Source organism: Geodermatophilus sp. CPCC 205506 (assembly GCF_051383635.1).
Classification (GTDB): Bacteria; Actinomycetota; Actinomycetes; order Mycobacteriales; family Geodermatophilaceae; genus Geodermatophilus.
The window spans coordinates 1-56821 of sequence record NZ_JALPKP010000039.1 but is presented as its reverse complement, the minus strand read 5'-3'; the positions used below and the strand labels follow the sequence as shown (position 1 = coordinate 56821).

Below are 56821 nucleotides of genomic sequence, written 5' to 3'. Positions count from 1 at the left end.
GGTGGCCACCACCCGCACCAGCAGGTCGGCGACGCCGGAGAGCGCCGTCACCTCGAGCACCTCCGGGATGTGGGCGAGCGCGTCGCCGACGTCGGCCAGGCTGCGCTGCACCACCTGCACCGTCACGTAGGCGCCGAGGCGGTAGCCGAGGGCCTCCGGGTGGACCCGCGCCTCGTACGGGGCGAGCGCGCCGCTGCTCTCCAACCGGGTCAGCCGCGCCTGCACGGTGTTGCGCGCCAACCCGAGTCGCTGCGACAGCGCCATCACGGTCGCGCGCGGGTCCTCGGACAGGGCCTGCAGCAGGCGGGCGTCGGTGGCGTCTACGGCCGGCACGGTGCTCAGTCTGACATGTGAGGACGTCCTAGTACCGAGCAATCTGCGCACTCGACGGGATCCCTCTTGCGCATGCCGCAGGAGCGGTGATCTTCTCGCGGGGACGGGAGTCGTGCCACGATGTGTGAGTGGCGCCACACCCCGGTGCCACGAGACGTCCAGTACCGCCCGTTCCGGCGACCCCGGGCAGCGGCCGACGGCGAGGAGAGACGTGTGTCCGTGTCGAGCGTGACCACCGAGGTGGTCGATCCGGTACCCGGTGCCGGAGCGCCCCACCTGCCGCAGCAACCCGACCTCGTCCAGCTCCTGACGCCGGAAGGCGAGCGGGTCGAGCACCCGGAGTACTCCCTCGACATCGGACCCGACGAGCTGCGCGGCCTGTACCGCGACCTGGTGCTCGTGCGCCGGTGGGACGTCGAGGCCACGGCCCTGCAGCGCCAGGGCGAGCTGGGCATCTGGGCGTCGCTGCTCGGGCAGGAGGCCGCCCAGATCGGCGCCGGCCGGGCGATGCAGCCCGACGACACGGCGTTCCCCACCTACCGGGAGCACGGCGTCGCCTGGACCCGCGGCGTCGACCCGCTGCACGTGATCAGCCTGTTCCGCGGCGTCGACAACGGCGGCTGGGACCCGGTCGCCACCGGCTTCAACCTGTACACCGTCGTCATCGGCGCGCAGTGCCTGCACGCCACCGGGTACGCGATGGGCCTGCAGCGCGACGGCGCCGAGACCGCCGCGCTGGCCTTCCTCGGCGACGGCGCGACCAGCCAGGGTGAGGTCAACGAGGCCATGATCTGGGCGGCGAGCTTCTCCGCGCCCGTCGTCTTCTTCTGCCAGAACAACCAGTACGCGATCAGCGTCCCGCTCGAGCGACAGTCCCGGGTGCCGCTCTACCAGCGCGCCGCCGGGTTCGGCTTCCCCGGCGTCCGGGTCGACGGCAACGACGTCCTCGCCGTCCTGGCGGTCACCCGCGCGGCGCTGGCCGCCGCCCGCGACGGCCAGGGGCCGACGTTCATCGAGGCGTTCACCTACCGGATGGGCGCGCACACCACCTCCGACGACCCCACCCGCTACCGGCTGGCCAGCGAGCTGGAGGAGTGGAAGCTGCGCGATCCGATCGCCCGGCTCAAGGCGCACCTGTCGCGCTCCGGCGCCGTCGACCACGACTTCTTCGACGCGGTCGAGGCCGAGGCCGACGAGCTGGCCCACCGGATCCGCACCGGCACCGTCGAGATGCCCGACCCGCCGGGGACGGCGATCTTCGACCGGGTGTACGCCGAGCAGACCCCGCACCTCGCCGCCCAGCAGGCGGAGTTCGAGGCCTACCAGGCGAGCTTCGAGGGAGGGGAGGAGCGATGAGCCAGGTCCTCACGATCGGCAAGGCGCTCAACCTCGGATTGCGCCGGGCCATGGAGGACGACGCGAAGGTCGTGCTCATGGGCGAGGACATCGGCCGGCTCGGCGGTGTCTTCCGGATCACCGACGGCCTGCAGAAGGACTTCGGCGAGGACCGCGTCGTCGACACCCCGCTGGCCGAGGCCGGCATCCTCGGCACCGCCGTCGGCCTGGCCATGCGCGGCTACCGGCCGGTCTGCGAGATCCAGTTCGACGGGTTCGTCTTCCCTGCCTACAACCAGATCGTCACCCAGGTGGCCAAGATCCATGCCCGCTCGCGCGGGAAGCTGGCGATGCCGATCGTCATCCGCATCCCCTTCGGTGGCGGCATCGGTGCGGTCGAGCACCACAGCGAGAGCCCCGAGGCGTACTTCGCGCACACCCCCGGCCTCAAGGTCGTGGCGGTGAGCAACCCGGTCGACGCCTACTGGGGGATCCAGCAGGCGATCGCCCACCCCGACCCGGTCGTCTTCCTCGAGCCGAAGCGCCGCTACTGGGAGAAGGCCGAGGTCGACACCGACGGCACGCCCGCGCCGCTGTTCTCCTCCCGGGTGGTCCGCGGCGGCGACGACGTGACCGTGCTCGCCTACGGTCCGATGGTGAAGACCGCGCTGCAGGCGGCGGAGGCGGCCGCCGAGGAGGGGCGCTCGCTCGAGGTCGTCGACCTGCGCACGCTCTCCCCGCTCGACCTGGACCCGGTCTACGACTCCGTCCGGCGCACCGGCCGCTGCGTCGTCGTGCACGAGGCGCCGCTGACCCTCGGGCTCGGCGCCGAGATCGCCGCTCGGGTCACCGAGACCTGCTTCCACTCGCTGGAGGCGCCGGTGCTGCGCGTGGGCGGCTACGACACCCCGTACCCGCCGTCGAAGCTGGAGGAGGAGTACCTCCCCGACCTCGACCGCGTGCTCGACACCGTCGACCGCGCGATGGGGTTCTGAGGATGGGGGAGCTCCGGCAGTTCAAGCTGCCCGACGTCGGCGAGGGGCTGACCGAGGGCGAGATCCTGCACTGGCTGGTCGCCGTCGGCGACACGGTCACGATCAACCAGCCGCTGTGCGAGGTGGAGACGGCCAAGGCCGCCGTCGAGCTGCCCTCGCCGTGGGCGGGCACGGTCACCGCGCTGCTGCACGAGGCCGGCGAGACGGTCGACGTCGGGACGCCGATCATCACGATCGACATCGGTGGCGAGGCGCCGAGCGCGCCCACCCCGGCCCCGGCGGGGGACGCCGCCGCCGAGCCCGCCGCCGGCCTGATCGGGGGCGCCGCGCCCGGTGGCCGGACGGCGGTGCTGGTCGGCTACGGCCCGCGCACGACCGAGGCCCGCCGACGCCCGCGCCGCGCCGTGCACTCGCCCGCCGGCCCGGCGCCGCTGGCCGGGTCCACCGACGACGCGCACGGCACCCCGCTGCTCACCACCGCGCCCGACGCCCGCACCAAGCCGGTGCGGCACGGCGGGCTGGAGGTCGGCCGGGCCGCCGAGGCGCACGCCGCGGTCGAGGAGGCGGCGACCGCGCTGGTCGCCCAGCCCGGGCGGGGGCGGGCGCGGCCGCTGGCCAAGCCGCCGGTGCGCAAGCTGGCCAGGGACCTCGGCGTCGACCTGACCACGCTGACCGGCAGCGGCGCGGGCGGGGTCATCACCCGCGCCGACGTCGAGGCGGCGGCCGGCGGGGCGGCTCCGGCCGCGGCGCCCGCGACGGTCCTCCACCGGACCTCCGGCGCCGAGAGTCCGCACGGGGAGCAGCGGATCCCGATCAAGGGGGTCCGCAAGCACACCGCGGCGGCGATGGTGGCCAGCGCGTTCACCGCGCCGCACGTCACCGAGTTCCTGACCGTCGACGTCAGCCGGATGACGAAGCTGCGTGAGCGGCTGGCCGCCCGGCCGGAGTTCGCCGGTCTCAAGGTCAGCCCGCTGCTGTTCGTGGCCAAGGCGCTGCTGCTCGCCGTCGGCCGGCACCCGATGGTGAACAGCTCCTGGGACGAGGCCGCGCAGGAGATCGTCGTCCACGGGCAGGTGAACCTGGGCATCGCCGCCGCCACCCCGCGCGGCCTGATCGTGCCCAACGTCAAGGACGCCGGCCGGCTGACGCTGACCGAGCTGGCCGCGGCCCTGGCCGAGCTGACCGAGACGGCGCGGGCAGGGCGGACGGCCCCGGTGGACATGACCGGCGGCACGATCACGATCACCAACGTCGGGGTGTTCGGCGTCGACACCGGGACCCCGATCCTCAACCCCGGCGAGTCGGCGATTCTGGCCTTCGGTGCCGTCCGCGAGATGCCGTGGGTGCACAAGGGCAAGGTGAAGCCGCGGCAGGTGACGCAGCTGGCGCTGTCGTTCGACCACCGGATCATCGACGGGGAGCTGGGCAGCCGGTTCCTGGCCGACGTCGGCGCGCTGCTGTCCGACCCCGGCACCGCGCTGGCCTTCTGAGCGCATGACCGATCTGCAGCGGCTGCTCGACTTCGCCGAGCGCTCCGCGGTGCCCGGCGGGTTCGGCTTCCTCGGCGCCGACGGGCAGGTGTTCGCCGACCGTCCGCTGATGACCTTCATCACCGCGCGCAAGACGCACGTCTTCGGGCTGGCCCACCTGCTGGGCCGGCCCGGGGCGGGCGAACTGGTCCGTCACGGCGTCGAGGCGCTGACCGACGGGCCCCTGCGCGACCGCGAGCACGGCGGCTGGCGGGCCACGGCCGAGGACGACACGAAGTCCGCGTACGTGCACGCCTTCGTCGTCCTCGCGGGGGCCACGGCCACCGCGGTCGGCGACCCGGGCGGCCGGGCGCTGCTCGACGAGGCCCTCGACGTCTGGCAGACCCGGTTCTGGGACGACGCACCCGGGCTGGCGGTCGAGGAGTGGGACGCCGGCTGGACCGAGCTGTCGGAGTACCGGGGCGTCAACGCGAACATGCACGGAGTCGAGGCCTCGCTGGCCGCCGCCGACGCGCTCGGCGAGGACCCGCTGGCCGCGCAGCTGCGCGCCCAGGCGCTGCGCACCACCGAGCGGGTGCTGCACGGCTGGGCGCGGGATCGCGACTGGCGGCTGCCCGAGCACTTCACCCCCGGGTGGACGCCGCTGCCCGAGTACAACCGCGACGACCCCGCGCACAAGTTCCGGCCGTTCGGCGTGACGATCGGGCACCAGTTCGAGTGGTCCCGGCTCGCCCTGCACGTGCGGGCGGTGACCTCCGAGCCCCCGCCGTGGCTGCTGGAGGACGCCGTCGGGCTGTTCGACGCCGCCGCCGAGCGGGGCTGGGCCGCCGACGGGCACGACGGTTTCCCGTACACCCTCGACTGGGACGACCGCGTTGTCGTCGGCGCCCGCATGCACTGGGTGCTGTGCGAGGCGATCGCCGCGGCCGCGGTGCTCGCCGAGGTCACCGGCGAGGAGCGGTACCGGGACCTCGCCCGGCGGTGGCGGGAGCACGGGGAGGAGCGGTTCGCCGATCCGGTCACCGGCAGCTGGCACCACGAGCTGGCGCCGACCGGGGAGGTGACGTCGGGGACCTGGGACGGCCAGCCCGACGCCTACCACCTCACCCAGATGCTGCTGCTGTCCGAGGGCCGGCCGGTGCGGGGGAGCGTGGCGGCCGCCCTGCGCTGACGTCCGGACTCGCGGCGGCTCCTCCGCGACGTGTCCGGGCCGGACGGCGTGGGTAGGTGGTGCACGACCGAGTCCCCGAGACAGAGGAGAACCCGTGGCCAGCGTGCAGGAAGCCATCGACGTCGATGTCCCGATCCGGGTCGCCTACGACCAGTGGACGCAGTTCGAGACCTTCCCGCAGTTCATGGGCGGGGTCGAGCGGATCACCCAGCTCGACGCCACGCACACCCACTGGGTCACCAGCATCGACGGCGTGAAGCGGGAGTTCGACGCCGAGATCACCGAGCAGCGCCCCGAGGAGCGGGTGGCCTGGACCAGCACCAGCGGCGAGGCCAAGCACGCCGGCGTGGTGACCTTCCACCGGCTCGACGACGCGAAGACCCGCGTGATGATCCAGATCGACTGGGAGCCCGAGGGGCTCGTGGAGAAGGCCGGCGCGGCCCTCGGCTTCGACGACCGGCAGGTCAAGGCCGACGCCAAGCGGTTCAAGGAGTTCATCGAGAGCCGCGGCACCGAGACCGGTGCCTGGCGCGGCGAGGTGTCCCGCCCCGACCAGCCGTAGGAGCACGCCCCTGCCCGCCCGCCGGTCGACGGCGGACCGGGCGGCGAGGCCGGACACGAAGACGGCGCCCGCTCCCTTCTGCAGGGAACGGGCGCCGTCGTCCGGTGGCCGGCTACTCGGCGTCGAGGTCCTGCTCGACGAGGCCGGCGATCTGCTCGAGCACGGCCGGGTCGTCGCTGGTGACGACGACCTCCATGCCCTTCTTGGCGCCGAGAGTCATGATCATCAGGGGCGAGCCGGCGTCCACCGGGGCGCCGCCGGCGGTGGCCAGGGTGACCGGCACCCCGGCCTTGCCGACGGCCTCGGCGATGAGCGCGGCCGGGCGGGCGTGCAGCCCGACGCGCGACCCGACGGTGACGACTTGACTGGGCATGGAGTTTCTCCTCGCTCCGGGGACGGTGGTGGGTCTGTAGCCCGCCAGGTCAGGCGCGAACCGGCGGGGTGTGCGCGGGGACGTGGGCGTGCTGCAGGTCGACGGCGTCCTCGGGGACCTCCTCGGTCTTGCGGCGGCCGATGCTCTTGGCGATCGTCACCGCGAGGGCGCCGACGATCGTCCCCACGACGAGGGCGACCACGAACACCAGCACGTTGCTCATCGCGAAGAACACGAAGATGCCGCCGTGGGGAGCTCGCAGTTCGACGCCGCTGGCCGCCACGATGGCGCCGGTGGTGGCGCCGCCCAGCATCATCGACGGGATGACCCGCAGCGGGTCGGCCGCGGCGAACGGGATGGCACCCTCGGAGATGAAGGACAGGCCCAGCAGCCAGGCGGCCTTGCCCTGGTCGCGCTCGGCGGGGGTGTACAGCTTCGGGCGGATCGCCGTGCTCAGCGCCATCGCCAGCGGCGGGACCATGCCCGCGGCCATGACCGTGGCCATGATGATCAGCGAGCCGCTGGTCTGCGAGGCCAGGCCCGCGGTGGCGAACAGGTAGGCCGCCTTGTTGACCGGGCCGCCCAGGTCGAAGCACATCATCAGGCCGAGGATGATGCCCAGCAGGATGGCGGAGCTCCCGCTGAGGCCGTTGAGCCAGTTGCCCAGTCCCTCGACGGCGGCGGCCAGCGGGCGGGCGAGGAAGACGGCCATGATGCCGCTGGAGATCAGCGTGGCGAGCAGCGGGATGATCACGACCGGCTGCAGGCCGCGGACCCCGGCGGGCAGCTTCCAGCGGCCGATCCAGAGCGCGGCGAACCCGGCGATGATGCCGCCCACCAGACCACCGAGGAAGCCGGCGTCCAGGGTGACGGAGACCGCGCCGATGACGAAGCCGGGGACGATGCCGGGGCGGTCGGCGATCGCGTAGGCGATGTAGCCGGCCAGCGCCGGGACCAGGAAGCCGAACGCGGCCTGGCCGAGGACGGTGCAGATCGCGCCGAGGTAGCCCCAGAAGCCGTCGTTGAGGCCCTCGACGCCGGGGGCGCTGGGCAGGTTGAGGAACGAGTTGTTCTGCAGCCAGCTGAGGGCGTAGCTCTGGCCCTCGACGTCGGGGTTCGGGGTGACGATCTGGTAGCCGCCGAACAGGAAGCCCAGGGCGATGAGCAGGCCGCCGGCCGCCACGAACGGGATCATGTAGCTGACGCCGGTCAGCAGCCAGCGGCGGATCTCCGCCCCGGTGCTGGGGCCGCCCGCGGACGACGCGGCGGCCGCCTCTCCCGCGGCGCCGTCACCGGGCACCCGGCGGGCGTTCGGGTCGTCCGCGGCGGCGAGCGCCTCGCGGATCATGACGTCCGGCTCGTTGATCGCCCGCTTGGTGCCCGACTGGACGAGCGGCTTGCCCGCGAACCGGTCGCGGTCCTTGACGCCCACGTCGACGGCGAAGATGACCGCGTCGGCGTTCCGGATGACCTCCGGGGCGAGCGGGGTGGAGCCGGAGGACCCCTGCGTCTCCACGTGCAGGTCGATCCCGGCGGCCTGCGCCGCGGCGGTGAGCTTGTCGGCGGCCATGTAGGTGTGCGCGATGCCGGTCGGGCAGGCGCTGACGACGACCAGGCTGCGCCGGCCGGCGGCCTGCGGCTGGGCCGCGGGCGCCGGGGTGGGCGCGGGCGCACCGGCGGGGGACCCCACGGGCGCGGCCGCGGGCTCCGGGGCCACGACCTCCTGCACCAGGGCGACCACCTCGGCGTCGGAGCCGGCGGCCCGGAGCGAGGCGACGAACTCCGGCCGCACCAGCGCCCGGGCCAGCGCCGTGAGCAGGGTCAGGTGGTCGGCGTCGCCGTGGGCCGGTGCGGCGATGAGGAAGACCAGGTCGGCCGGGCCGTCGGGGGCACCGAAGTCGACCTTGGGCGAGAGCCGGGCGAAGGCCAGCGACGCCTCGGTCACCGACTCCGATCGGCAGTGCGGGATGGCGATGCCGCCGGGCAGGCCGGTGGCCGCCTGGGCCTCGCGGGCCAGCGCGTCGTCGGCCAGGCCGTCGGCGCTGGTCGCGCGTCCGTCGCCGGCGACGAGCGCGGCCAGCCGGCGCACGACCGTGCTCTTGTCGGCACCCAGGTCGGCGTCGAGCGCGACCAGGTCAGGGGTGATCAAGGCGGGCATGGATGGGACCTCTCCGGAGGCGTCAGCGGACGTCGCGGCCGGCGGCCGGGACGGCGGAGCGGGGCGGTGCGGGGGTGGTGCTCGGTGCTGCCGCGGGGACGGGCCCCGAGACGGCGGTGACCTCGACGGCGGTGCGGTCGACCTGGGCCGGCGTCGGGACGGCGGATCCGGGCAGGGACGCGCTCGCCGCCCCGTAGGCGACGGCGGAGCGCAACCGGTCCGGCGCCTCGGCGCCGGCCAGGTCGGCCAGCAGGTGACCGGCCAGGCTGCAGTCGCCGGCGCCGACCGTGCTGCGGACGGCGATCGGCGGGGGGAGGGCCGACCACACGCCGTCGGCGCAGGACAGCAGCGCGCCGTCCGCCCCGAGGGTGAGCAGCACCTCGCCGACGCCGCGCTCGTGCAGTGTGGCGACGGCGGCCAGGGCGGCGTCCCGGTCTGCGGTCAGCTCGGCCTCGCTGGCGCCGGTCAGCTGGGCCAGCTCCTCGGAGTTCGGCTTGAGCAGGTCCGGCGCGGCGTCCGGGCCGGCGGCCAGCAGGGCCAGCAGGGGCGCCTCGGAGGTGTCGACGGCGACCTTGGCGCCGGTGTCCCGCAGCGAGCGGACCAGGTCGGCGTACCAGTCCACCGGCGTGCCCGGCGGCAGCGACCCGGACAGCACCACCCACCGGGCGCTTGCGGCGTGCTCGTGGAGGACCGCGGTCAGCCGGGCCCGGGTGGCGTCGTCCAGCGCCGCACCGGGCTCGTTGAGCTTGGTGGTCGTGCCGTCGGGCTCGGCCAGCGTGTAGTTGGTGCGCACCGGGGCCTCCACCGGCACCGCGGCCAGCGGCAGGCCCAGCCGGTGCAGCGCGGCGACGATCGGGTCGTCGTCCGCGGCGGGGAGCACGGTGACGACATCCCCGCCGGCCGCGGCCACCGCCCGGGCGACGTTGACCCCCTTGCCGCCCGGCTCGGTGGAGCTCGGCGCGAGCCGGGCGACGCTCCCGCGCTCGAGCCGGCCGGGGAGGGCCAGCGTGCGGTCCAGGCTCGGGTTGGCGGTCAGCGTGACGATCCGGCCGCCGCTCATGCGACCACGACCTCGACGCCGGCGTCCTCGAGCCGGGCCACGAGCGCCGGGTCGACGTCGGCGTCGGTGACCAGCACGTCGACGTCGGCAGGGGCGGCGAACCGGACCAGGTGCTCGCGGCCGAGCTTGCTGCTGTCGGCGAGGACGACCACCCGCTGCCCGGCGCGGATCATGGCCCGCTTGACCGACGCCTCGGCCTCGTCGGGCGTGCTGAAGCCGTGGTCGGCCGTGATGCCGTTGGCCCCGAGGAAGGCGACGTCGACCCGCAGGTCGGCGAGGGTGGAGATCGCCTGCTCGCCGACCGCGCACTGGGTGAGGCCGCGGACCCGGCCGCCGACGACGTACAGGGAGACGCCGGGCATGGTGCTCAGGCGGGCGGCCAGCGGCACGGAGTGGGTGGCCACGAACAGCCGGCGGTCGCCGGGCAGCAGTTCGGCGAGGGCGGCGGTGGAGCTGCCGCCGTCGAGCAGCAGGCTGCCGTCGGCGCCCGGTAGAAGATCGAGGGCGGCCGCGGCGATCTTGCGCTTCTGCTCGCCGCGCGTGCCGTGCCGCTCGCTGAGGGCCGTCTCCACGTAGGTGAGCGCCCCCGCGGGCACCGCGCCGCCGTGCACCCGGCGCAGCATGCCGGCCCGCTCCAGGACGGCGAGGTCGCGCCGCACCGTCTCCGTGGTCACCCCGAACTCCTCGGCCAGCGCGGTCACCGCGACGCGGCCACGATCAGCCACCAGCCCGGCGATCGCCTGCTGGCGTTCCTCTGCGTACACCGTCCACCCCCTCAGCTATGCCCGTTTGTGTGGCTTTGCAGTTGTGATGCTGTTGTTCTACGTGTGATCCGTTGACAAGTCAACACTTTTCGGTGACGGTGGTCACCGGAGGACGCCGGTGTCCGTCCGCTCCTGACCACCTCGGCCCTAGGCAGGTACCCATGTCCACCGCTCCTGGCACCACGGCTCCCTCCGTCGGCTCCGGCCCGGTCGTGCTGCCCGGCACCCCCGTCGTGCCCGGCGTCGCGTTCGGCCCGGTGATCCGCCCCTCGGGCGCGGTGCGCCTGCCCGCCGACGAGGGTGTGGTCGTCCCCGAGGAGGAGCGGGCGGGGGAGCGGGAGCGCTTCGTCGCCGCCGCCGACGTGGTCGCCGACCGGCTCGCCCAGCGGGCCTCGGTCGCCACCGGGGTCAGTGCCGAGGTGCTGAGCACCACGGCCGGGCTGGCCCGGGACCGGGGGCTGCTGTCGGCCGTCGAGCAGCGGATCGACGCCGGAGCGCCGGCCGCGGTGGCGACCGTGCAGGCCGCCCAGCAGTTCGTCGAGCTGTTCACCAGCCTCGGCGGGCTGATGGCCGAGCGGGTCACCGACGTGCGCGACATCCGCGACCGGATCGTCGCCCAGCTCACCGGGCAGGGCGAGCCCGGCGTGCCCAGCCCCGAGGTGCCGTCGGTGCTCCTCGCCGACGACCTCGCGCCGGCCGACACCGCCGGTCTCGACCCGGCGCGGGTGATCGGGCTGGGTACCCGGCTCGGTGGCACGACGAGCCACACCGCGATCATCGCCCGCCAGCTCGGCCTGCCCTGCGTGGTCGCGATCGCCGACCTCGAGGACGTCCCCGCGGGTGCGACCGTCCTGCTCGACGGCGACCGCGGCACGGTGACCATCGACCCCGACCCCGAGGAGGCGCAGGCGCGCGTCGCCGCCGCCCGGCTGGCCACCGAGGCGCTGGCCGGCTACCGGGGGCCGGGCCGCACGCGCGACGGCGTGGCGGTCAAGGTGCTGGCCAACGTCCAGGACGGCGCCGGGGCCCGGGCGGCCGCCGCGGCGCACGCGGAGGGGGTCGGCCTGCTGCGCACCGAGCTCGCCTTCCTCGGCCGTGCGGAGGAGCCCTCCGTCGACGAGCAGGCCCGCGGCTACGCCGACGTCTTCACCGCGTTCGAGGGACGGCGGGTCGTCGTCCGCACCCTGGACGCGGGGTCGGACAAGCCGCTGGCCTTCGCCACGCCGCCGGACGAGGCGAACCCCGCGCTCGGCGTCCGCGGCCTGCGGGTGGCCCGTCGTGACCCCGGCCTGCTCGAGCGGCAGCTCGACGCGATCGCCGAGGCCGCGCGGTCGACCGGCGCGCAGCCGTGGGTCATGGCCCCGATGGTCGCGACGGTCGGTGAGGCGGCGGACTTCGCCCGGCAGGTGCGCGACCGCGGGCTGGTCCCCGGCGTCATGATCGAGGTGCCCTCGGCCGCGCTGATGGCCGACCGGCTGTTCCGGCACGTCGACTTCCTGTCGATCGGCACCAACGACCTGTCGCAGTACGCCCTCGCCGCCGACCGGCTCTCGGCCGACCTCGCCGACCTGACCGACCCGTGGCAGCCGGCGCTGCTCGCCCTGGTGCAGCTGACCGCCGCGGCGGGCGCCCGCGCCGACCGGCCGGTCGGGGTCTGTGGCGAGGCGGCGGCCGACCCCCTGCTCGCCTGCGTCCTCGTCGGCCTCGGCATCACCTCGCTGTCCTGCGCGGCGTCGTCGATCCCCGGCGTGGGTGCCCGGCTGGCCGGCGTCGACCTGGCCGACTGCCAGGCGGCCGCGGAGGCGGCGCTGGCCACCGACGACCCGCAGGCCGCTCGGGCCGCGGCGCGGGCGGTGCTGGCCGGCGGATGAGGCGGATCTCACCCTCCAGGGTGAAGGTCCCTCGCCGTGGCGGGCTCGTTTCCTGGCTTTCTTCGGAATACTCTGGCTCTCACCTGCATTGCAGAGGGTGTAGGGACACGAACCGAAGAGAGAAGGCAGCGGAGATGAACAGCGTGACGGCGAGCTGGCGGCAGCGTCGGCAGGCGGCCCGGACGCGGCGGGCGCTGGACCGCGCCCTCGCGCGGAGCAGCAGCCCGGCCATGCGCGACGAGCTGCTCACCATGGCGAACGGCAGCGGCTTCCTCGCCCGCTGAGCGCCACGACACCGCGCGACCCCGGCCTCCGTCCGACGGAGACCGGGGTCGCTTGCGTCCGGCCCCCCGCAGGGTCCCGACGCGAGCGGTGGGGGGGGGGGCTTCTCAGTGCAGTCCGTGGACGACGGCGTGCCCCCTCCCGCGGCTGATCATCACGCGGTTGACCGGCAGCGTGACGACGAACGCCACCGCCAGCGCCCCGGCCAGCGTCAGCCAGAACAGCGCGCTGGTGAGGCCGGCCTCCATCGCGCCCGGGACGGCGAGGATGACGGCGTTGTCCACGATCTCCATCACCGCGATGGACAGGGTGTCGGCCGCCAGGGCGATGCGCACGGCCCGCCGGAACGGCAGTCCGGCCCGCAGCACCCCTCGCATGGTCAGCGCGTAGCCGAAGACGAACGCCAGGGCCACCGCCAGGGCGACGGTCGCGCCGTCCGACAGCCCCAGCGACGTCCCGATCACCATGCCCAGCACCTCGCCGATGGCGCAGCCGGTGAGGCAGTGCAGCGTCGCCGCGGCGGCCATCGCCCACGAGGCGGGCGCGGGCGCTCCGGCGTGCTCCTGGTGTGCTGTCGTCTGCATCGGAGTGCCTCCCTGCGTGTCCCATACCCCCATGGGGTATGGAACACGTTGTACTCCTCGGCGGTGCCGGGAGCAAGAGGCGGTCCCGCCCTGCGGTCCCCCCTTGGGGGTGGACGGCTCAATCCGCCGGCCCGGGCTGCCGATGGGCGCCGTGAGATCGGAACCGGGCGGATCCGCCGTCCGCGCGGCGGTCACCGGTGCAGAAGGGGTGGAGGCGATGAGCGCACACCTGCCCGCGGAGCCCCGCGAGACCTCCGGGGCGACCACCGCGCTGGTGCTCGGGTACGTCCGTGCCAGGGGCGGGGACGCCGCCGTCGAGGCGGTCCTCGGCCGCGCCGGTGTGCCGCACACCGCCGAGGATCTCGCCCGCCCGTCGTACTGGACCAGCTACGACACCCGGATCCGGCTGTTCGCCGCCGCGACCGAGGTGCTCGGCGACCCGGAGACGATGTTCCGGGTGGGGCGCGAGGCGCTCGGCCACGGCCTGAACCCCGCGGTGGTGCTGCTCGTGCGCGCGATGGGCTCGCCGCGGCAGGTCTACCGGCAGCTGCCCCGGGCGGTCGCGAAGTTCTCCACCACGTCGACGATGGAGATCCTGGAGGCCGGGGCCGGCCACGCGACGGTCCGGCTCACCCTCCTCCCCGGCTACGAGCACTCACGGCTCGACTGCGCCTACGCGCAGGGCCTGATCAGCATGGTGCCCTCCGTCTTCGGGCTGCCCCCGGCCGAGCTGCTGCACAGCGCGTGCCAGTCCGACGGCGAGCCTTCCTGCCTCTACCACCTGCGCTGGCAGCACCGTCGCCGGCTGCGCCGGGGCCGGCTCGCCGTCGCCCCCGAGCTGGACGCGCTGCGCGACCAGCTGCGCATCCTCCAGTCCGCCGCCGCCGACCTCGTCGGCAGCGACGACGTCGACTCGGCCCTACAGCGCATCGTGGCCCGTGCGGCCGAGGCGGTGCTGGCTCCCGGCCACGTCCTCGCCGTCACCGACCCCGGCGGGGGACCGGCCCTCGTGCGCAGCGCCGGCCTGCCCTCCGCGGAGGTCGACGGGCTCGCGGCCGACCTGCTGGCAGGTGCGGACCCCGGTCCCAACGTGGTCGCCGTCGACGTGGCCTCGGCCCGCCGTGTGCACGGCCGCCTGGCCGCGGTCTACCGCCCCGGCGACGGCGCGCTCGGGCACGAGCGGAGCATGCTCGCCGCCTATGCCGGCCACGCGGCCGCCGCGCTCGACCTGCTCTTCGCGCTGGAGAGCTCCCGGCAGGAGGCACACCGCGCCGGGGCGCTGCTCGCCGTGGCCCACGAGCTGGCCCAGACCGAGGACGCCGCCGCCGTCTGCCGGGTGGTCGCCGAGGCGCTGCCACGGATCGTCGGCTGCGACAACGGCGCGATGATGCTGTGGGAACCGGCCGCCGGCTCCCTGGTGACCGCGGCCGCCGCCGGCCACGTCGGCGCCCAGCGCGAGCTGCTGCTGGCCACCTCGCTGTCGGCGGAGGACACCCCGGAGCTGGTGGACATGCTCACCCACCGCGAGCCCCTCTTCCTGAACCCGGCGACGGCCGGCCCCGTCCTCGCCGAGCTGCTGACCCGGCTGGAGGTCGGCCGGGCGGTGGCCGTTCCGCTGCTGGCCGGCCGCACCTTCCTCGGGGTGGCGACCGCGAGCTGGGCGCCCGGCCACGTCCCGCCTCGGCTGGACGGCGACGCGCTGGCGCGGCTGCGTGGTGTCGGGGACCAGGCGGCGACGGCCCTGCAGAAGGCCCGCCTCCTGGAGACCGTCCGCCACCAGGCCACTCACGACGCGCTCACCGGGCTGCCCAACCGGGCCCTCTTCCTCGACCGGCTCGGCACGGCGCTGGCCACGACGCGACCCGACCAGCACGTGGCCGTGCTCTTCTGCGACCTCGACCGGTTCAAGGCGGTCAACGACACGCTCGGGCACGCGGCCGGCGACGAGCTGCTCCGCCAGGTGGCCGCGCGGCTGCGCGCCGCCGTCCGCCCGGGGGACACCGTGGGCCGGCTGTCCGGCGACGAGTTCGCCGTCATCCTGCCCGGCCTCGGCCGGCCCGAGGACGCCGACCGGGTGGTCGCGCGGGTGCTCGGCTGCTTCGACGAGACGTTCCGGCTCGACCGCACCGACGCCGCCGTCGGCACGAGCATCGGCGTCGCCGTGCACAGCGGGGAGTGGGGAACGGCGGACGTCCTGCTGCGCGCCGCGGACGCGGCGATGTACCGGCACAAGCACGTCGGCCGCGACGGTCCCGAGCCCGCCGAGGGCTGAGGACCCCGCGACTCAGCTGCGCAGGCGGGCCCGCAGGGCGGCCTGCTCGCCGGGCCCGAAGCCGTGCCCGGTCAGCCACCCGACCGGACCGCCGTGCCGCTCGTCGAGCAGCGCGAGCAGCCGGTCCATCGTCTCGGCGCGCGGGGTGTGGACGGCGACGTCGCGCCGCTCCATGTCCTCGGCGTAGGTAGGCGAGGCGGCGAGCTTGGCGACCAGGGCGTCGATGACCGTGGCGGTCAGGGCGTAGTCGGCGACGATCTCCTCGTGCGGTACGCCGGCCACCGCCAGGGCGAACATCACCACCACGCCGGTGCGGTCCTTGCCGGCCGCACAGTGCACGACGGAGGCGCCGTCCGGGGTGGCGGCCAGGGCGCGCAGCGCGCCGAGCACGTTCTCCGGCCGGTGCGCGAGGTACCCGAGGTACGAGCGCACGGCCGGCGGCTCGGCCTCGTCGTCCGCCGCCACCTGCCGGGGCAGCAGGGACTCGGCCCAGTCGGCCGGGAGCTCCGGGACGTCGGTCTCCTCGACGGCGAACACGTCGGTGTGGTGGCCGCGCTCGGGGAGCAGGCTGAAGTGCCGGTGGGTGACCTCCGTCACCGCGCGCAGCGGGCCGCGGCCCTCGAGCAGCACCTCGGCCGTCGTGCGCAGGTCGATCACCTCGCGCAGCCGCACCTCCTCGGACAACCGGCGGACGTCGCCCTCGCTGAGCGTCTGCAGGTTGTCGCTGCGCAGGATCCGGCCGGGCAGCGTCGTCCCGCCGTCGACGGTCGGCAGCCCGCCGAGGTCGCGGGTGTTGGTGGTGCCGTCGAGCCGCAGCCAGCGGTCGGTGCGCAGGTGGTCGGTGGGGATCGAGGTCACCCTCCGACGGTACGACTCGCCGCCGACGTCCCGGCGCGGGCCGGGGAGACGGCGATCAACGCCGAGGTGACGGCCAGCAGGCGGCCGCGGAGGGCGGCACTGCGCTCAGGGATCAAGCACTTCGGCCGCTCCGCCGGTTGGTTCTCCCACCTGAGAAACCGGCAAGCCGCGGGCTCCTTCCCCGCAGCCACGTCGTCCAGCTCGCACCGTTAGCCGCCCGATCCAGGACTAGTCGGATTGATCAGTTGGGTCAGAGTCGTGTCGATCTTGTTCGTCGTAGCAGAGTCGCCCGCCTCGATCGCCAATTGCTTCTTGAAGAACAAGAGCTTTCGTTCGGCCGCGTCGAACAACTCTCCCCACGTCTTGACCCACACCTGGTACTCGTTCTGGTCATCGGCGAGTCCCGGAGGCTTGTCACGCTGTCTGATGTCCCGTTCGATGGCCCTGCGGTCGTAGTCGTAGGTGACCAGGTAGAACTGCCATCTGCAGTCGACGTCGCGATACTGCGGGTTGTCCACGATCGCGCGGGCGTATGACTTGATCTGGTCGACTTCTCGCTTCCCTATGCGAACGGTGGGTCGCTTCAGTTCGACGATGAGCCGTTCGGTGCGCTGTTCGCTGCCGCCCGTGCGGAACAAGAGGATGTCGACGCGTCCTGATCGACCGTCATCTCTCATCACGGCGTCCAGTTGGTCCTCCAGTTCCACCTGATCCCCGAGTTCGTCGAGGTGTTGCCGCAGAACGGACGTCAGGCCGACTTCCGAGCCCGTGATCGGCCACTCCTCCCCGAAGAGCCAGACGTTCGCTGCAATGGCAGGATGGAGTTGGTCGACCTCTCGAAGAGCTGATCTTCTCACGTCGTCAGCGAAGATGGATCGGAGTGAGGCGATGAAGTCGAGTCTCTCGCTGACAACTGTCGCGGCTCGAATGACGTGGGACAAGTCTGTGCGGTCCAGGAGATTGGCCAGAGCGCGGCGCTCCCCCGCCGGAAGATGCAGGACGCTCTCGAGGATGCGACTGAGATCGGTGGGGTCCTTCTCGAGTGCAGTCTTGATCAGGCGAACTGACAGGTCGCGCTGGGTGAGTTGCTTCGGTAGCGCGTCCCTTGCGACGGTCACCACCAGGTCGAAGGTCCGTCTTTCCAGCACGCGGGTTGGATCGGTGTCTCGCTCGTCGTACGGGTACAGGTCTTGATCCTTGAGTTCTCGGATGACCTCCGTTGCCACCACCCGACGGCGCAGGGCCAGGTGTCGCTTGACCGCAACGTCTGCTGCGGCCAGAAGGTCTGCGTAAGCCATGAGGATGAGGTGCGGGTCCTCTGCCTCGAGAAAGCGTTCGGTATGCACATAAGGCGTGAAGCGGATGAGTGGATCGCTGTAGCTGTAATGCTGCTCGAGAGATGCAATGGCCACGCCATCGACCGTGCAGGCCCACATGCCGCGCTGGGTCGTCCGCTTGCTGTCCCACTCAACGAAGCGGACGAATGGCGGGGGATCGTCATCCGCGTAACGCGCTGGCAGTTGGAGGGGCAGATCTGTCGTCTGCGCTATCGCTGCAGCAGCGTTGAGAGGGTGGTTGTCGAACTCGACGGTGATACCAGGGTAAGCCAGCAGGTATGGCGCTAAGCGCGCGAGCAGCTCCTCATGTGCATCATCGCGCTCGAGGCTCCTGAGGTTCTTGCCCTGAGGGACGATGATCTTGACCGATGTCCCAGGCGCGTCTTCCGTGCTGACGGGATCGCCGATGTGCCACCGGCGAGGGTGGTTGCTGTTCGCGTCGATCCGAGTCGTCTGGCGGCCGGCTGGGGTATCCGCAGTCGTGGTCCAGGTGGCACTGTTCCCCAGGGTGAATGCGAAAAGTCTGCCCTCGCCCTTTCGGCCATGGAGACTGCGCCGGGTTCCGGTTCGGTACCTGCGGTCCGCTTTCCATGTGTCACCGTACTGACGGAACGAGGAAACGGCGTCTTCGGGAGTCATCCCGTGACCGTCGTCGTTGACCGTGATGGCCGTGATGGGCCCCCAGGCCGAGCGCTCAAGCGTTACGGAGACCCGACTGGCGCCTGCGTCGAGCCCGTTCCAGACCAGCTCGGCAACAGCATCCATCGGCAGTCTCCGTGCGTATCCCTGCAACTTCCTGTCTGCGACCTCGAGCTCGATCTCCGCCACAGATGGCCCCCGTTCACGGTGCGTTCGACGCTACGTGCCCGATGTCGACGAACAGGACTCTCTCCCCAAGATCCGGTCGCACCAGTCGGACAGGGTCGCTCGAAGCACGGCGCCGCGCTCGGTGAACCCGCGCTGGGCAGCCGCGTACTCGGCCCGGCCCTCGGGCGTCTCGATGCGCACCGGCGTCCGCCCGTGCGCGCGCAGGTCGTAGGGCGAGGCGCGCATGTCCAGCTCCCGGACGTCGCGGGCCAGCTCGAAGCAGTCGAGCAGCAGCTCACCGGGCACGGCGGGGCCGAGCTTGGTCGCCCACTTGTAGAGGTCCATGGTGGCGTGCAGGCAGCCGGGCTGTTCGAGGTCGGGCTGGGTGGCCCGGGTGGGCCGCAGCCGGTTGAGGCCCACGGCGGCCGGGGTGAAGAAGCGGAAGGCGTCGAAGTGGCTGCACCGGATCGGGTGCGCCTCGACCACCGCGTCGGTGCCGGCCTGGCCGAGCCGCAGCGGCAGCGGGTGCCGGTGCTCGTCCTGCCGGTAGACCATCGCCCACTCGTGCAGGCCGAAGCAGCCGAGGAAGGCCGGCCGGCCGGCGGTCGCGGCCAGCAGGTCCCGCACGAAGCGGACGGTGTCGCCACGGTCGGCGAGGAACGCCTCGGAGTCGAGGACGACCGCCCCGTCGTCGTCCGTGGCGTACCAGCGGCGGCCGGCGTGCGGGGCGGGGCCGGCGGCCGACGGCGCCAGCGCGGTCCCGGCGCCGGGGTGCCAGCGCCGCAGCACCGCGGGGCGGGTCGAGTAGTACTCGTAGAGGAAGTCCTCGACCGGGTGCGACCGGCCGGTGGCCCGCCGTTCGCGGTGCCCGGCGGTCAGCGCGTCGGCCCGCGCGGCGTGCGCCGCCGACCGTGCCGTCCAGACCTCCGCGGCCAGTCGGACGGGCTCGCGACGCACCCGGCCAGCGTAGGCGGCCCCGCCCCGGGCGGGTGTCCTTCGTCCCTGGCCGGTCCGGCCGGGTCGCGCGGAGCATCGCGCCATGGCGAGCAAGCCCCTCCGCTGCCGGCTCGGTCTCCACGCCTACGTCCGCCGGCACCCGGTCGACGAGCGGTTCGAGGGCCCGGATCACCAGGTGTGCCGGGTGTGCGGTCGGCAGCGCCACCTGACGACGGACGGCGTTCCGCCCGGCTTCGTCGGCGGCTGACCGCCCCGGTCAGGCGCCGGCGAGCCGGTGCAGCCGCAGGGCCACCTGCACCTCCAGCGCCCGGTCCGGGCTGGACCACTCGCGGCCCAGCAGCCGGCCGACCCGGTCCAGCCGCTGGGTCACGGTGTTCACGTGCACCTGCAGCGACTCCGCCGCCCGCGCGGGCGAGCCCCCGGCCTCGAACCAGGCGCGCAGCGTGCCCGTGAGGTCGGTGCCGCGCCGGGCGTCGTACTCCAGGACCGGTCCGAGCGTCGCCGCGACGAAGGCGGGCACGTCCCGCCCCTCGCCGACCAGCAGCCCGACGAAGCCCAGCTCCTCCGCGCTCGCCGACTGCCCGCCGCGGCCCAGGGCGACGAGCGTCGAGGCGCAGCGCTGGGCCTCGATGCGGACGGTGGCCACCGCTCCCGGACCCTCCGCCGGCCCCGCGCCGCCGGCGGTCACCGGCCGGCCGGTGGCGCCGGAGAGCTCGCGGCGGACCAGCGCCGCCGCGGCGCCGGGTGCCTGGTCGGGGAGGCAGAGCACGATGCGGCCGTCGTGCAGCCCGGCCAGACCGCCCCGCGTGGCCGCGAGGTGGGTCGCGGCGGCCAGCGCCCGGCTCCGGGCCGGCTCGTCCACGAGGACGACGACGACCGCGTGCGGCCGGTCGAGGTCGGCGCCCAGTCGCCGGGCCCGCTCCCGCAGCCCCTCCGGGTCGCGCAGCGACGGCGCGAGCAGCTCCTCGAGCAGCTCGCCGCGGACCCGGCCCTCGGCCTCGCTCGCGGTGCGCCGGATCAGCAGCAGCAGGGCGGTGACCAGGGCGGCCCGCTCGAGGATCCGCTGGTCGGAGTCCGACAGCTCGTCGTCCCGGTGCAGCACCAGCCCGCCGAGGAGGTCGTTGCCCACGGTCACCGCCGCGGTCCACCAGCTCCGGTCGCGCACCGTCCGGCCGGTCGACCGGGCCAGGGCGAGCGCGCGTGCCGGCTCGGCGGGCAGGTCGACGTCGGAACCGCCCCCGGGGGACGGCGGCACGCGGCCCTCCTCGTCGAGCGTGGTGATCCGGCCGCCCAGCGCCTCGGTCACCGCGGCGGCGACGTCCTCCACGCCACCTCCGCGCAGCACGATGTCGATGAAGCGGTCGTGCGCGCCGGCCGCCCGCTCGACCGACGCGGTGTACGCGCGCAGCTCCCTCGTCGCGGCCGACAGCTCCTCCAGCGCGACGCTGGTCTCCTCCAGCAGCCGCGCGTTGTCGAGGGCGATCGCGGCGTGTGCCGCCAGCGACCCGAGCAGCGAGACCTCGGAGCGCTCGAAGAGCCGCTCGCTGCGGTCGGCGGCGAAGAGCACACCGATCACCCGGGACCCCCGGACCAGCGGCACCCCGAGGATGGCGACCAGCCCCTCCTCGCGGACGCCGCCGTTGATGTCGTCGGTGTGCTGGAACCGCGGGTCGGTGAAGTAGCTCGCCGTCGCGTAGGGGGCGGCGGTCTGGGCCACGAGCCCGCCGAGCCCGGCGCCCATCGGCAGCCGGAGCGTCTGGAACCGGGCCGAGACCGAGCCGTCGGTCACCCGCATGCAGGTGTCGCCGCGCGCGTCGTCGTTGAGCGTCAGGTACGAGACGTCGGTGCCCAGCAGCTGCCGGGCCCGCCGGACGATCGCGGTCAGGACCTCGTCGACGCTGCGCAGCGCGGCGAGGTCCCCGGCCGTGTCGAACAGCGCCGCCAGCTCGGACTCCCGGCGGCGCCGGGCGGCGAACGCCTCCCGCACCTGGAGGGCCAGCAGCTTCGCCCGCTCCAGCTCGGCGAGCGCCGCCCCGTCGGCGCCCGCCGCCCGCGCGCGCACGGCCGGGCCCTCGAACTCGATGGCCGCGGCCTCCTCCAGCAGCAGCGTGAGGTACTCCGCCGCGCCGCCGAGCTGGGGGGTGGCGGGGGCCAGGGGCGCGTTCATCAGTGGGCGCTCCACCCACCGTCCATGACCAGCGAGCTGCCGGTGATCGAGTCCGCCACGGGGGAGCAGAGGTAGGCGACCGCCTCGGCCACCTCCGCCGGCTCGATCAGCCGCTTGACGGCGGCCGGGGCGAGCATGACCTGCTCCACCACCTCGTCCTCGGAGAGCCCGTGCGCGCGGGCCTGGTCGGCGATCTGCCCCTCGACCAGCGGCGTCCGGACGTAGGCGGGGTTGACGCAGTTCGAGGTCACGCCGTGCGGCGCGCCCTCCAGTGCGATCACCTTCGACAGCCCCTCGAGGCCGTGCTTGGCGGTGACGTAGGCGCTCTTGTAGGCCGAGGCGCGCAGCCCGTGGATCGAGCTGACGTTGACCACGCGGCCCCACCCGCGGCCGTACATGTGCGGGAGCGCCCCGCGGACCAGCCGGAACGGCGCCTCGAGCATGAGCCGGAGGATGAGCGAGAACCGGTCCGCCGGGAACTCGTGGATGGGTGCCACGTGCTGCAGCCCGGCGTTGTTGACCAGCACGTCCACGTCCAGGTCGAGGGCGTCGATCGCGTCGAGGTCGGTGAGGTCGACCGCGACGGCGGTGCCGCCGACGGACGAGGCCACCGCCCGGGCGGCGGCCTCGTCCCGGTCGAGCACGACGACGGCGGCGCCGGCCTCGGCGAGGCGGACGGCGCAGGCCCGCCCGATCCCCGAGGCGCCACCGGTGACGAGTGCGCGGCGGCCGGACAGCGGAGTCGGGTTCGTCATGGCGGGGACCGTAGGCCGTGGTGGTGGCCGGGCACACGGCCGGGGGGCACACACCTGCGGCGAGGGGCATGGGGGTGGGCTACACCGGCAGCCCCCCGTTCACCCGCATCGGGCGGCGCCACGGCCGTCGACGCTTCATGGCTGCGGGCCACATGCCTGGTGTCACAACTGGGGTTGCGGGGCACATGGCGGGCAGTGTCCCGGCTCCCTAGCGTTCGGCGGGACTGACCCACCACCTCCGGGAGACGACCATGTCCGCACCTGCGCACTCCGGCGCGCGCTTCGGCCGCGTCGTCGGCGCGAGCATCATCGGGACCACCGTCGAGTGGTACGACTTCTTCCTCTACGGCTCGGCCGCGGCGCTGGTCTTCGGCCCGCTGTTCTTCCCCGAGCAGGACGACTTCGTCGGCGTCCTCGCCGCCTTCGCCACCTACGCCGTCGGCTTCTTCGCCCGCCCGGTCGGCGCGCTGGTCTTCGGCCACTACGGCGACCGCCTCGGCCGCAAGAAGCTGCTCGTGATCTCGCTGATGATGATGGGGTCGGCGACCTTCCTCATCGGCCTGCTGCCCACCTACGACAGCGTCGGCGTGCTCGCGCCGGTCCTCCTCATCGCGCTGCGCCTGATCCAGGGCTTCGCCCTCGGCGGCGAGTGGGGTGGCGCGGTGCTCATCGTCTCGGAGCACGGCAAGCCCGAGCACCGCGGCTTCTGGGCCTCCTGGCCGCAGGCCGGGGCCCCCGCGGGCAACCTGCTGGCGACCGGCGTCCTGGCGCTGCTGGCCACCTTCCAGTCCGACGAGGCGTTCGAGGCCTGGGGCTGGCGGATCCCGTTCCTGCTGTCGGCGGTGCTGATCATCGTCGGGCTCTGGGTGCGGCTGAGCGTGAGCGAGTCGCCGGTATTCCTCGAGGCCCAGCGGGAGGCCGAGGCCAAGGCGGCCGAGAGCGGGGTGGCCGAGGCGGCGCCGATCGTCACGGTGCTCACCCGCTACAAGCGCGAGGTGCTCACCGCCATGGGGGCGCGGATCGCGGAGAACGTCTCCTTCTACCTGCTGACTGCCTTCAGCCTCACCTACCTGACCAACGTCGGCGGGCTGGACTCCTCCTTCGCGCTCAACGCGGTGCTCATCGCCTCGGCGGTGCACCTGGTGACCATCCCGATGTGGGGCGCGCTCTCCGACCGGATCGGCCGCAAGCCGGTCTACCTGTTCGGCGCCGCCGGCGTCGGCGTGTGGGCGTTCGTCTTCTTCCGGCTGCTCGACACGGGGACCTTCTTCCTCGCCGTCGTCGCGATCACCGTCGGGCTGCTGTTCCACGGTGCGATGTACGGGCCGCAGGCGGCGTTCTTCTCGGAGCTGTTCGGCACCAAGGCCCGGTACACCGGCGTCTCGGTCGGCGCCCAGCTGGCCTCACTGGTGGCCGGCGCGCCTGCCCCGCTGATCGCCCTGGCCCTGCTGGGCAGCTTCGACGAACCCAACGTCGCCGCCGTCGGGTTCTACATCGTCGCCTGCGCCGTGATCACGCTCATCGCCGTCTGGTCCTACAGCGAGACGCGGACGCGGGACCTGGGCGAGGACAAGGCCGTCGTGGTGAAGGAGCGCCGCCCCACCTCGGTCTGAGGTCGCACCGCCCACGGGCCGCCCATGACACGTGTCATGGGCGGCCCGTGGCGTTCCGGCCGGAAGTCGTGAGAACCGGCACCTGTGCCGGAGCCGGGACGGCGGCAGCCTCGGAGGTGCGCCCGGTAGCACCGGCCGACCGCGGCCGGCGGGCGCACCGGAGGAGGTCCCCGTGCACCCGACCAACGCGCCCGCCCCGCCGCGCCCGACGCCGGAGTCGCCTGCGCCGCCCGCCGTGGAGGTCGTCGACCTGCGGCGCCGCTACGGCTCCTTCGAGGCCGTCCGCGGCATCTCCTTAGAGGTGGCCCGGGGTGAGGTCCTGGCGCTGCTCGGGGTGAACGGGGCGGGGAAGACCTCGGCGCTGGAGGTGCTGGAGGGCCTGGCCGCCCCGTCCGGCGGCTCGGTGCGGGTCCTCGGCCGCGATCCGCAGCGCGAGCGGGCCTCCGTCCGGCGTCACCTCGGCGTCCTGCTGCAGTCGAGCGGCCTGCCCGGTGACCTGACCGTGGCCGAGACCGTCCGGACCTGGGCGCAGACGCTGACCGATCCGCGGCCGGTCGGCGAGGCGCTGGAGATGGTCGGCCTCACCGGGCGCGCCGGTGTCCGCGTGCGCAGCCTCTCCGGCGGCGAGCGCCGCCGACTGGACCTCACCCTCGCGCTGCTCGGCCACCCGAGCGTGCTCGTGCTCGACGAGCCGACCACCGGGCTGGACCCGGAGAGCCGGCGAACGGTGTGGGAGCTGGTCCGCGGCCTGGTGGGGGACGGGGCGGCCGTCGTGCTCACCACCCACCACCTGGAGGAGGCCGAGGAGCTCGCCGACCGGATCGCCGTCATGCGGGAGGGCCGGATCGTGCGGGCCGGCACCCGCGAGGAGATCGCCTCGACCCAGCCGGCCACCATCACCTTCACCCTGGCGGCCGACGCCCCGCCGCTGCCCTCCCTCCCGGCGGTGCGGACCCACGCCGGCCGCCCGGACGTCGAGCTGCACACCCGCGCCCTCCAGCCGGCGCTCACCGCGCTGCTCACCTGGGCCGCCGAGCACCGCGTGGAGCTGACCGGTCTGCAGGCCCGCTCCGCCTCGCTCGAGCAGGCCTTCCTCGCCGTCGCCGACGCAGAGCCATCCGACGCAGAGCCATCCGATGCCGATCCCGTCGCCGCCTGACCGTCGCCGCCTGCCCCCCACGAAACCCAGGAGACCGTCGTGACCGCCCTCGCCCCTGCCCCCGCCGCTCCCGGCGCCCGCCGCCGCGTGCTCGCCCTCGCATCCGCGGAGACCCGGCTGCTGCTGCGCAACCGCACCGCCGTCGTCAACTCCGTCGTCATGCCGCTGCTGCTGGTCGCCGCCGTGCGCGTGATCGGCCTGCCCACCGCCGGCGGCCCCCAGCTGGTCGCCACCGCGCTCGGCATCACCCTGGTGTTCCTCACCTACTACAACCTGGTCACCACCTACGTCGCCCGCCGCGAGGAGCTGGTGCTCCAGCGGATGCGCACCGGCGAGCTGACCGGGCCGGAGATCCTCCTGGGCACGGCGGTGCCCACCCTGCTGGTCACCGTCGCCCAGGTCGCGCTGGTCGCCGTCGGGGTGGCCGTGATCGGCGAGTGGGCGGCGCCGGTGGACGTCGTCCTGCCGCTGCTCGCCCTCGTCGGCGGCGCCGCGCTCATGGGCGTGCTCGCCGCTGCCAGCACGTCGTTCACGCGGACGGCCGAGAGCGCGCAGATCACCACGCTGCCGCTGGTGCTGGTCGCGACGTCGCTGTCCGGGCTGTTCTTCCCGCTGACGGCGTTCCCCGAGGCACTGGCCGGCGTGCTCCGCCTCCTGCCCCTCGCCCCGGTCGTGGAGCTGGCCCAGCTCGGCCTGGCCGGGCGGACCTGGGACGGCCGGGCGGTCGACCTCGCCGGCGCGTGGTCCGCGGCGCTGCTCCCGCTGGCGCTGCTGGTGGCGTGGACCGTCGTCGGCGCCCTGGTGGCCGGCCGGGTGTTCCGCTGGGCGCCGCGAAGGTGAGTTCCGGCGACCCGGACGGGCGCGGCCGGTACGGCAGCATGAGCGCCGTGCCGACCGTCGTCCGCTGGTGGGAGGACCGCTCCGCGCCGCAGCGCATCGAGCTCTACACCCGGTGGTCGTTCTACATCTGGCTGGCGGCGACCCCGCTGCTGGCGCTCGGCGTCGTCGGGTCGGCCGCGCGGCCGCCGACCCGGCCGGCGACGACGGTCTTCCTCCTCGGCTCGGTCGCGGTGGCCGTCACCGCCGTGCTGCTGGCCCGCGCCGGGCTCGCCGCGCACCAGGAGGGCCGGGCGCTGCCGCGCGGGCCGCTGCTGGCCGCCTTCGGTGCCGCCGTCGCCACGGCGGTGGCCGCGGTGCCGCCGTTCCTGGCCGACGGCCCGGACAGCCCGGCGCTGGCGTGGGGTGTGGCGATGCCGCTGGCGATGGCCCTTGCCGCGGCCTCCACGGTGTGGCCGACACCGCTGCTGACCTGGGCCGGGTTCGGCGTCGGCGCGGTCACCGGGCTCGCCATCCGGGCGGCGGACACCCCCGTCGGCGTGGCGGTGGCCCTCGGCCTCGTCGTCGGGGCCACGGTCACGTTCCTCGCCCTGGCGTTCCGGTTCTCGGTGTGGGTGCTCGACGTGGTGCGCGAGATGGAGCGCAGCCGCGGCGTGCAGTTGCAGCTGGCCGTCGCCGAGGAGCGGCTGCGCTTCGCCCGCGACCTGCACGACGTCATGGGCCGCAACCTCTCGGCGATCGCGGTCAAGAGCCAGCTGGCCGCCGAGCTGGTGCGCCGCGGCCGCGAGGGCGCCGCCGAGGAGCTGGTCGACATCAGCCGGGTGGCCGAGGAGTCGCTGCGGGAGGTGCGCGACGTCGTCCGGGGTTACCGCCGGACCGACCTGGCCGGCGAGCTGGCCGGCGCCCGCTCGGTGCTGCGAGCCGCCGGGGTGAGCTGCACGGTGGACGGCGAGGAGGCCGGCGAGGGGCTGCCCGAGCCGGTTCAGGCGGCGCTGGGCTGGGTGGTGCGGGAGGCGGTGACCAACGTGCTGCGGCACAGCCGGGCGACGTCCTGCACGATCGCCCTGCGCGCGACCGGCGGGGAGGCCGAGCTGCAGGTGACCAACGACGGCGTGAGCGGGGTCCCAGGGGGCTGGGGGAGCGGGCTCACCGGTCTGGCCGAGCGGCTGGCCGGCGCCGGTGGGCGGCTGACCGCCCGGCCGGTCGCCGACGGCTTCGTGCTCACCGCGACCGTCCCGGTGCGGGTGACGGCGTGATCCGGGTCCTGCTGGCCGACGACGAGAACCTGATCCGGTCGGCGCTGGCCGCGCTGCTCGGCCTGGAGGAGGACCTCGAGGTCGTCGCCCAGGCCGCCTCCGGCGCCGAGGCCCTGGCCATGGCCCGGGCGCACACCCCGGACGTCGCCGTCCTCGACCTGCAGATGCCCGACCGCGACGGGATCACCGTGGCCGGCGAGCTGGCGACCGCGGTGCCCGGCTGCGCGGTCGTCATCGTCACCGGGCACGGCCGGGCCGGGCACCTCAAGCGGGCGCTGGAGGCAGGGGTGCGGGGGTTCCTGCCCAAGACGGTGAGCGCGCCGGTGCTCACCGACGTCGTGCGGACGGTGCACCGCGGCGGCCGCTACGTCGACCCGGAGCTCGCCGCCGAGGCGATCAGCGCCGGCGACAGCCCGCTGACCCCGCGGGAGGCCGACGTCCTGGAGCTCGCGGCCGGGGGCGCGCCGGTCGAGGAGATCGCGGCCCGGGCGCACCTGTCACCCGGCACGGTCCGCAACCACCTGTCGGCGGCGGCGGCCAAGCTGGGCGCGCCCAACCGGCACGCCGCCGTGGAGGCGGCGCGCCGGCACGGGTGGATCTGAGGAGTTCCGCCTCAGCCCGCGCTGTTGCCGGGGCGGGTGGGCAGGTCGTCGCGCTGGGCGTCGTCGTCCGTGGTGAGGACGGTGTCCTGCTCGCCGGCGTCGGCCCGGTCCTCGCCGGGGACGCCGTCGACGAGGTTGCTGCTGGACGGGGCGTCCGCCGTGTCGGCGGACTCGCCGTAGCCGGTGGGGTCGGGCTCGCTCATCGTGGTCCTCCGCGTCGCTGGTGGTCGGGGGTCAGAGGGCGCCGCCGGCCCCGCCGCGCTCGGCCCGCGCGGGGTCGGACTCGGCCTTGGCCGGCAGGTCGTCGGGCTGGGTCGCGTCGCGCTCGACGGCCTCCTCACGGGTGAGGGGGACGTCGTCGAAGCCGGTACCGGTGCTGCTGTCGTCCCCGGTGCCCGACGCGGTCGGGACGCCCTGCTGGATCCGGTCGCTGCCCTGGGGATCGGTCACGGGAGCCTCCTCTGCGACGGCGGTGTCCCCCGCTCATGCCCGGGCCGGAGCCCGGCCATGCCCCCCCCGGACTCTCCGCGCGGAAAGTCCGAGGAGGGCGGGCGCGGGTCAGAAGACCGCCTCGTCGACCTCCATCAGCGCGTTGTCGGTGTTCTCGACGACGACCCGGTCCGAGGCCAGCCGCGGCAGCACCTGGGTGCAGAAGAAGCGGGCGGCGGCCAGCTTGCCCTCGTAGAAGCGCCGGTCCCGCTCGCCGACCGTCCCGGCCAGCGCGGTCAGGGCCACCTCGGCCTGGCGGACCAGCAGCCAGGCCGTCACCAGGTCGCCGGTGGCCAGCAGCAGCCGGCTGGTGTTCTGGCCGACCTTGTACAGCGAGGTGATGTCCTCCTGCGCCGCGGCCAGGTGGCCGAACATCGCGGTCAGCATCGACTGGACGTCGCCGAGCGCTGCGGCCAGCAGCCCGCGCTCCTCCTTGAGCCGGCCGTCGCCCGCCCAGCCGTCGCCCGCCCGGCCCTCGCCCGCCTCGCCGTCGATCGTGGCCTGGATCCGGCCGGCCAGCCAGGTCAGCGCGACGCCGCCGTCCTTGACGATCTTGCGGAAGAAGAAGTCCTGGCCCTGGATCGTCGTCGTCCCCTCGTAGAGGGTGTCGATCTTGGAGTCGCGGATGTACTGCTCGATCGGGTAGTCCTGCAGGTAGCCCGACCCACCCAGGGTCTGCAGCGACTCCGCGGTGAGCAGTTGGGTGGCCCGCTCCGAGCCGAAGCCCTTGACCACCGGGAGCAGGAGGTCGTGGACGCGGGCGGCCAGCCGGGCCTCCTCGCCGTCGGCGCTCCCGGCGGCCTCGGCCTCGGTCAGCCGGTCGCGGAAGCTGGCCGCGTACAGGTACAGCGCCCGCATGCCCTCGGCATAGGACTTCTGCAGCATCAGGGAGCGGCGGACGTCGGGGTGGTGGGTGATCGTCACCCGGGGCGCGTCCTTGCTGGTCGCGGTGAGGTCGGCACCCTGAACGCGGGTCTTGGCGTAGTCCAGCGCCACCTGGTAGCCGGCCGACAGCGTCGCGATGGCCTTCGTGCCGACGAACATGCGGGCGTACTCGATGATCCGGAACATCTGGGCGATGCCGTCGTGCACGTCGCCGACCAGCCAGCCCCGGGCCGGGACCGGTCCGTCGCCGAAGGTCACCTCGCACGTCGTGGAGACCTTCAGTCCCATCTTCTTCTCGACGTTGGTGACGTACACGCCGTTGCGCTCGCCGAGCTCCCCGGTCGCCAGGTCGACGTGGAACTTGGGCAGGACGAACAGGGACAGGCCCTTGGTGCCCGGCTTCGCGCCCTCGGGGCGGGCCAGGACCAGGTGCACGATGTTGTCGGACAGGTCGTGTTCGGCGGAGGTGATGAACCGCTTCACGCCGGTGACGTGCCAGGAGCCGTCGGGCTGCTGCACGGCCCTGGTGCGGCCGGCGCCGACGTCGGAGCCGGCGTCGGGCTCGGTGAGCACCATCGTGGCGCCCCAGCCGCGCTCGATCATGAGCTCGGCCAGCCGCCGCTGGTCGGGGGTGCCCAGCTCGTGCAGCGTCGCGGCGAAGGCGGGGCCCGAGCCGTACATGAACACCGCCGGGTTGGCGCCCAGCACCATCTCGAACGCCGCCCAGGCCAGCGCCGCCGGCGCGCCGACGCCGCCGAGCTCCTCGGGCAGGTCCAGCCGCCACCACTCGCCGTCGTGCATCGCCTGGACCGACTTCTTGAACGACTCGGGCAGCGTGACCGAGTGCGTGGCGGGGTCGAACACCGGCGGGTTGCGGTCGGCGTCGGTGAAGGACGCCGCGAGCGGCCCCTCGGCGAGCCGGCGGATCTCGGTGAGCACGCCGCGCGCGGTCCCGGCGTCCATCTGGGCGAACGGCCCGGTGCCGAAGACGTCCTTGGTGTCGAGGAACTCGAAGAGGTTGAACTCGAGGTCCCGCAGGTTCGCGGTGTAGTGGCTCATGCGCGTGGCTCCCGTGCTCCGTGCTGCTCAGCGGGCTTCTACCCGCCGGTAACAAACGGTATTACCGGCGGGTAACCAGAGCAAGCACCGACCCCGGGAGTCCCCCGGGAGGGGTCCTCAGCGGGTGCGGCGGCGGGCGCGCAGGACCAGGCCGGCCAGCCAGACCAGCAGCCCGCCGAGGGCGGCGGCGATGAGCAGCGCCACCACCAGCGGCAGGTCGACGTTCCCGAACACCAGACTCACGCCGACGGTCTGGGTGTTGAAGACGACGAACAGCACGAGCAGGACGGTCACGAACACCAGCAGCGCCAGCGCGAGGGAACGGCCGACCGTCCGGCCCGCCGCGCGCGCCGACGACGTCGTCCGGCCGGCGGTGGGGGCCGGCGCGCCGGCGGCAGCCGGTCCGGTCGCCGGACCGGGGACGCCGCCCGAGGACGTCGGGGCGGCGTTGCCGGACGGCGCGCGGAGGGGATCGGGGCCGGGAGACGTCACAGGTCGATTCTCCTGGTCACCTGCCCCGGGTGCACGATCAGCCGCGGGCGTCGGGCTCGGTCTCGCCGGGCGGGTAGCTGGGGCCGGCGGTGCCGGCGGCCGGTCCGTCCGCACCGCCCTGCGACTCCGGGTCGGCCGGCGGCGCCACCTCGGCACCGAGGGGCTGGGCGTCGCGCTCGGCGTCGGGCTCGGGCATGGTCATGGAGCCGAGTCTGCGGGCTGCCGGCCGGCCCGGCGACCGAGGGGATCGCTCCCGTCACTCCTCGAGGACGGGGCCGGCCTCGTGGCGGGGGTGGCCCCTGGTCCGCTCGCGCTGCTTCATCCGGGCCTCGTAGACGTGCCGGTCGCCGCCGGCGAGTTCGGTGCGGGCGCGCTCGTCGAAGTCGCGGAAGACCGACCAGTAGTTGGCGTCGTAGTCCTCGACGATCTGGAAGGTCCAGCGGTCGGCGACGACGTTGCGGCCCACCAGGTCGCGGTCGAGGTCGTCGGCCAGCCGGGTGTGGCCGGCCGTGCGGAACAGCTCGACGGCGTGCTGGAGCAGGAGGTCGGCCTTGCCGGAGTGCTGGTGGAAGCCGTAGAGCTGGCCGCGGGCCTGCTCGATGGTCTCGAGGGCCTCGGAGAGCTTGCCGAGGCCCTCCACGGTGGTGTCGTCGAGGTCGGGCCGGCTGCGGTCGGTGCTCACCGCCCCATCGTGCGGTGCGACCGGTCCGGCCGCAGGTCAGCGACCGGCGACCGCGGCGTCGACCAGCCGCTCGGCGAGCTCGCGGCCGTGCGCGGCCGGGCCGTCGGGCCCGAGCAGCCCGCCGGAGAGGTACATGCCGTCGATGATCAGGTGGATCTGGGCGGCGAGGTCCTCGCCGGCACCCGGCACGAGCTGGTCGGCCAGGCGCTCCAGCCGCGCGTGCAGCTCGAACTTGTAGTCGGCGGCGGCGCTGCGGGCCGGGTGCTGCGGGTCGTCGTACTCGCTGCTGACGTTGGTGAACGGGCAGCCGCGGAAGCCGGCGCGGGTCACGTCGCGCTCGACGGCGTCGACGACCGCGAGGAGCGCGGCGCGGGCGTCGCCCTCCAGGCGGACCAGCTCGGCGTCGACGAAGGCGAGGACGGTCGCGGCCTTGCGGGCGAGGTAGGCGCCGACCAGGTCGTCCTTGCTCTTGAAGAGCCGGTAGACGGTCATCTTGCCCAGGCCGGTCTCGCGGACCAGCTCGTCCATGCCGACGCTGCGGGAGCTGCGCGTGGCGAACAGCCGCTCGGCGGTGTCCAGGACGATGGTCTGCCGCTCGGCCCGGCTCCGGCGGAGAGGAGCCACGGCGTCGTCGGCGGCGAGAGGGAGGGCGGCTGCGGTCACGGACCGGATGCTGCCCCAGCGCGTGACGGATCAGTTCGCGGCACGCCGGGTCCCCCCGACGGATGGTTGCAGTGAGTGACGAGGGGTTCCCGAGCAGGCCGGGACCCCGGGGATCGGTGGGACCCGTGTGACGATGCGTGCTCGTCCGGCGACCACCGATCCCCGCGGGGTTCAGGCCCGGCGCACCCGGCGGGGGTTGGCCAGCATCCGGCCCAGCTGGACGGCGGAGGCCTGTCGAGCCTGCGACTCGTCGGCCTGCTGCCCGGTGGGCGTTCCGTCAGTTACTCGGGGTTCGCTGTGCGTGTCCTCCATGCCACTCAGCGTCCCCCGAACGGGCGTGTCGGAAACAGACCCGATGCGGTGAGTTGAAGCCGAAACGCTGAGAGATCAGTCACTCTGCGTGCATCGCGGAGTCCGCCGATCACCGCAGCGCGGCGGCCAGGGGCTCCCACAGGTCCAGCCGGGACGGCGCCGCGGCGTACACGCTGAAGCGGTCGACCAGCCCCTCGAACCGCGCCCTGACCTCGCGTCCGACGTCCGCGGGGTCGGCGACGACGGCGAACGCCCCCAGGACGTCGTCGTCGACCAGGTCGCGCATCGCGTCCCACCGGTCCTCGCGGCGGCCGACCGACAGGGCGTGCAGCTCGTCGGCGAGCGCGCCCCAGCCGTGCAGCTCGAGGACCGGGCGGTAGGCGGGCGTGCTGCCGTAGAAGGCGATCGTCGCGCGGGTCGCGGCGGCGGACTCGGCGCGCTCGGGCTCGGTCGCGCCGGTGACGACGAAGCCCGGCAGGCTCACGGTCACCGCGTCGCGGGTGCGGCCGGCGGCCGCGAGCCCCTCGGCCAGGGCCGGCAGGGTGCGCTCGCGCAGGTAGCGGGCGGTGGTGAACGAGTGGGCGAGCAGCCCGTCGGCCACCTCACCGGCCAGCCGGGTCATCGCCGGCCCGACCGCCGCCAGGTGCACCGGCGGGCCGCCCCACTCGTGCGGCCGGGGGGTGAACACCGGCGTCATCAGGGTGTGCCGGTAGTGCTCGCCCTGGAAGCGCAGCCGGGTGCCCTGCTGCCAGGCCGCCCAGATGGCCCGCAGCGCGGCGACGTACTCCCGCATCCGCGGCACCGGCGCGCTCCAGGGCATGGAGAACCGCCGCTCCACGTGCGCGCGCACCTGCGAGCCCAGGCCGAGCACGAACCGGCCGTGCGTGTGGCGCTGCAGGTCGTGGGCGGTGGTCGCCACGGTCATCGGCGAGCGGGCGAAGGCCACCGCGATCGCCGTCCCCACCTGGAGCCGGGTGGTGGCCCGGCCGGCGAGGAGCAGCGGCAGGAAGGGGTCGTGCGCGGTCTCGGAGGTCCAGACGCCGGCGTACCCGCGCTCCTCCAGGTCGCGCGCGATCGCCGGGACGTCGTCGAGGTCGGCCGGCAGGGCGGCGTCGAGCAGCACGGTTGCCGAGCCTGCCGCACCCGCCACCCCACCCGCCAGCGGCTCAGGAGGCGCCGGCGCCCTCGTCGGGGAGGTCCTGGCCCTCGGCGGGATCCCCGGAGTGCGGCGTGCGGCCGTCGCCCGGCTCCTCGTCGGGCGGGTCCCCCTCGGCGCGCTCGGCGCTGCGCGGCGGTCGGTCCGGGTCGGTCATCGTCGTCCTCCTCGGTCGGGGGCCTCGCCCGGCCTGTGCCCGGCGGACCGGTGGCTCAACCCCGCAGCTCGGCGGCCGCGGGCAGCCGGGCGCGCGACCGCGCCACCGCGTCGGCGTCCGGCAGCGCGCCGCGGGCGCCGGGCCCGGTGGTCGACAGCGCCGCGGCCGTGACTGCGGCGGCGACCGCCTCGTCCGGTGCGGCGCCGGAGGCCAGCGCGACCGCGAGCGCGCCGCAGAAGCAGTCGCCGGCACCGGTGGTGTCCACCGGCTCGACCGGGGGTGGCGGCTGCAGCAGCGCCGGGCCGTCGGCGGCCACGAGCAGCGCGCCTCGGGCGCCGAGCGTGACCACGACCGTGGCGGCCCGCAGGGTCCGGGCCAGCGCGGCGAGCTCCTCCGGCGAGCGGTCGGCCGGTGCCGCGCCGGCCAGCTGGACCAGCTCGTGCTCGTTCGGCACCAGCACGTCCACCCGCGCCAGCAGCGCCGCGGGCAGCGGCCGGGGCGGTGCTGGGGTGAGGACGACGGTGCCGCGGGCGACCTCGGCCGCGGCCTGCACGGTGGCCAGCGGGACCTCCAGCTGGAGCAGCACCACCCGGGCCTCGCGGACCGGCGGGACGTCGACGTCCCCGGGCTCGAGCGCCCCGTTGGCCCCCGGCACCACGACGATCAGGTTCTCGCCGCTGCCGTCCTCGACCGGGATGGTGGCGCTGCCCGTGGGCGCGTCCGGCGTGCGCCGCACGTGGCCGACGTCGACGCTGGCGTCGGCCAGCGCGGCGAGCTGGCGCTCCCCGGCGGGGTCGGTGCCCACCCGGCCCACCATGGCCACCGTCCCGCCCAGGCGCCCGGCCGCCGCGGCCTGGTTCGCGCCCTTGCCCCCGGGGGCGAGCGCGGTGTCCCGGCCGATCACGGTCTCCCCGCGACCGGGCAGCCGGTCGACACGGACGAGCACGTCCTCGTTGAGGCTGCCGACGACGGTGACGGACACGGGTCAGCTGTACCAGACCGCCTCAGCCCTCGTGCCTGCGCCAGTGCCGGAGGGGGAACAGGTACCAGGCGACCGTGCCGAGCAGCACGACGAAGGCGCACCCCGCGATCGCCGGGCCGCGGCCGAGGACGACGTCGAGCACGAGCAGGACGGCGCTGGCGATGCCGAGGAACAGCAGGGCGAGGCCGATCAGCAGGGTGGCGTCGGCGAAGGCGACCAGCTCGGCCTTGCGTTGCTGACGGAACAGCGTGCGGTGGAAGGAGACCGGGGCGATCAGCAGCAGGGTCGCGCTCGCGGTGCTGAGCAGGGTGACCGTGTAGACCGTCGTCCCGAACGTCCCCAGCTCCTCGAAGCGGGCGGTGAACGCCATCGTCAGCAGGAACGCGAACAGCACCTGGACGCCGGTGATCACCACCCGCATCTCCTGGAGCAGCTCGGCGAGGTTGCGGTCCAGCACCTCCTCGGGCGTCTGTCCCCGGGCCACCGCGGTCCCGTCCACGTCCGTCCGTCTCCGCGCCACGGCGCTGCGGTACCGCAGCCGCCCGGGCCCGACACCTGGTAGGACCGGCTGCCATGACCGGCCTGCGCCGCAACGACCCGGCCCAGTACGACCTGCTCGCCGACCAGTGGTGGGAGGACGCGGGCGGGCTCGCCGCGCTGCACTGGCTGGCCGCCTCCCGCGCCGACCACATCCCGCCGGCGGCACCCGGCGCGGTCCTGGTCGACCTCGCCTGCGGCGGTGGCCTGATGGCCCCGCACGCGGCCCGCCTGGGCTACGTGCACGTGGGCGTCGACCTCACGCACAGCTGCGTGGCGGTGGCCCGCGGACACGGTGTCCTGGCCGTGCAGGGCTCGGTGACCGCCGTCCCGCTGGCCGACGGGTGCGCGGACGTCGTCGTCGCCGGGGAGATCCTCGAGCACGTCGCGGACGACGCCGCCGTGCTGGCCGAGTGCGCCCGGCTGCTGCGCCCGGGCGGCACGCTCGTCGTCGACGCGCTGGCGGCGACCCGGATCGGGCGCTTCCTCATGGTGACCGTCGCCGAGCGGCTGCCCGGCGGCCCCCCGCCGGGTCTGCACGACCCCGCGCTGTTCGTGGACCGGCGTGCCCTGCTGGCCGCCGCGGACTCGGTGGGCCTGGACCTCCGGCTGGTGGGGCTGCGACCCTCGGTGCGCGAGGCGATCGCCTGGCGACTCGGCCGCCGCCGGACGGTCCGGATGAAGCCGATCCGCTCGACCGCGGTCGTCTTCGCCGGGTACGGGCGCAAGCGGTGAGGCGGCGGAAGGCCCAGGTCGCACGTACCGTCGGGGCCATGACGCCGAGCCCGTGCGCCGCGGAGCGGCACTGGTGAGCACCGCGGTCGTGACCGGCGCGGGCGCCGCGCTGCCGACGACCATCGAGCAGGACGCGGTCTGGGACGGCTTCTTCGCCGAGCACTACGCCGGCGTGCGCGCGGCCCGCCGGATCTTCGCCTCGGCCGGGGTGCGCCGCCGGCACGCGGTGGCCAACCCGATGGACGAGGACCTCAGCGCCTGGGGCACCGGCGCCCGCATGCAGCGCTACATCCAGGAGGCGCTGCCGCTGGGCAAGCAGGCCGTCGCGGGGGCGCTGGACTCCGCCGGCCTGGCGCCGGGGGACGTCGGCCTGTTCGCCGTGGCCACCTGCACCGGGTACGCCACGCCGGGGCTGGACATCCGGCTGGCCAGCGACCTCGGCATGCCGCCCGGGCTGCAGCGGCTGCACGTGGGTCACATGGGCTGCTACGCGGCGATCCCGGGCCTGGCCGCGGTCGGCGACTACGTCACGGCCCGCTCGCGCCCCGCCGTCCTGCTCTGCTGCGAGCTGACCAGCCTGCACGTGCAGCCGGCGCAGGCCGACCTGGAGCAGGTCGTCGCGCACGCGCTGTTCTCCGACGCCGCGGCCGCCGTCGTCCTGGAGCCGGGTGCGGCCCGGGGCCGCCGGCTGGCCGCGGTGGTCGCCCGCACCGACCCCTCCACCGCCGACCACATGACCTGGGACGTCACCGACCTCGGCTTCCGCATGGGCCTGTCCCCGCGGGTTCCCGACGTGCTCTCCCGGCACGTGGGGGACGTCGTCGACGAGCTGCTCACCGGCGCGGGCCTGCGTCCCCAGGACGTCGCGGGGTGGGCGGTGCACCCGGGTGGCCCGCGCATCCTCGACGTCGTCCGGGACGAGCTCGGGCTGGCCGAGTCCCAGCTGGCCGCGTCCCGGCACGTGCTGGCCGAGCACGGCAACTGCTCCTCGGCGACGGTGCTCCTGGTGCTCGAGCAGCTCGCCGACGTCGACGGGCCGGTCGTGGCGATGGCCTTCGGGCCGGGATTGACGCTCTACGCGGCGCTGCTGCTCGACCCCTGATCGAGGAAACGCGGACCGCCCAGTACGCTCTGTGAGCTGGATCACTCTCCGGAGGGGGCGCGGTGGAACCGGGCGCCGGGGTTCGTGTCTTCCTCGTGGACGACCACGAGGTGGTCCGGCGCGGGGTGGCGGAGCTGCTCGAGGAGGACGCCGACATCACCGTGGTCGGGGAGGCGGGGTCGGTCGCCGAGGCGCTGGCCCGCGTGCCCGCGGTCCTGCCCGACGTCACGGTCGTCGACATGCGCCTGCCCGACGGCGACGGCGCGGAGGTCTGCCGCACGCTGCGGAACCAGCACCCCGAGCTGCGCTTCCTCGTGCTGAGCAGCTACCCCGACGACGACGCCGTCGCCGCGGCGGTCGAGGCCGGCGCCTCGGGGTACCTCCTCAAGCAGGTCCGCGGGTCCGCCCTCGTCTCGGCGGTGCGGACGGTGGCCGACGGGGGGACGCTGTTCGGCGCCGACGTCGGGATGCCCGCGCCGACCCCGTCGCGCCGGCGGCCGGCCGAGCGGGACCGCCGGCTGTCGGTGCTGACCGAGCAGGAGCGCACGGTGCTCACGCTGATCGGCGAGGGGCTGACCAACCGGCAGATCGGCGAGCGCATGGGCCTGGCCGAGAAGACGGTGAAGAACTACACCAGCCACCTGCTCGCCAAGCTCGGCCTCGAGCGGCGCACCCAGGCGGCGATCCTCGCCACGGAGCTGCGGGACCGGCTCGACCCGTCGGGCTGACCCCGCTCAGGCGTCCGGCGCGGGCATCGGCACCGACCAGCGCACCTGGGTCCCCGCCGGACCTGCGGAGGTGGTCAGCCGGCCGCCGTGCCGCTCGGCGCGGTCGGCCAGGTTCGTCAGCCCGCTGCGCACGGTGACCGCCGGCAGCCCGACCCCGTTGTCGGTCACCACCACGCGCACCTCGCTGTCCACGGTGAGCGTCACGGTGACGCGGCTCGCCCGGGCGTGCCGGACGACGTTGGTCACGAGCTCCCGCACGACGGCCACCACGTCGGGGATCAGCACGGCGGGCAGGTCCTCGAAGCCGCCGCGCAGCCGGACGTCGGGCCGGAGGCCGTGCCCGCCGGTGATGGACCGGACGACGTCGACGATCCGCGTGCGGACGGCGTCCGGCGAGGCGTCGTCGGCCTCGTGCAGCTCGAAGATGGCCGAGCGGATGCGGGCGATCGTGCCGTCGAGCTCGTCGACCCGTTCGGCGAGCCGCGCGGCCGCCTCCGGATGGCTCTCCGTGAGCGACCGGCTGATCCGGTCCAGCGCCAGGCCGGTGGCGAAGATCCGCTGGACGACGTGGTCGTGCAGGTCGCGGGCGATCCGGTCGCGGTCGGCCTCCACCTGCAGCCGGCGCTCCCGCTGCTGGGTGCGGGCCAGCTCGAGTGCGACGGCGGCCTGGGCGGCGAAGACCGAGGCCAGCTCGAGGGTCGCCGGCTGGAAGGGCTCCCGGCCGCGCAGCCGCATCGCCACCACGGTGCCCAGCGCCGGCCGGCCACCGAGCGGGATCATCAGCGTCGGCCCGTAGTCCCGGGCCAGCTCGCTGAGCACCGGGTCGCGCCCGCCGCCGGGGGCCGTCGAGCTCGCGTCGTCGATCAGCCGGGGGACCCCGGACCGGTGCGCCGCGCCGAGCTGGCTGTCGGCCAGGGGCACCCGCACCCCCTCGACGTCCTCGTCGTCCAGGCCGACGGCCGCGACGACCGTGAGGGCGTCGTCGGCTCCGGGGCTGGGCACCAGGACGCCCGCGGTGTCGGCGGCGGCCAGCGCGGCGACCCGCTGGGCGATGGACCGCAGCACGGTGTCGGGGTCGGCGCCGGACAGCAGCGCGGTGGCGATGTCGCTGCCCGCCTGGGCCCAGGCCCGCCGGTGCTCGGCCCGCTCGTACAGCTGGGCGCTCTCGATCGCCAGGCCGGCCGCCGTGGCCAGCGCCTGGGCGGCCTTCTCGTCCGCCGCGGTGAACGGTCCCCCCGTGCGCCGGGCGGTCAGGTAGAGGTTGGCGAACACCCGGCCTCCGACGCGCACCGGCACGCCGAGGAAGCTGTCCATCGGCGGGTGCCCGTCGGGGAAACCGAGGTACTGCGGGTGCTCCCGCAGGTCTTCCAGGCGCAGCGGCAACGGCGTGTGGGTCAGCACGCCGAGCACGCCTGCCCCGGTGGGCAGCCGGCCGATGCGGTCACGGTCGGAGGCGTCCATCCCGACCACCACGAACCGCTCGATCGCCGTGCCGTCGCGATCGAGCACGCCCAGGGCGCCGAAGGTGGCGTCGACCTGCTCGACGGCCACGCGGACGACGCCCTCCAGCGTCGCCTCGAGGTGGTCGCTGTGCGCCGCCGCCTGCACGCCGGCGGCCAGCAGGGGCACCGCGGCCGGAGAGGCGTCACGCGGGAGAGGACCGGGCGGGGTCACGGCCCGGCCGTCGAGGGGGCGGCAGTCGTCGGGATGGGCGTACCGGCCTCCGTCAGGCGCCTCGGGCCAGGCGACGGGCGGGCAGCCGGGGGACGGCGGGCCGCAGCAGGGTCTTGCCGTGCTCGCCCACCACGACCAGGTCGGCTCCCCGGGCGGCGCTGGTCAGGGCGTCGAAGACCGGTCGTTCCAGGACGGTGGTGCGGGTGCGCCCGACCACGCCGGTCTCGGCGATGGCCCGCAGGACCTGGGCCTCCAGCCGCTCCAGGGCGGCGGCCACGGCCGGGCGCGACGGGCGGGTCAGCCCGCTCAGCGGGTCCTCGTCGTCCCCGTCGAGGACGCTGACCGCGATCACGGTGGCCTCGCGGCGGGCGGCCTCGCGCAGGGCCCACACCAGCGCGCCGTGGCCGTGCGGTGAGCCGTCGACGTCGACGATCAGCCAGGGGCTCTGCCGGCGGGGGAGCAGCGGGCTCAGCCGCATCGGCTCCACGCGCGGCCTGGCCTCCTCCGCGCCCTCGGCCTCCGCGGCGAGCGGCTGCGCCGTCTCGGGCACCCTGTCCTCCGGCATGTCGCCCCCAGTGCGCTGATGCGCCGTCGTCCGACTGCCGGACGGCCGTGGTGGCCGCCGCCGTGTCACCGGCTCTCCGTTGAGCCGGCGCGCGTCGGTCTGGCAGGGATCGTGGCCGCCGGCGCGGGGGGACGGCAGGGACCAAGGGCCTGACCGGCCGCCGGTTCAGGGGTTACGGGACCGTTCCGGAAGGCGCGCTGTGCGTGTCACTCCGCTGTGTGACCGGCCACACACAGTTGGCCGCGGGATACGCCGACGACGACGGTCGCGTCCCGGTCGTCGTCCCGGGCGACCTCCGCGGACAGTCCGCCGGCCTCGACGGCGGCCGCGGTCAGCGGGGCCTGCGCGGCGCTGGTCTCCACGAGGAGGGTGCCGCCGGGACCGAGCCACCGCCGCGCCTCGGCCGCGACCCGGCGGTGCAGGTCGACGCCGTCGGCTCCGCCGTCCAGGGCGGACCGGGGCTCGTGGTCGCGCGCCTCCGGGGGCATGCCCGCGATCGCCGCCGTCGGCACGTACGGGGCGTTGACCGCGAGCAGGTCCACCCGGCCGGCCAGGTGCCCGGGCAGCGCGGCGTAGAGGTCGCCGCGGTGCACGCGGGCACCGACGGGCGCGAGGTTGCGCCGGGCGCAGCGCACCGCCACCGGGTCGATGTCGGCGGCGTGCAGCTCGACGCCGCCGCGCGTGGAGGCGATCGCCAGCCCCACGGCCCCGGAGCCGCAGCACAGGTCCACCACGACCGGCCGGTCCGTGCCGCGCAGCAGGCCGACGGCCCGTTCGACGAGGAACTCGGTGCGGCGGCGGGGCACGAAGACGCCGGGTTCCACGCCCACGCGCAGCCCGGAGAACGCCGCCCAGCCGAGCACCGTCTCCAGGGGTTCGCCCGCCACCCGGCGCGCGAGCAGGGCCTCGAGGTGGCCGGCGTCGGCGGCGTCGGCCAGCAGGACGGCGGCCTCCTCCTCGGCGAAGACGCAGCCGGCGGCGCGCAGCCGCGGGACGAGCGCCGTGGCCGGCGGGAGGGAGACGGGAACCGGGACCTCCTGGACGAGGCGCGGCCGCCCGGAGAGGCGAGGAGAGCGGGTGACGAGAATCGAACTCGCACTGTCAGCTTGGGAAGCTGATGTTCTACCATTGAACTACACCCGCGGGGACGTGCCGAGCTTACCGGAGAGCCCCGGAGGGCGTGAGCAGGCCCCCCGCTCGCCTCAGGCCGTGCGGATGACCACCGTCGTGCCGGCCGGGCTCGGGGTGGCGGTGATCTCGCCGACCGCGCTCATCAGCATCGAGCCACGGCCGCGGTCCATGCTCGGCACCCGCTCCCGCCACCGGCCGTAGTCGCGGACGGCGATCTCCACCCGCCCGCCGACGACCTCGGCGGCGACGTCGATGTACGGCTCGGCCGGGTCCTGAGCGTGCTCGACGGCGTTCGTGGCCGCCTCGCAGGTGGCCAGCACCAGGTCGTAGGCGAGGTCCTCGCCGAGCCGCGCCTCGGCGAACAGCGCCCGCAGCCGCCGGCGCAGCGCCGGGACGGAGGCGGTGGTCGACGGGAAGCGCCAGCGGCCGCTCACCGGCGTCGCCTCGGGGGAGGTCTCGGGGTCGGAGGCCAGCGGACGGCGGGACCGCGGCGGGCCGCCCGCCGGCTCGGGCCGCAGGATCGCCGGACGGAGAGCCGGGACGGCCGGGGGCGCGCCGCTCGTCGGGCGGCCGGCAGCGCGGTCCAGGACCGTCCGCAGCCGCGCGACCAGCTCGGCGGACTCGAACGGCTTGGGCAGGTAGTCGTCCACGCCCGCGTCGAACCCCTCGACGGCGGCCTCCTGGCCGGCCCGCGCGGTGAGCATGACCACGGGCACGCTGCGGGTCGCGGGGTCAGACCGCAGCGCGCGGAGCAGGCCGAAGCCGTCCAGGCCCGGCATCATCACGTCGGTCAGGACGACGTCGGGCCGCGCGGCGTGGATGCCGGCCAGCGCCTGCTCGCCGTCGGCAGCGGTCCGCACCGTCCAGTGCCGCGACAGCACGCGCGTCAGGTACGCGCGCATGTCGGCGTTGTCGTCGACCACCAGCACGGTCGCCCCGGGGGCACCGGGCGGCGCCGGCCAGCCGAGGTCGTCGTCCCACGGGGCCACGGTCGCGCTGCCGGTGGTCGGCGTGGCCGGGCCGTCGGCCTCGGCGTCGGGGGCCCCGAACGGCACCGCGACGGTGAAGGAGCTGCCGACGCCGGGCGCGCCGGCCGCCTCGACCGTGCCGCCGTGCAGGCCGGCCAGCTCGCGGACCAGCGCCAGCCCGAGTCCGGTGCCCTCGCGGCTGCGGGCGGCGGACCCGGCGACCCGGTGGAAGCGCTCGAACAGGTGCGGCAGCTCCGCGGCCGGGATGCCGACCCCGGTGTCCGACACCCGCAGCACCAGCCGGTCGCCGTCCGCCCGCAGGGTGACGTCGATGCCGCCGACGAAGGTGTACTTCACCGCGTTGGCGACCAGGTTGAGGACGATCTTCTCCCACATCCGCGGGTCCACGTAGGCCGGGCGCGGCAGCGGCGGGCAGTCGACGGTGAGCCGCAGACCGGCCCGCTCGGCGGCCGCGCGCAGCACGCCGGCCAGCTCCGCGGTGTAGGCGGCGAGGTCGGTCTCCACCCGGACGGCGGCGGTGCGGCCGGCCTCGATGCTCACGAACTCCAGCAGGTCGTTGACCAGCCGCTGCAGCCGCTGCCCGTTGCGGAGGGCCAGGGTGAGCGGCTCGCGGACCGTGTCCGGCAGCGCGGCGTCGCCGTCGGCCAGCGCGTCGCCGATCGGGGCGAGCAGCAGGGTCAGCGGCGTGCGCAGCTCGTGGCTGACGTCGGCGAAGAACGCGGTCTTGGCCCGGTCGAGCTCGGCCAGCGACTCGGCGCGCGACCGCTCGGCGGCGTAGGCCCGCGCGTTGACCACCGCGCCGGCGAACTGGCCGGCCAGGAGCTCGTGGAAGGAGCGGTACTCCTCGTCGAGCGCCCGGTTGGGGTTGACGCCGACGACCAGCGCCCCCACCGGCTCCGCGCCGGCGCCACCGTTCAACGGGAGCGCGACGGCCGCGGTGACCGGGTCGCCCCACGGGCCGCCGGTCAGCCGCAGCCGCGCCACCTCGGCGGGCAGCAGGTCGCCGGGCCCGGCGGCCACGGCGGGCAGCAGCCCGGCGTCGCACCCGGTCACCGCCGCCCGGTGCAGCCCGGTCTCGCCGGGTCGGCTCAGGTAGACCGCCGCGAACGGCACGTCGAGCGGGTCCCCGGCCAGGGCGCCGGTCATCTCCCGGACGGCGGCGACGTCGTCCCCGAGCAGCCCGGCCGACGACGCGACGTCGTGCAGCAGCCGCTGGCGGCGCTCGGCCAGCACCTGCCGGGTCACCTCGGTGCACACCGCGTGCATGCCGGCGACCTGGCCGTCGTCGCCGAAGGCGGGGGCGTGGGAGACGGTGAAGTAGGTCTCCTCGCGGTAGCCGGCCCGTTCGAGCAGGAGCAGCAGCTGGGGGATCCAGGACGGCTCGCGGGCCGCCATCGCGTGCTCGACCGGTCCCTGCAGCGCGGCCCAGCCCTCGGCGAGGGTGACCCGCAGGTCGTCGCCGATCGCGGCGGGGTGCTTGGCGCCGATGAGGGTGGCGTAGGCGTCGTTGTAGATCTGGGTGTAGCCCGGGCCCCAGGCGAGGATCATCGGGAAGCGGGAGGCGAGGACGGTGCGCACCACGTGCCGCAGGCTCGCCGGCCAGCCCGACACCGGGCCGAGCGGCGTGGCCGACCAGTCGAAGGCGGCCATCAGCCGGCCGTTCTCGCCGCCGTCGCGGAAGAGCTCTCCGTCCCCGGGGGCCGAGGGTACGTCGGGTCCTCCGCTCACGTCCTTGGCTTCCCTCCCCGATCCGATCCTGGGCCGGTGGCCGGGGCGGCTCGCGTCGCACGCCCGGCCACTGGTCCGGCCGGGGCCGGACGCCGGAGGGGAGGCTACCCCGGCGGCAGGCCCGCACCGTCAGACCCCACGGTGCCCGGGAGGTCACCGCACAGCCGGTCGGCAGGACCGGCGCGGCCACCGTTCCCGCCCGCGTCCGGGTCGACCGGCCCGGGCGCGGGTTCGCCCGGAGTGGTGAGCGGAGGGCGGTCCCTAGACTCCCGCGCATGCTGCTGTCCGACCGCGACATCACGGCTGCGATCGCCGAGGGACGGCTCGGGATCGAGCCCTACGACAAGGGACTGGTGCAGCCCTCGAGCATCGACGTCCGGCTGGACCGCTACTTCCGGGTCTTCAACAACGCGCGGTACACCCACATCGACCCGGCGCTCCAGCAGGACGACCTGACCACCCTGGTCGAGCCCGCCGGTGACGAGCCGTTCGTGCTGCACCCGGGGGAGTTCGTGCTGGGGTCCACGCTGGAGGTGGTCACGGTCCCCGACGACCTGGCCGCGCGGCTGGAGGGCAAGAGCTCCCTGGGCCGGCTGGGCCTGCTCACCCACTCGACGGCCGGCTTCGTCGACCCGGGCTTCTCCGGCCACATCACGCTGGAGCTGTCCAACGTGGCGAACCTGCCGATCACCCTGTGGCCGGGGATGAAGATCGGGCAGCTGTGCCTGTTCCGGCTGACCACGCCGGCCGAGCACCCGTACGGGTCGGCGGTGTACGGCTCGCGCTACCAGGACCAGCGCGGCCCGACGCCGTCCCGGTCGTTCCGCAACTTCACCCGCGCGGAGACCCGCCGCCCGGCTCGGTGACGTGCACGGTGACCGGCGGCTCCGTGCCGGCCACCTCGATGACGTCGCCGTGGTGGGCGTCCGACCCCCAGCCGGGCACCTCGTCGTCGACGTACCGCTCGCGGGTCACGAACCAGCCGGTGACCGCCAGCACGGCCACGCCGGCGAGGACGACGACGAACATGCCGGTGTAGCTGCCGGTGCTGCCGCGCAGGACGCCGACGAGCAGCGGCCCCGCCCCGGCCAGCAGGTACCCCCAGCCCTGCGTGGTGGTGGACAGCGCCGCGGTGGTCTCCGGCGTGCGGGCCCGCAGCCCGATGAGGGTCAGCACCATGGCGAAGGTGCCCATGCCGAGCGCGAGCAGGCCCATCCACAGCCACGGCACGCTGCGCGGCGCGACCATGAGCCCCACCCAGCCGGCGACGTAGCTGACGCAGAAGCCGGCCAGCAGCGGCCGCTGCAGGTGCGGGCGGACGGTGAGCGTCGGGACGATCGCGTTGAGCGGGATGACGACGATCGTGTTGATGCCGAGCAGCAGGCCGGCGGTCGCCGCGCTGAGGCCCTCGTCCCGCAGGTACTGCGCCGTCCACCCGATGAGGACGTAGGCCTGCATCGACTGCATCGCGAAGAACAGCGCGAGCGCCAGCGCCATCCGGCTGCGGAGGAGCGAGCGCATCCGCACCCGCCGGTGCGCCTCCCGCGAGGCCCCCGGGCGGGCCGGCACGGAGAGCCAGGGCAGGGCGGTGACCGCGGCGAACACCGCCCACACCCCCAGCGCCCAGCGCCAGCCGTCGGCGCCGGTCGCGGCGGCGATCGGTGCGGCGCTGACCGACGCGATCGCCCCGCCGACGGCCATCGAGACGCTGTACGCGCCGATGAGCAGCCCGGTGCGCTCGGGGAAGTAGCGCTTGACCAGGCTCGGCAGCAGCACGTTGCCGAGCGCCCCGCCGACCATCGCCAGCACGGTGCCCACCAGGAACAGCCAGAAGGCGTCGGTCACCACGCGCAGGACCGTGCCCGCCGCCATGGCCAGCAGCGCGCCGGCGAGCACGTGGCCGTCGCGGTACCGCGCGGCCAGCGGCGGGCCGGCGAAGCCGATGAGCGCGAAGCACAGCACCGGCATGGTGGTGACCACCCCGGCCAGCCCGCTGGAGATCGACAGCCCCTGCTCCAGCTCCTCGAGGACGGGGCCGACGCTGTTGACCGCCGTCCGCAGGTTGAAGCCGGTGAGCACGATGGCCACCGCGATCAACCGCAGTCCCCGGCGGCGGTCCGACCCGGAGGCGGCGGCTGCGGGGAGGGAAGGGGCGGTGCGGGTCACCCGTCGATGGTCCCCCCGCTGTCCCGGCCGGCGGCCACCGGGTCGTTTCCCCGGGCAACGACCCGGGGCCCGGCGGGGGTGCTCCTCAGTTCTGGGCGCCGTGCTCCGTCGCCGCCGAGCCGGTTCCGGCCACGTCGTCGCCCGCCCGGCCCACGTCGGGGCCGGACCCGGTGCCGGGCGTGCCGACCGGGGCCAGGGAGCGCAGCAGGATCTGGCTGACGTCGAGCACCTCCACGTGCTCGCCCGCCTCGCCGTTCTGCTTCTTGGTGGTCAGCGCGTCGCTGAGCATCGTGATGCAGAACGGGCACGCGGTGGAGATGACGTCGGGGTCGAGCTCGAGGGCCTCCTCGGTGCGCTCCATGTTGATCCGCTTGCCGATCTTCTCCTCCATCCACATGCGGGCACCGCCGGCGCCGCAGCAGAAGCCGCGGTCCTTGCAGCGGTGCATCTCCTGGGTGGACAGGCCCCGGACGGAGTCGAGGATCTCCCGGGGCGGCGTGTAGACCTTGTTGTGCCGGCCGAGGAAGCACGGGTCGTGGTAGGTGACCTTGCGGTCGACCGGGGTGACCGGCGTCAGCCGGCCCTCGGCCACCAGCTGGCCGAGCAGCTGGGTGTGGTGCACGACCTCGTAGTGGCCGCCGACCTGCGGGTACTCCCGGCCCAGGGAGTTGAAGCAGTGGGGGCAGGTGGCGACGATCTTGCGCATCCCCGGCACCCGGCCCTCGAAGACGCCGTTCAGCGTCTCGACGTTCTCCTGGGCGAGCATCTGGAAGACGAACTCGTTGCCCATGCGCCGGGCCGGGTCCCCGGAGCAGGTCTCCCCGGAACCGAGGACGGCGAACTCGACGCCGGCGGTGTGCAGCAGCTCGGCGACGGCCTTGGTGACCTTCTTGGCGCGGTCGTCGATGGCGCCGGCGCAGCCGACCCAGAACAGGTACTCGACCTCGTAGGGCAGCGGGCTCTCGGCCTGCCGGACCTCGAAGTCCAGCTCCTTCATCCAGTCGTCGCGGGTGCTGGCCTGGACGCCCCACGGGTTGCCGCGGTTCTCCAGGTTGCGCAGCATCACGCCGGCCTCGGAGGGGAAGTTGGACTCGATGAGCACCTGGTAGCGGCGCATGTCGTCGATGTGGTCGACGTGCTCGATGTCGACCGGGCACTGCTCCACGCAGGCGCCGCAGTTCGTGCAGCTCCACAGGACGTCGGGGTCGATGACCCCGCCCTCCTCGAGGGTGCCGACCAGCGGCCGGTGCGCCTGGGCCTCGTTGGTGCCCTCGATGCGGGCGTAGCCCGACGCCCAGACCTGCTCGTCGCTCGGCTTGAGGACGTCGTAGTCCGGCGCCGTCTCGCCGGCGGTCTTCTCACCGAGCAGGTACGGGGCCTTGGCGTACAGGTGGTCCCGCAGGTCCATGATCAGCATCTTCGGCGACAACGGCTTGCCGGTGTTCCAGGCCGGGCACTGGCTCTGGCACCGCCCGCACTCGGTGCAGGTGGTGAAGTCGAGCATCCCCTTCCAGGTGAAGTCCTCGATCTTGCCGCGACCGAAGATCGCTTCCTCGTCGGGGTCCTCGAAGTCGATCGGCTTGCCGCCGGAGGTCATCGGCTGCAGCGGGCCGAGGGCGACGCCGCCGTCGTCCTCCCGCTTGAAGTAGATGTTGAAGAACGCGCTGAACCGGTGCCAGGCCACGCCCATGTTGAGCAGCCGGGAGACCACGACCAGCCAGATCAGCGAGACGACGATCTTGACGAAGGCGACGACCGACAGCAGGTCCGGGCTGTCGGGCAGCACGGTCGCCAGGGCGCCGGAGACCGGGTGCGACCAGGCCGGCGCCTCGGTCAGGTCGGAGGAGACCTTCAGCGCCCGGATCAGCAGGATGCAGACGCCGACGACGAGGACGACGGCCTCGACGAAGTAGCCGCGGCCCTCGTTGGACCCGGCGAACCGGCTGGACCGGCCCTGCCGGCGCGGGTGGTCCTTCTGGCGCCGGTAGATCAGGTACAGGATGCCGAGGATCGTGCCGGTGCCGATGATGTCGGCGAACAGGTTCCACAGGCTCCACTCGCCGATGATCGGCAGGTGGAACGCCGGGTTCCAGACCTCACCGAAGGCCTCGACCAGGGTGAGGAACAGGCCGTAGAAGCCGACGAAGACGAACCAGTGGGCCACGCCGATCGACGACCACTTGAGCATCCGGGTGTGCCCGAGCGACTCGGTGACCAACGTCTTGAGCCGCGGGCCGAGGGGGCCGGACCGTGTGGCGTCCGGCTGCCCGGTCCGGATGATCCGGATCATCGCGCGGACCGCCCGGTAGGCGAACACGACCGCCACGACGAGGAACAGCACCGCGATCGTCCCGAGGACGATCTGCAAGGGGCCCATCGACTTCCCTCCCGGACACCGGTGCGGCGTCCGTTGATCCGCCGACGCCGGCAGGGCGGACGGCGCTCACCACCGTCCGCACGATAGCCGCCGTGCCGACAGGCTACTCACCGGTAACCCCTGCATGGCCTGCCGTCCTCACCGCACCGTCGCCGTCGGCGCGGTGCAGCGCGAGGGCGGCGCCCGGGAGGTGAGGGCGGCGATCACGGGTCATCCGGCACGGCGCACACCGCGGGCCCGCGGTGTGGCCGAGAAGGACCGCACCGCGGGGCCCGGTGCCGCGAGCAGCGCCCGCAGACGCGCCTCCACGGGTGGCCAGCCGGCGTCCAGGTCGGCGTCGGCGATGCGGACGACCCGGACGTCGAGCGCCCGCAGCTCGTCCTCGCGCCGCTTCTCCTCCCGGAGGACGCGCTCCGGCGTGCGGCCGCGCCAGGGGTCGCTGTACTTCACCCGGCCGTCGAACTCGACGGCCACGGCTGCCTCGTCGAACCAGGCGTCCACCACCGCGACGAGCCGGCCGGCGACGCGGATCTCCACCTGCAGCTCCGGAGACGGGAACCCGGCGCCGACGATGCGCAGCCGGCCCCGGGTCTCCAGCGGCGACTCGGCGCGCCCGTCGGCCAGCCCGATCGCCCGCACGGCGCGTGCTGCGCCGGGCCAGTGCCGGACCGTGTCGAGCACCCGCTGCAGCTCGGCGTTCGTCGTCCGTCCGGCGAGGAGGGCGGCGTCGGCCGCCACCACCGCGTCCGCCAGTGGCCACTCGCGTGCGGAGTCCACCAGTGAGCGCGACGTCGACGTCACGCGGAGCGGTCCGGTCGTCGTGACATCGGCGGCGGCGAGCGGGCGGCCGTCATGAGGTAGCCGGGCCCGCGCCGCCACTGGAGCGGGTCGGTGAGGCGGACGGTCGCGTCCAGGTCCCGCGGCACCGGCAGCCCGCGGAGGCGGACAGCCGTCCCGTGGCTCAGGGCGGCAGTCGGGCGGTCGATGCTCAGGAGCACGGCCACCGCGTCCACGAGGTGCCGCCCGCCGTCCTCCTCGTGGACCGCGAGGACGTCGGCCGGGACGTAGACGCCGCGACGGACGCGCACCCATCGGCCCGACGAGCAGAGGTGGCGGATCTCGGGCTCGCCGTACCCGGCACGACGGGCGTCGGTCGCGGTGAACAGGCCGTGCTGACGCTCGGCGACGGCGCGGAGGAGAGGGTGCACGCCGGTGACCGTGCCGTTGTCCCAGGTGGACGGGAGGGCTCCCGGGCGGATCTGTGGACGGGGTCGGTGACTGGGGATCGCCGTCCTCACCTCGCCGTCGCCGTCCACGCCGTGCGGCGCGTGGACGGCGACCGCGGGGTGAGGACGGCCACGAGGGCTGGCCGCACAGGCCCCCGGGAACAGTTTCGCTCGGGGTGCCGTTAGGGTGGGCAGGAAAGTTGAGTGGACCCCGCGCAAGATGGGCACTCAGCTCCTGCAGACAACAGAACCACCCCGGTACACACGGAAGAGAGGCCATCTCCATGGCTCGAGCGGTCGGTATCGACCTCGGCACCACCAACTCCGTCGTCACCGTCCTGGAGGGCGGCGAGCCGACGGTCATCGCCAACTCCGAGGGTTCGCGCACCACCCCGTCGGTCGTCGCGTTCGCGAAGAACGGCGAGGTCCTGGTCGGCCAGTCGGCGAAGAACCAGGCGGTCACCAACGTCGACCGCACCATCCGCAGCGTCAAGCGCGAGATGGGCACCGACTGGAAGTCGCCGGAGATCGACGGCAAGCGGTACACCCCGCAGGAGATCAGCGCCCGCGTCCTGCAGAAGCTCAAGCGGGACGCCGAGACCTACCTGGGCGAGCCGGTGACCGACGCGGTCATCACCGTCCCGGCCTACTTCGAGGACGCGCAGCGCCAGGCCACCAAGGAAGCCGGTGAGATCGCCGGCCTCAACGTCCTGCGGATCGTCAACGAGCCGACCGCGGCCGCGCTGGCCTACGGCCTGGACAAGGGCGAGACCGAGCAGACGATCCTCGTCTTCGACCTCGGCGGCGGCACGTTCGACGTCTCCCTGCTCGAGATCGGCGAGGGCGTCATCGAGGTGAAGGCCACCGCCGGTGACAACCACCTCGGCGGCGACGACTGGGACCAGAAGGTCATGGACCACCTGGTCCGGACGTTCAACGCGTCCAACGGCATCGACCTGTCCAAGGACAAGCTGGCCATGCAGCGCCTCCGCGAGGCCGCGGAGAAGGCCAAGATCGAGCTGTCCGGTGCGCAGTCGACCAACGTCAACCTGCCCTACATCACCGCCGGCGCCGAGGGCCCGCTGCACCTCGACGTCACCATCACCCGCGCCGAGTTCCAGCGGCTGACCCAGGACCTGCTCGACCGCGCCCGCGCGCCGTTCAACCAGGCCATCCGGGACGCCGGCATCTCCGTGGGCCAGATCGACCACGTCGTCCTCGTCGGTGGGTCCACCCGCATGCCGGCCGTGAGCGACCTGGTGAAGGAGCTCACCGGCGGCAAGGAGCCCAACAAGGGCGTCAACCCCGACGAGGTCGTCGCCGTCGGCGCCGCGCTGCAGGCCGGCGTCCTCCGCGGCGAGGTCAAGGACGTCCTGCTGCTCGACGTCACCCCGCTGTCCCTGGGCATCGAGACCAAGGGCGGGATCATGACCAAGCTCATCGAGCGCAACACCACGATCCCGACCAAGCGCAGCGAGATCTTCACGACGGCCGACGACAACCAGCCGTCCGTGCAGATCCAGGTCTTCCAGGGCGAGCGCGAGATGGCCGCCTACAACAAGAAGCTCGGCATGTTCGAGCTGACCGGTCTGCCCCCGGCGCCGCGTGGTGTCCCGCAGATCGAGGTGGCCTTCGACATCGACGCCAACGGCATCGTCCACGTCCACGCCAAGGACCTCGGCACGGGCAAGGAGCAGTCGATGACCATCACCGGCGGCTCGGCCCTCCCGAAGGACGACATCGAGCGGATGATGAAGGACGCCGAGGCGCACGCCGAGGAGGACAAGCGCCGCCGCGAGGAGGCCGAGACCCGCAACCTCGCCGAGTCGCTGCAGTACCAGACCGAGAAGTTCCTGGCCGAGAACGGCGACAAGATCCCGGCCGAGAAGAAGGAGGAGCTCGGCGAGGCGCTCACCGAGCTGCGCTCGGCCCTCGGCGGGTCCGACATCGCCGCGATCAAGGCCGCCCAGGAGAAGGTCGCCCGCGTCTCCCAGGAGGTCGGCGGGGCGCTCTACGCCCAGCAGGCCGAGGCGAGCGCGGCCGGCGCCCAGGCCGGCCCCGGTGCCGGCGCGGGAACCCCCGGTGACGCCGGTGCGTCGGGTACGACGACGACGGAGGACGACGTCGTCGACGCCGAGATCGTCGACGAGGACAACGACCGCCGATGACAGCCAGGGAAGAGGAGCCGCGGGTCGTCATCCGCGACAAGCGGCGCATCGACCCGATCAGCGGCACCGTGCGGGTGCCGGCCGGCGAGCAGCCGGCCGGCGCCCGCACGGGCGCAGACGTGCCCGACCGGACCGCGCCGGGTCCAGCGCCGAGCTGGGCAGCGCAAGGGGAGCAGATGAGCGAGCACGAGACCGTCGCCGGGCAGCCGGCGGCGGACGACGACCTGAGCCGCCAGCTGGCGGAGCGGACGGACGACCTCCAGCGGGTCACCGCCGAGTACGCCAACTACCGCCGCCGGGTGGACCGGGACCGGCAGCTGGTGGTCGACCAGGCCGCCGAGCGGTTCGCCGCGCAGCTGTTCCCGATCGTCGACGACATCGAGCGGGCCCGTGACCACGGCGACCTGACCGGCGCGTTCAAGCTGGTCGCCGACCGGGTCCTCGGCCTGCTCGAGGGCTTGGGCGTGGCGGCGTTCGGGACGGCGGGCGACCCCTTCGACCCGTCGCTGCACGAGGCCGTCATCCACGACACCTCGGCCGAGGTCGACGTCCCGACGGCCACGACGGTGCTGCGGCAGGGCTTCCGCCGCGGCGACCGGGTGCTGCGGACGGCGATGGTCGCGGTGACCGACCCGGAGACCCCGGCGCCGGCGCCGGTGCCGGCGGACGGGGCCGGCGACCCCGCCGCGGCGCAGCCGGGCGAGGGCCCGGCGGCGGCGTCCGACTGAGACGGGAGGAGGGCGCCCGATGAGCACCCGGGACTTCATCGAGAAGGACTACTACGCCGCGCTGGGCGTCCCCCAGAGCGCCGACGCCGCGGAGATCAAGAAGGCCTACCGCAAGCTCGCCCGTGACCTGCACCCGGACAAGAACCCGGGCAACACGCAGGCGGAGGCCAAGTTCAAGGACGTGTCGGAGGCCTACGACGTCCTCTCCGACACCAAGCGGCGGGCCGAGTACGACGAGGCCCGCCGGCTGTTCGGGGCCGGCGGCGCGGGAGCCCGCGCGGGCTTCCCCGGAGGGTTCCCCGGCGGTGCCGGCGGCGGGCAGCCGTTCGACCTCGGCGACCTGTTCGGCGCCGCCGGTGGTGCTCCGCGGAGTGGGGGCACCGGCGGGCTCGGCGACCTGTTCGGCGGGCTCTTCGGCGGCGGGGCCGGCACCGGCGGCTCGGCGCGGGCCCGCAGCCAGGCGGCGTCCGGACCGGCCCGCGGCCAGGACGTCGAGACCGAGGCGACCCTCTCCTTCGACGAGGCCGTCCTCGGCGTCACCGTGCCGCTGCGGATGCAGAGCCCCGGCACCTGCCCCACCTGCTCCGGCAGCGGGGCGCGGCCGGGCACCTCGCCGCACACCTGCCCGGTCTGCCAGGGGGCCGGCGTCACCAGCCGCAGCCAGGGCGCGTTCGCCTTCTCCGAGCCGTGCCGCAACTGCCGCGGCACCGGCCAGGTGGTCGACGACCCCTGCCCGACCTGCGCGGGCAACGGCGTGACCACCCAGACCCGCACCATCACGGTGCGGATCCCGGCCGGCGTCAAGGACGGCCAGCGCATCCGGCTGGCCGGCAAGGGGGCACCGGGCCGGCGCGGGGGCCCGGCCGGCGACCTGTTCGTCGTCGTGCACGTCGCCGACCACGAGCTGTTCGGCCGCAAGGGCAACGACCTGACGCTGACCGTGCCGATCACGTTCGCCGAGGCCAGCCTGGGCGCGACGCTGACGGTGCCCACCCTCGACGGCAACGTCACGCTCAAGGTGCCCCCCGGCACGGCGAGCGGCCAGACGCTGCGCGTCCGGGGGAGGGGCGTGCCGGGCAAGGGCCGGGCGGGGGACCTCCTGGTCACCGTCGAGGTGGCCGTGCCCAAGAAGCTCAGCCCGGCCGCCCAGGAGGCGGTCAAGGTGCTCGACGCCGAGCTCGGCGACCCGCGGCCCCGGATCACCGCCGCCGTCCAGGGCGGGGGAGCGCGGTGAGCGCCCCCGCCGAGGGTGGCCGGGCGCGGCAGGACGCCGGCCGCGCCGTCGCCGAGGACGCCCCGGTCTTCGTCATCTCGGTCGCCGCCGAGCTCGCCGGGATGCACGCGCAGACCCTGCGCCAGTACGACCGGCTGGGCCTGGTGCGGCCGGGTCGCACGGCCGGCGGTGGCCGGCGGTACAGCCCGCGCGACGTCGCGCTGCTGCGCGAGGTCCAGCGGCTGTCCCAGGAGGACGGCGTCAACCTCGCGGGCATCAAACGGATCATCGACCTCGAGTCGCAGGTCGAGGCGCTCCAGCTGCGGGTGCGGGAGCTGCTGGCCGAGCTGGAGATCGCCGAGACCCGGCGGATCGCCGCCGAGTCCGCCGTCCAGGCCGGCTACGGCGGCGACCTCGTGCCGATGCGGCCCTCGACGTCGGCGCTGGTCGTCTGGCGTCCGAGGGAAGCGCGGTGAGCGGGAGCGCTCTGCACGACGCGTTCGTCCAGGTGGAGCGGGAGATCGGGTTGCTGCTGCGCCGGTCCCGCGCCATCTCCGCCCGGCTGTCCCGCGAGCTGCACCCCGACCTCGACGGCGCGGCGTACGGGCTGCTGGCTCTGCTCGAGGACAGCGGGCCCCTGCGGGCCAGCGACCTGGTCGCCCGGCTGGGCCTGGACAAGAGCACGGTGAGCCGGCAGGTGGCCTCCCTGGTCGAGCTGGGGATGGTCACCCGGGAGGCCGATCCGGCCGACGGCCGCGCCCAGGTGCTGCGCACGTCCCAGGAGGGCGCCTCCCGGCTGGCCGCCATCCGCGAGGCGCGGCGGGCCCGCTGGGAGTCCGACCTCGCCGACTGGCCGGCCGACGACGTCGCCACCCTCGCCGAGCTGCTCTCGCGGCTGAACCGCCTGGGTGAGGCGCGGGACGACCTCGCGCGGGAGCTCCGGCCGGGGGGCTGACCGGCCGGACCGCAGGCCGCTGACCCGCCGGGGTCACCTCCGTCACAAATGTTGTAGACCGCAACCAACTGACTGTATGGTTGCGGTCTGCAAGTAACCCCGTGGCGAGGAACCCCCGTGCCCATCACTCCCGAGACCCGCGACCGGCTGACCGCCGGCGTCGCCCAGGTCGTCCGCACCGGGCGGCAGCTCAGCGTCCGCGCCGCCGGCGCCATCTCCGGCGACCTGCCCTCCTACGGGTGGGCCCTGCTGCTGCCCCTCGAGCAGGACGGGGAGCAGCGCTGCGGCGCGTTGGCGACCCGCGTCGGCGTGGACGTCTCCGTCGCCAGCCGCCAGCTGGCCGCCCTCGAGCGCTCCGGCTACGTCGAGCGCCGTCCCGACCCGCACGACGGGCGGGCGAGCCTCGTGCACCTCACCGACGCCGGCACGGCCGCGCTCGCCGCGACCCGGGCACTGCGCTCGGAGTGGGCCACCACGGCCCTGGCCGGCTGGGACGAGGACGACGCGCGGCAGCTCGGCGAGCTGCTCGAGCGCCTGGCCGCGGACCTCGACCGCTCGCTCGCCGACCTCACCCTCGCCGGCGCCGCATCGTGACCGGCCCCTCGTCGCGTCGCTCGACCCCATCACCGCACCGCCCAGGAGATCCGTGACCAGCACCCTCGACGACCGCACGTCGGCCGCCACCGCCCCCGCCGCCGACGTCGCGCCCGCCGAGCAGCAGGGTGCGATGACCCACCGCCAGATCCTGTCGGCGCTGTCCGGGATGTTGCTGGCGATGTTCGTGGCGTTCCTGTCCTCGACCGTCGTCTCCAACGCCCTGCCGACGATCATCACCGACCTCCGCGGCACCCAGGGTCAGTACACCTGGGTGGTCACCGCGACCCTGCTGGCCTCCACGGCGTCCACGCCGATCTGGGGCAAGCTCGCCGACCTGTTCAGCAAGAAGCTGCTGATCCAGATCTCGATCGTGATCTTCATCGTCGGCTCGGTGCTGGCCGGCCTGGCCCAGTCGGTGGAGACCCTCATCTCCTGGCGGGTGCTGCAGGGCCTCGGCCTGGGCGGCGTCCAGGCACTCGTGCAGATCGCGATGGCGGCGATGATCAGCCCGCGCGAGCGGGGCCGGTACTCCGGCCTCATCGGGGCGGTCATGGCGGTCGCGACGGTCGGCGGGCCGCTCATCGGCGGGGTGCTGGTCGACACCAGCTGGCTGGGCTGGCGGTCGGTGTTCTACCTGGGCGTCCCGTTCGGCGTCGTGGCGCTGGTCCTGCTGCAGCGCACCCTGCACCTGCCGGTGACCCGGCGCGCCGTCTCGATCGACTACCTCGGCGCGACCTTCCTGACCGCCGGGGTCTCCGCGCTGCTCATCTGGGTCACCCTGGCCGGCGGCACGTTCCCCTGGTGGTCGGCGGAGACGGCGCTGTTCCTCAGCGGTGGGGTGCTGGCGATCGTGGCCTTCGTCGTCACCGAGCTCCGGGCGAAGGAGCCGATCGTGCCGCTGCGGCTGTTCCGGGACCGGACGACGACGCTGGCGATCCTGGCCAGCATGGCGATCGGCGTGGCCATGTTCGGCTCGTCGGTCTTCCTCGGCCAGTACCTGCAGATCTCCCGCGGCTACTCGCCGACGGCGGCCGGCCTGCTGACCATCCCGATGGTCGCGGGGCTGCTGCTCTCCTCGACCGTCTCGGGCCTGCTCATCACCCGCTCCGGCCGGTGGAAGCGCTTCCTCGTCGCGGGCTCGCTGCTCGTCGTCGCCGGGTTCGGGTTGCTGGCCACCGTCGACCACGAGACGGACATGGTCGTGCTGGGGGTCTTCCTGTTCGTGCTGGGCGTGGGCATCGGCATGACGATGCAGAACCTCGTGCTCGCGGTGCAGAACACCGTCGCGGCCCGCGACCTGGGCGCCGCCAGTTCCGCCGTCGCGTTCTTCCGCAGCCTGGGCGGCACGATCGGCGTCTCCGTGCTCGGCGCGGTGCTCAGCGCGCGGGTCGGCGACCTGATCGGCCAGGGGCTGGCCGGGGTCCCGGGAGCGGCGCAGGCCGCCCAGGGCCCCGGCGAGGTCGGCCTGGCCGACCTCGCCGAGGCGCCGCCGGCGATCCGGACCCTCATCGAGGTGTCCTACGGCGACGCGACCGGGCGGATCTTCGCCATCTCCGCCGTCGTCGCGGTGGTCGCCGTGGTGGCGATCGTGTTCATCCGCGAGATCGCGCTGCGCACCGAGAGCGGCGAGGAGCGGCTGCGCCGCGGCGCCTGAGCCGCACCGACGACGGCGGCCAGGGCCTTGCTGACCGGGCAGCCGACCTTGGCGGCCTGGGCCGCCTTCTCGA

The 56821-nt window shown here is 74.5% G+C and carries 56 protein-coding genes and 1 tRNA gene (1 of these 57 cut by a window edge); 25 read left to right on the top strand and 32 right to left on the bottom strand.

What is annotated here, in order from left to right; genetic code table 11:
* A protein-coding gene (locus MY520_RS20365; protein WP_436694395.1) for an Lrp/AsnC family transcriptional regulator crosses the window boundary here: on the bottom strand, positions 1-333 show its 5' portion. 141 nt of this gene lie to the left of the window's left edge; only the first 333 of its 474 coding nucleotides appear in the window; its start codon is at positions 331-333; its stop codon lies off the left edge, out of view.
* A 213-nt stretch (positions 334-546) separates the two neighbouring features.
* On the opposite strand from MY520_RS20365, the gene pdhA reads away from it, so the two are divergent.
* The 5 genes from pdhA (at position 547) to MY520_RS20340 (ending at position 5886) form a co-directional block, all read left to right on the top strand.
* On the top strand, positions 547-1689 hold the full coding sequence (gene pdhA / locus MY520_RS20360; protein WP_436694394.1) for a pyruvate dehydrogenase (acetyl-transferring) E1 component subunit alpha: 1143 nt from the start codon (positions 547-549) through the stop codon (positions 1687-1689).
* On the top strand, positions 1686-2663 hold the full coding sequence (locus MY520_RS20355; protein WP_436694393.1) for an alpha-ketoacid dehydrogenase subunit beta: 978 nt from the start codon (positions 1686-1688) through the stop codon (positions 2661-2663). Before pdhA ends, MY520_RS20355 begins: the two co-directional genes overlap by 4 nt.
* A gap of 2 nt (positions 2664-2665) precedes the next feature.
* Positions 2666-4153, top strand: a complete 1488-nt coding sequence (locus MY520_RS20350) for a dihydrolipoamide acetyltransferase family protein (RefSeq protein ID WP_436694392.1) — start codon at positions 2666-2668, stop codon at positions 4151-4153.
* Between the two features lie 4 nt (positions 4154-4157).
* Entirely contained in the window at positions 4158-5324 is a 1167-nt protein-coding gene (locus MY520_RS20345) for an AGE family epimerase/isomerase (RefSeq protein WP_436694391.1), read from the top strand.
* Positions 5325-5418: 94 nt separating this feature from the next.
* Positions 5419-5886 carry an SRPBCC family protein gene (locus tag MY520_RS20340; protein WP_436694390.1) on the top strand — a complete coding sequence of 156 codons (468 nt, stop codon included), beginning with the start codon at positions 5419-5421 and terminating at the stop codon, positions 5884-5886.
* 112 nt (positions 5887-5998) lie between these two features.
* Here MY520_RS20340 and MY520_RS20335 read toward each other — a convergent pair whose 3' ends face one another.
* From MY520_RS20335 to MY520_RS20320, 4 genes are read right to left on the bottom strand one after another with little or no spacing between them, the layout of a single operon-like run.
* Positions 5999-6259 carry an HPr family phosphocarrier protein gene (locus MY520_RS20335; protein WP_436694389.1) on the bottom strand — a complete coding sequence of 87 codons (261 nt, stop codon included), beginning with the start codon at positions 6257-6259 and terminating at the stop codon, positions 5999-6001.
* Between the two features lie 49 nt (positions 6260-6308).
* Entirely contained in the window at positions 6309-8417 is a 2109-nt protein-coding gene (locus MY520_RS20330; RefSeq protein WP_436694388.1) for a PTS fructose transporter subunit IIABC, read from the bottom strand.
* A gap of 22 nt (positions 8418-8439) precedes the next feature.
* Positions 8440-9477, bottom strand: a complete 1038-nt coding sequence (locus MY520_RS20325; protein WP_436694387.1) for a 1-phosphofructokinase family hexose kinase — start codon at positions 9475-9477, stop codon at positions 8440-8442.
* Positions 9474-10241 (bottom strand): DeoR/GlpR family DNA-binding transcription regulator, encoded by a 768-nt coding sequence (locus MY520_RS20320; RefSeq protein WP_436694386.1) that lies wholly within the window; start codon positions 10239-10241, stop codon positions 9474-9476. The genes MY520_RS20325 and MY520_RS20320 overlap by 4 nt, the downstream gene beginning before the upstream one ends.
* Before the next feature lie 161 nt (positions 10242-10402).
* Here MY520_RS20320 and MY520_RS20315 point away from each other — a divergent pair, with 161 nt between their 5' ends.
* Together MY520_RS20315 and MY520_RS20310 are read left to right on the top strand one after the other, a co-directional pair.
* Positions 10403-12112, top strand: coding sequence for a phosphoenolpyruvate--protein phosphotransferase (locus MY520_RS20315; protein WP_436694385.1), 1710 nt, complete (start codon positions 10403-10405; stop codon positions 12110-12112).
* 134 nt (positions 12113-12246) lie between these two features.
* A complete protein-coding gene (locus MY520_RS20310) occupies positions 12247-12396 on the top strand; it encodes a hypothetical protein (RefSeq protein ID WP_436694384.1) in 150 nt (49 codons plus the stop codon).
* 105 nt (positions 12397-12501) lie between these two features.
* On the opposite strand, the gene MY520_RS20305 is transcribed toward MY520_RS20310, so the two are convergent.
* Positions 12502-12978 carry a DUF4396 domain-containing protein gene (locus MY520_RS20305; protein WP_436694383.1) on the bottom strand — a complete coding sequence of 159 codons (477 nt, stop codon included), beginning with the start codon at positions 12976-12978 and terminating at the stop codon, positions 12502-12504.
* A 217-nt stretch (positions 12979-13195) separates the two neighbouring features.
* Here MY520_RS20305 and MY520_RS20300 point away from each other — a divergent pair, with 217 nt between their 5' ends.
* The gene (locus tag MY520_RS20300) at positions 13196-15250 is read left to right on the top strand and encodes a diguanylate cyclase domain-containing protein (RefSeq protein ID WP_436694382.1); all 2055 of its coding nucleotides are present in this window, start codon (positions 13196-13198) and stop codon (positions 15248-15250) included.
* A gap of 12 nt (positions 15251-15262) precedes the next feature.
* Here the strand turns inward: MY520_RS20300 and MY520_RS20295 are convergent, their stop codons facing one another.
* From MY520_RS20295 to MY520_RS20285, 3 genes are all read right to left on the bottom strand, one after another.
* On the bottom strand, positions 15263-16108 hold the full coding sequence (locus tag MY520_RS20295) for a tyrosine-protein phosphatase (RefSeq protein WP_436694381.1): 846 nt from the start codon (positions 16106-16108) through the stop codon (positions 15263-15265).
* Positions 16109-16317: 209 nt separating this feature from the next.
* The gene (locus MY520_RS20290; RefSeq protein ID WP_436694380.1) at positions 16318-18273 is read right to left on the bottom strand and encodes an ATP-binding protein; all 1956 of its coding nucleotides are present in this window, start codon (positions 18271-18273) and stop codon (positions 16318-16320) included.
* 30 nt (positions 18274-18303) lie between these two features.
* Positions 18304-19209, bottom strand: a complete 906-nt coding sequence (locus MY520_RS20285) for a 3-methyladenine DNA glycosylase (protein WP_436694379.1) — start codon at positions 19207-19209, stop codon at positions 18304-18306.
* An 82-nt stretch (positions 19210-19291) separates the two neighbouring features.
* On the opposite strand from MY520_RS20285, the gene MY520_RS20280 reads away from it, so the two are divergent.
* Positions 19292-19456, top strand: coding sequence for a hypothetical protein (locus MY520_RS20280; RefSeq protein ID WP_436694378.1), 165 nt, complete (start codon positions 19292-19294; stop codon positions 19454-19456).
* 9 nt (positions 19457-19465) lie between these two features.
* Here MY520_RS20280 and MY520_RS20275 read toward each other — a convergent pair whose 3' ends face one another.
* Together MY520_RS20275 and MY520_RS20270 are read right to left on the bottom strand one after the other, a co-directional pair.
* Positions 19466-21376: a helix-turn-helix domain-containing protein gene (locus MY520_RS20275; protein WP_436694377.1), complete on the bottom strand. Its 1911-nt coding sequence runs from the start codon at positions 21374-21376 to the stop codon at positions 19466-19468.
* Complete coding sequence (locus MY520_RS20270) at positions 21376-22131, bottom strand: 3-hydroxybutyrate dehydrogenase (protein ID WP_436694376.1); 756 nt, start codon at positions 22129-22131, stop codon at positions 21376-21378. The genes MY520_RS20275 and MY520_RS20270 overlap by 1 nt, the downstream gene beginning before the upstream one ends.
* Positions 22132-22382: 251 nt before the next feature.
* On the opposite strand from MY520_RS20270, the gene MY520_RS20265 reads away from it, so the two are divergent.
* The 5 genes from MY520_RS20265 to MY520_RS20245 all read left to right on the top strand — a co-directional run bounded on the left by MY520_RS20265 (position 22383) and on the right by MY520_RS20245 (position 27598).
* Positions 22383-23744, top strand: coding sequence for an MFS transporter (locus tag MY520_RS20265; protein ID WP_436694375.1), 1362 nt, complete (start codon positions 22383-22385; stop codon positions 23742-23744).
* 172 nt (positions 23745-23916) lie between these two features.
* Complete coding sequence (locus tag MY520_RS20260) at positions 23917-24903, top strand: ABC transporter ATP-binding protein (protein ID WP_436694374.1); 987 nt, start codon at positions 23917-23919, stop codon at positions 24901-24903.
* Between the two features lie 39 nt (positions 24904-24942).
* Complete coding sequence (locus MY520_RS20255) at positions 24943-25743, top strand: ABC transporter permease (protein ID WP_436694373.1); 801 nt, start codon at positions 24943-24945, stop codon at positions 25741-25743.
* A gap of 47 nt (positions 25744-25790) precedes the next feature.
* The gene (locus MY520_RS20250) at positions 25791-26996 is read left to right on the top strand and encodes a sensor histidine kinase (protein WP_436694372.1); all 1206 of its coding nucleotides are present in this window, start codon (positions 25791-25793) and stop codon (positions 26994-26996) included.
* The gene (locus tag MY520_RS20245) at positions 26993-27598 is read left to right on the top strand and encodes a response regulator (RefSeq protein WP_436694371.1); all 606 of its coding nucleotides are present in this window, start codon (positions 26993-26995) and stop codon (positions 27596-27598) included. The genes MY520_RS20250 and MY520_RS20245 overlap by 4 nt, the downstream gene beginning before the upstream one ends.
* 11 nt (positions 27599-27609) lie before the next feature.
* Here the strand turns inward: MY520_RS20245 and MY520_RS20240 are convergent, their stop codons facing one another.
* The 12 genes from MY520_RS20240 to MY520_RS20185 all read right to left on the bottom strand — a co-directional run bounded on the left by MY520_RS20240 (position 27610) and on the right by MY520_RS20185 (position 34974).
* Complete coding sequence (locus tag MY520_RS20240; RefSeq protein WP_436694370.1) at positions 27610-27801, bottom strand: hypothetical protein; 192 nt, start codon at positions 27799-27801, stop codon at positions 27610-27612.
* 31 nt (positions 27802-27832) lie between these two features.
* Complete coding sequence (locus MY520_RS20235; protein ID WP_436694369.1) at positions 27833-28048, bottom strand: hypothetical protein; 216 nt, start codon at positions 28046-28048, stop codon at positions 27833-27835.
* Between the two features lie 108 nt (positions 28049-28156).
* A complete protein-coding gene (locus MY520_RS20230; protein ID WP_436694368.1) occupies positions 28157-30031 on the bottom strand; it encodes an acyl-CoA dehydrogenase in 1875 nt (624 codons plus the stop codon).
* Between the two features lie 117 nt (positions 30032-30148).
* Positions 30149-30523 (bottom strand): lipopolysaccharide assembly protein LapA domain-containing protein, encoded by a 375-nt coding sequence (locus MY520_RS20225; protein WP_436694367.1) that lies wholly within the window; start codon positions 30521-30523, stop codon positions 30149-30151.
* Positions 30524-30560: 37 nt separating this feature from the next.
* Positions 30561-30725, bottom strand: a complete 165-nt coding sequence (locus MY520_RS20220; RefSeq protein ID WP_436694366.1) for a hypothetical protein — start codon at positions 30723-30725, stop codon at positions 30561-30563.
* Positions 30726-30779: 54 nt separating this feature from the next.
* Complete coding sequence (locus tag MY520_RS20215) at positions 30780-31205, bottom strand: hypothetical protein (protein ID WP_436694365.1); 426 nt, start codon at positions 31203-31205, stop codon at positions 30780-30782.
* 36 nt (positions 31206-31241) lie between these two features.
* Complete coding sequence (locus MY520_RS20210; protein WP_436694364.1) at positions 31242-31868, bottom strand: TetR/AcrR family transcriptional regulator; 627 nt, start codon at positions 31866-31868, stop codon at positions 31242-31244.
* A gap of 171 nt (positions 31869-32039) precedes the next feature.
* Positions 32040-32180: a hypothetical protein gene (locus MY520_RS20205; protein ID WP_436694363.1), complete on the bottom strand. Its 141-nt coding sequence runs from the start codon at positions 32178-32180 to the stop codon at positions 32040-32042.
* A gap of 109 nt (positions 32181-32289) precedes the next feature.
* Positions 32290-33303: a TIGR03617 family F420-dependent LLM class oxidoreductase gene (locus tag MY520_RS20200; RefSeq protein ID WP_436694362.1), complete on the bottom strand. Its 1014-nt coding sequence runs from the start codon at positions 33301-33303 to the stop codon at positions 32290-32292.
* 43 nt (positions 33304-33346) lie between these two features.
* Positions 33347-33493, bottom strand: a complete 147-nt coding sequence (locus MY520_RS20195; RefSeq protein WP_436694361.1) for a hypothetical protein — start codon at positions 33491-33493, stop codon at positions 33347-33349.
* Between the two features lie 55 nt (positions 33494-33548).
* The gene (locus tag MY520_RS20190; RefSeq protein WP_436694360.1) at positions 33549-34475 is read right to left on the bottom strand and encodes a ribokinase; all 927 of its coding nucleotides are present in this window, start codon (positions 34473-34475) and stop codon (positions 33549-33551) included.
* A gap of 22 nt (positions 34476-34497) precedes the next feature.
* Positions 34498-34974, bottom strand: coding sequence for a DUF6328 family protein (locus MY520_RS20185; protein WP_436694359.1), 477 nt, complete (start codon positions 34972-34974; stop codon positions 34498-34500).
* Between the two features lie 74 nt (positions 34975-35048).
* On the opposite strand from MY520_RS20185, the gene MY520_RS20180 reads away from it, so the two are divergent.
* The 3 genes from MY520_RS20180 (at position 35049) to MY520_RS20170 (ending at position 37577) form a co-directional block, all read left to right on the top strand.
* Positions 35049-35747, top strand: coding sequence for a methyltransferase domain-containing protein (locus tag MY520_RS20180; RefSeq protein ID WP_436694358.1), 699 nt, complete (start codon positions 35049-35051; stop codon positions 35745-35747).
* A gap of 73 nt (positions 35748-35820) precedes the next feature.
* The gene (locus MY520_RS20175; RefSeq protein ID WP_436694357.1) at positions 35821-36849 is read left to right on the top strand and encodes a type III polyketide synthase; all 1029 of its coding nucleotides are present in this window, start codon (positions 35821-35823) and stop codon (positions 36847-36849) included.
* A 95-nt stretch (positions 36850-36944) separates the two neighbouring features.
* Positions 36945-37577 (top strand): response regulator transcription factor, encoded by a 633-nt coding sequence (locus tag MY520_RS20170; protein ID WP_436694356.1) that lies wholly within the window; start codon positions 36945-36947, stop codon positions 37575-37577.
* A gap of 6 nt (positions 37578-37583) precedes the next feature.
* Here MY520_RS20170 and MY520_RS20165 read toward each other — a convergent pair whose 3' ends face one another.
* The 5 genes from MY520_RS20165 to MY520_RS20145 form a co-directional block, all read right to left on the bottom strand.
* Positions 37584-39206: a GAF domain-containing protein gene (locus MY520_RS20165; protein WP_436694355.1), complete on the bottom strand. Its 1623-nt coding sequence runs from the start codon at positions 39204-39206 to the stop codon at positions 37584-37586.
* A gap of 97 nt (positions 39207-39303) precedes the next feature.
* Positions 39304-39801 carry a universal stress protein gene (locus tag MY520_RS20160; protein ID WP_436694354.1) on the bottom strand — a complete coding sequence of 166 codons (498 nt, stop codon included), beginning with the start codon at positions 39799-39801 and terminating at the stop codon, positions 39304-39306.
* Between the two features lie 221 nt (positions 39802-40022).
* Entirely contained in the window at positions 40023-40802 is a 780-nt protein-coding gene (locus MY520_RS20155) for a putative protein N(5)-glutamine methyltransferase (protein ID WP_436694396.1), read from the bottom strand.
* 86 nt (positions 40803-40888) lie between these two features.
* Positions 40889-40959 (bottom strand) — tRNA-Gly (locus MY520_RS20150).
* A 59-nt stretch (positions 40960-41018) separates the two neighbouring features.
* A complete protein-coding gene (locus MY520_RS20145) occupies positions 41019-43664 on the bottom strand; it encodes an ATP-binding protein (RefSeq protein WP_436694353.1) in 2646 nt (881 codons plus the stop codon).
* Positions 43665-43939: 275 nt separating this feature from the next.
* Between MY520_RS20145 and dcd the strand changes: the two genes are divergently transcribed.
* Positions 43940-44530 (top strand): dCTP deaminase, encoded by a 591-nt coding sequence (gene dcd / locus MY520_RS20140; protein ID WP_436694352.1) that lies wholly within the window; start codon positions 43940-43942, stop codon positions 44528-44530.
* On the opposite strand, the gene MY520_RS20135 is transcribed toward dcd, so the two are convergent.
* From MY520_RS20135 to MY520_RS20120, 4 genes are all read right to left on the bottom strand, one after another.
* Positions 44496-45830 carry a CynX/NimT family MFS transporter gene (locus tag MY520_RS20135; RefSeq protein WP_436694351.1) on the bottom strand — a complete coding sequence of 445 codons (1335 nt, stop codon included), beginning with the start codon at positions 45828-45830 and terminating at the stop codon, positions 44496-44498. The two genes, dcd and MY520_RS20135, sit on opposite strands and share 35 nt — an antisense overlap.
* 85 nt (positions 45831-45915) lie before the next feature.
* The gene (locus MY520_RS20130; RefSeq protein ID WP_436694350.1) at positions 45916-48207 is read right to left on the bottom strand and encodes a heterodisulfide reductase-related iron-sulfur binding cluster; all 2292 of its coding nucleotides are present in this window, start codon (positions 48205-48207) and stop codon (positions 45916-45918) included.
* A 210-nt stretch (positions 48208-48417) separates the two neighbouring features.
* Entirely contained in the window at positions 48418-48984 is a 567-nt protein-coding gene (locus MY520_RS20125; protein ID WP_436694349.1) for a hypothetical protein, read from the bottom strand.
* Between the two features lie 20 nt (positions 48985-49004).
* Positions 49005-49415, bottom strand: coding sequence for a type IV toxin-antitoxin system AbiEi family antitoxin domain-containing protein (locus tag MY520_RS20120; RefSeq protein WP_436694348.1), 411 nt, complete (start codon positions 49413-49415; stop codon positions 49005-49007).
* 302 nt (positions 49416-49717) lie between these two features.
* Here MY520_RS20120 and dnaK point away from each other — a divergent pair, with 302 nt between their 5' ends.
* The 7 genes from dnaK to MY520_RS20085 all read left to right on the top strand — a co-directional run bounded on the left by dnaK (position 49718) and on the right by MY520_RS20085 (position 56748).
* Positions 49718-51601: a molecular chaperone DnaK gene (gene dnaK, locus MY520_RS20115; RefSeq protein WP_436694347.1), complete on the top strand. Its 1884-nt coding sequence runs from the start codon at positions 49718-49720 to the stop codon at positions 51599-51601.
* Positions 51598-52329, top strand: a complete 732-nt coding sequence (gene grpE / locus MY520_RS20110; RefSeq protein ID WP_436694346.1) for a nucleotide exchange factor GrpE — start codon at positions 51598-51600, stop codon at positions 52327-52329. The genes dnaK and grpE overlap by 4 nt, the downstream gene beginning before the upstream one ends.
* A 19-nt stretch (positions 52330-52348) precedes the next feature.
* Positions 52349-53563, top strand: coding sequence for a molecular chaperone DnaJ (dnaJ, locus tag MY520_RS20105; RefSeq protein ID WP_436694345.1), 1215 nt, complete (start codon positions 52349-52351; stop codon positions 53561-53563).
* Complete coding sequence (locus MY520_RS20100; RefSeq protein ID WP_436694344.1) at positions 53560-54018, top strand: heat shock protein transcriptional repressor HspR; 459 nt, start codon at positions 53560-53562, stop codon at positions 54016-54018. The genes dnaJ and MY520_RS20100 overlap by 4 nt, the downstream gene beginning before the upstream one ends.
* Positions 54015-54497: a MarR family winged helix-turn-helix transcriptional regulator gene (locus MY520_RS20095; protein ID WP_436694343.1), complete on the top strand. Its 483-nt coding sequence runs from the start codon at positions 54015-54017 to the stop codon at positions 54495-54497. Before MY520_RS20100 ends, MY520_RS20095 begins: the two co-directional genes overlap by 4 nt.
* Positions 54498-54614: 117 nt before the next feature.
* Positions 54615-55091 carry a MarR family winged helix-turn-helix transcriptional regulator gene (locus MY520_RS20090; RefSeq protein WP_436694342.1) on the top strand — a complete coding sequence of 159 codons (477 nt, stop codon included), beginning with the start codon at positions 54615-54617 and terminating at the stop codon, positions 55089-55091.
* A gap of 52 nt (positions 55092-55143) precedes the next feature.
* Complete coding sequence (locus MY520_RS20085) at positions 55144-56748, top strand: MDR family MFS transporter (protein ID WP_436694341.1); 1605 nt, start codon at positions 55144-55146, stop codon at positions 56746-56748.
* Positions 56749-56821 lie beyond the last annotated feature (73 nt).

Excerpts from the sequence above, each read along its gene's own strand:
- MY520_RS20355 (WP_436694393.1), top strand. The coding sequence starts at position 1,686 with ATGAGCCAGGTCCTCACGATCGGCAAGGCGCTCAACCTCGGATTGCGC.
- MY520_RS20350 (WP_436694392.1), top strand. The coding sequence starts at position 2,666 with ATGGGGGAGCTCCGGCAGTTCAAGCTGCCCGACGTCGGCGAGGGGCTG.
- MY520_RS20345 (WP_436694391.1), top strand. The coding sequence starts at position 4,158 with ATGACCGATCTGCAGCGGCTGCTCGACTTCGCCGAGCGCTCCGCGGTG.
- MY520_RS20335 (WP_436694389.1), bottom strand. The coding sequence starts at position 6,259 with ATGCCCAGTCAAGTCGTCACCGTCGGGTCGCGCGTCGGGCTGCACGCC.
- MY520_RS20330 (WP_436694388.1), bottom strand. The coding sequence starts at position 8,417 with ATGCCCGCCTTGATCACCCCTGACCTGGTCGCGCTCGACGCCGACCTG.
- MY520_RS20325 (WP_436694387.1), bottom strand. The coding sequence starts at position 9,477 with ATGAGCGGCGGCCGGATCGTCACGCTGACCGCCAACCCGAGCCTGGAC.
- MY520_RS20315 (WP_436694385.1), top strand. The coding sequence starts at position 10,403 with ATGTCCACCGCTCCTGGCACCACGGCTCCCTCCGTCGGCTCCGGCCCG.
- MY520_RS20310 (WP_436694384.1), top strand. The coding sequence starts at position 12,247 with ATGAACAGCGTGACGGCGAGCTGGCGGCAGCGTCGGCAGGCGGCCCGG.
- MY520_RS20305 (WP_436694383.1), bottom strand. The coding sequence starts at position 12,978 with ATGCAGACGACAGCACACCAGGAGCACGCCGGAGCGCCCGCGCCCGCC.
- MY520_RS20300 (WP_436694382.1), top strand. The coding sequence starts at position 13,196 with ATGAGCGCACACCTGCCCGCGGAGCCCCGCGAGACCTCCGGGGCGACC.
- MY520_RS20280 (WP_436694378.1), top strand. The coding sequence starts at position 19,292 with ATGGCGAGCAAGCCCCTCCGCTGCCGGCTCGGTCTCCACGCCTACGTC.
- MY520_RS20275 (WP_436694377.1), bottom strand. The coding sequence starts at position 21,376 with ATGAACGCGCCCCTGGCCCCCGCCACCCCCCAGCTCGGCGGCGCGGCG.
- MY520_RS20270 (WP_436694376.1), bottom strand. The coding sequence starts at position 22,131 with ATGACGAACCCGACTCCGCTGTCCGGCCGCCGCGCACTCGTCACCGGT.
- MY520_RS20265 (WP_436694375.1), top strand. The coding sequence starts at position 22,383 with ATGTCCGCACCTGCGCACTCCGGCGCGCGCTTCGGCCGCGTCGTCGGC.
- MY520_RS20240 (WP_436694370.1), bottom strand. The coding sequence starts at position 27,801 with ATGAGCGAGCCCGACCCCACCGGCTACGGCGAGTCCGCCGACACGGCG.
- MY520_RS20230 (WP_436694368.1), bottom strand. The coding sequence starts at position 30,031 with ATGAGCCACTACACCGCGAACCTGCGGGACCTCGAGTTCAACCTCTTC.
- MY520_RS20220 (WP_436694366.1), bottom strand. The coding sequence starts at position 30,725 with ATGACCATGCCCGAGCCCGACGCCGAGCGCGACGCCCAGCCCCTCGGT.
- MY520_RS20205 (WP_436694363.1), bottom strand. The coding sequence starts at position 32,180 with ATGGAGGACACGCACAGCGAACCCCGAGTAACTGACGGAACGCCCACC.
- MY520_RS20195 (WP_436694361.1), bottom strand. The coding sequence starts at position 33,493 with ATGACCGACCCGGACCGACCGCCGCGCAGCGCCGAGCGCGCCGAGGGG.
- MY520_RS20180 (WP_436694358.1), top strand. The coding sequence starts at position 35,049 with ATGACCGGCCTGCGCCGCAACGACCCGGCCCAGTACGACCTGCTCGCC.
- dcd (WP_436694352.1), top strand. The coding sequence starts at position 43,940 with ATGCTGCTGTCCGACCGCGACATCACGGCTGCGATCGCCGAGGGACGG.
- MY520_RS20130 (WP_436694350.1), bottom strand. The coding sequence starts at position 48,207 with ATGGGCCCCTTGCAGATCGTCCTCGGGACGATCGCGGTGCTGTTCCTC.
- dnaK (WP_436694347.1), top strand. The coding sequence starts at position 49,718 with ATGGCTCGAGCGGTCGGTATCGACCTCGGCACCACCAACTCCGTCGTC.
- grpE (WP_436694346.1), top strand. The coding sequence starts at position 51,598 with ATGACAGCCAGGGAAGAGGAGCCGCGGGTCGTCATCCGCGACAAGCGG.
- dnaJ (WP_436694345.1), top strand. The coding sequence starts at position 52,349 with ATGAGCACCCGGGACTTCATCGAGAAGGACTACTACGCCGCGCTGGGC.